Source organism: Tepidanaerobacter acetatoxydans Re1, from assembly GCF_000328765.2.
GTDB lineage: Bacteria > Bacillota > Thermosediminibacteria > Thermosediminibacterales > Tepidanaerobacteraceae > Tepidanaerobacter > Tepidanaerobacter acetatoxydans.
The window spans coordinates 310,172-367,842 of sequence record NC_019954.2 but is presented as its reverse complement, the minus strand read 5'-3'; the positions used below and the strand labels follow the sequence as shown (position 1 = coordinate 367,842).

The following is a 57,671-nucleotide window of genomic DNA, read 5'->3' as shown; positions in this document are numbered from 1 at the left end:
AACCGTAGGTTCCAAAGGCCGCTGCTTTTTTATTTTTAAAGCCAAGCCCTCGCAGTGCCCCCAGCAAACCTGCTATCGAATGAAGTACGACACGGTTTACAGTAGGGGAACCTACTAGGATGGCTTTAGATTTAAAAGCTTCGGTAATAATATCATTCGTATCTGAGCGAGCACTATTAAATAATTTTATTGTTATATCTTCATTAACTTCTTTTATTCCGCAAGCTATGGCTTCGGCCATTCTTCTAGTGCCGTTCCACATAGTATCGTATATAATCGTTATTTGATTTTCTTGATAGTCATCAGCCCATTCTTGATATTTTTCAACAATCTGTATCGGATCTTTTCGCCAAATAACGCCATGACTTGGACATATTATATCAATCGGCAGATTCAGGCTCAAAACCTCGTTTATTTTTTTGCCCACCAGTTTACTAAATGGTGCCAATATATTTGCATAGTATTTAATGGCTTCTTGATACAGTTCAGCCTGGTTTACAAGGTCATTATACATGAGCTCTGACGCATAGTGCTGACCAAAAGCATCATTGCTAAACAGGATATTGTCCCCAGTAAGATATGAGAACATGGTGTCAGGCCAGTGAAGCATCGGAGCTTCTATAAAAATGATTTCTTTTTTGCCGAGATTCAACTTATCTCCGGTTCTTACAGGCACAAAATTCCAATCTTGATGGTACTGGCCTTTTAATGATTTAATTCCGTTTTGAGTGCAATATATCGGCGTATCAGGAATTTCCTTCATAAGAGCCGGCAATGCACCACTGTGATCGATTTCTCCATGATTTGCGATAATATAGTCTATTTTGCTTAAATCAATCTCTTTTTTCAGGTTATTTATAAACTCATCGGCAAAAGGCTCCCAAACCGTATCGATAAGTGCTACCTTTTCATCTTGAACAAGGTAAGAGTTATAGCTTGAACCGCGGTGTGTTGACAAATCCTCACCATGGAAGGTCCTAAGTTCCCAATCTATCTTGCCTACCCAGGTTACATTGCTATTAATTTTAAAATCCATTTTATCCTCCATTCCGCCGCACGGCATGCCATTGCGGCACAAATAATTGGTTTTATATACATTCACTTATATTTAATAATTTTTTATGACACTTGTCAATCAATGCCGTTTATGCTTTATATCAAGTTATGTTTTCCTTATCTGATATTATTTGATATAATAGTATTAGATATATATCCAATAAAAAGGATTAGAGGTGGCAAAATAAATGAAAAAAATTTTAGTAGCATTTGTCGTTCTAAGTCTTTTATTAGCAGTATCCGCCTGCTCAATCAACAATAAGACATTGGCAATCACCTTGTATTATACGAATGAAGATAACAGCCAGATTCTAACTGAAACAAGAGAAATCAAAGCTGCTCAAGGCCAATCAATACCAAGGTTGGCATTGGAAGAGTTGTTGAAAGGGCCTCAAACCAAAGGTTTGAAATCGACCATACCGGAAGGGACAAAGCTTTTAAATGTAGAAGTTAAGAATAATATTGCGACAGTAAATTTATCTAACGACTTTACAAATTTTCCGGGAATGATGGCAGAAAGTTTGGCTGTAATTTCTGTGGTAAACACAGTTACAAGCCTTGAAGGAATAGAAAAAGCTCATATACTAATAGATGGCGAAGAACTTACCGCACCTAGCGGCAATCCTTACGGGCTTTTAGAAAGCTACGATATTAAGCAAATTAATCAGGATATCAGTAATAAAAAGGAAACCATTACACTCTACTTCCCGGATGAGCAGGGTATGTACGTAGTACCCGAACAAAGAGAAGTCGTTAAAAGCGAACCTCTTGAAGTAATTGTGATAAAGGAACTGATGCGGGGACCTGAAACGCCCGGGTTGGCATCACCGGCTATACCAAAAGAAGCCAAGCTTTTATCGGTACAAGTAAAGGATGAAATCGCCTATGTGAATTTCTCCAAAGAGCTTATTGAAAAACACATTGGTGGTTCTACAGGTGAAATGATGACTATAATTCCTATAGTAAATTCCCTTACAGAACTTCCCGGAATAAAAAAAGTTCAGTTTCTGGTAGAAGGTAATAAGGAACAGACTTTGGCAGGTCATGTTATCTTCGATGAACCCTTTGAAAGATATGAAGAATGGATAAAAAGATGAGAAACTAAATGCGACAGCGGAGGCAACACCGCTGTCGCATTTAGTTTTCTGCCTGTTCTTGTTACCATATTATTATCTTATGTGTTTTATATTTGTCTGTAGTTATTTCAGCCACATACCCAACATGAAATAACTTGCTATCAAAGTAGCAGTAAGGCACAGAAAAAATTTATAATAATCCTTGTATAAATCTTGTATTGACACCTTCATATACTCGCAGGTAAAAAGTTGGCAAAGGTGTAGTGGCGAGAAGAAATAACCTACAAAACCCCAGGCAAAGGTCATATGGCAATATAGCAGAAGACGATTTTCCGATATGGGCAAGCTTGCCAAAATAGGAAGCACAACCCCCAAGGATGTGGCTTGAAAACCAGTTGTAAGGCCTAGAAAAAATGCAGTTCCAATAATCCCCGGCAAAATCGTCTTAGGGTTATTGAAAATAGAAGTAAAAAAGGACATTAGCGACTCCATTTGACCGATAATTCCCTGAATAAGATATACGCCCATAAGCGAATATATTACATTGATATTAGCAACCCGGACCGCATCGGAAAGAAAACTTTTTTCAGGATTAATCCAATATACAATAACAAGATTTGCAAGCATTCCGATATAAAATGGCATGCCGAATATGAGATTTAACAGGACGCTGGTATACACCGGTGCAGTGTATTTTAGTAGGTTTAAAAGATTTGACAATGCATCGGTCATGGCAGGCTCTGCTTCGGTTTTTACTTGACGCACATACAAAAAGTATCCGGATAAAACATAGAAAACAACAAATATAGAATTTAATCCTATCAGCTTATAAACAGAAATCCCGGGGGCAAGAGAAGCTACCAGTAGAAAGCCTGTGGTATACGGCATGATATGCATAGCAATATGGCGGAAAATCAGATTTATGATTGCTCGGTAGGTTTTTGATAAACCGGATTCTTCTCCCAGCTGATCTATAAAAGGTGCTGAAATAATGGCACCTCCCGGCACCGATAAAAATCCCACCAGTGCAGGAATAAACATAAGTGTCACACGATTGCTCCGCACAAGTTTTGTTAAATGCTCAATAACCTTATCAATTATGTTATACTGTCTGAGCAGAGCTCCCAGAACACTTATCTCTATAATGACAATAAATTGTTGCAGTTTGTTAAAGTTTGCAAAAGTGCTGATGATAACAGCGAATAATCCCGATATTCCCAAGCCACCCAAAAGAGCCATAATCACAGCAGATATGCAGATGGCAATACCGATAGACACTCTTTTCTTGCTCAGTATTGGAATAATAAGAAAGGCAGTGATTACCGCCGCAAATTCCCCCATGATTTCAACCTCTTTCATATATGACGCTGAGGAGATTTCTGTGCATAAGGCTCTGACTAGCAAATGCTCTATATCAAGATAATATTTTGTTTATTACTTAAATTATAATGTTCAACAAAATATTTATTTTTCCTGCTTAAATTGTATTTGTAATGTAAACTTTTCCCCTCCATGAAAAACTATGTATTTATGCCAATCCCGCTTTGTTCATTAACTTCCTGGTATACTCACTTTTGGGATTATCAAATACTTTCCAGGCCGGACCTGTTTCCACTATTTCACCCTTATGCATTATGTACAGTTTGTCGGCAATTTTTCTTGCAATATCTAGGTCATGGGTAATATAAATCATGGCAAATCCTAATGTGTTTTGAAGGCCCTTTAAAAGCCGTAAAATATTGGCTTGTGTGGAGGGATCCAGCATAGAGCTAATCTCATCGGCAATGAGGAGTCTTGGTTCAAGGACAAGGCTGCGGGCGATAGCAACCCGCTGCCGTTGCCCACCGCTTAATGTAAAACATCGCCTGTTTAAAAAAGTATCATCACTGGCCAGCTCTACATCGATAAGGGCTTGCTTTACTCTAGACGTTCGCTCGTCTGTATTATAGAGCTTTAATATGTCCAGAGGCTCTTTTACAGCTTGCAGTACTGTAAATTGGTCGTTTATTGATGAAAACGGGTCTTGAAACACCATTTGAATGCCTTTTGGTTTGCTGGTAAATTCATGCTGTTTTATTGTTTGACCCAAGAATTCAATATTCCCGCTTTCAGGTTCCAAATAACCCGAGAGAATACTTGCCAGGGTAGTTTTACCTGATCCGGATTGCCCTATCAATGCTATAATCTCGCCTGCACGAATACTCATATGACAGTCTTTACATGCACAAATCTTATTACCTTTAAAAGAGTAGGTTTTATTTATTCCCCAGGCTTCTAAAAGTGTTATAATTCCACCTTGATTACAGGCAACTTTACGCTCAAGTGATGCATATTCCAGTTTAGGTTTTTGATTTTTGCATATCTGTGACCTTTGACTGCACCGAGGAAAGAAAGAACAGCCCTCATCGGTTGTCGCCTCACCTGCCCGGGGAATTCCCCATAAATCCTGATATGGATTTAAAGAAGGCGATGAATTTATAAGCCCCCGGGTATAGGGATGCAATGGGTTTTCAAGTATATCTCTTGTCAATCCTTCTTCAAGGATACAGCCCCGGTACATCACACACATTTTACTGGCAAGTCGTGTAATTACGGAAAAATCATGGGATATTACAATCATAGCAAACCGCTTTTGGTGTTGGAGGCGAGATAAGAGCTCAATGATTTCGGCTTTGGATATGGCATCCAAAGAAGAGGTCGGCTCATCAACTATAAGCACTTTAGGATCACATGCCAAGGCCATGGCAATAAGCACTCTCTGCCGCATACCTCCCGACAGCTGATGAGGCAAGTTATCTGCCACCGAGGCGTCCAGCCCTACTTGTTCAAGAAGTTCTTTTACTCGAGAATCTGCTTCATGATTTTTTATTTTCAGATGACGGATAATACACTCTTTTATCTGCTCATTTATGGTCATAAGTGGGTTTAATATGTCAAGGCCGTTTTGAAATACCATGGCAATGTGTTTCCATCGATACATATCCGGCTGACTTGCGGAAAGCTCTCTTAGATTGATTTTATTATATTCTATTGTCCCTGTAACCTTTGCGGTTGAGCTGAGTATACCCATTATAGCTAAGCCCAGTGTGGTTTTACCGCTTCCTGATTCTCCGATGATTCCCATGGATTGCCCCTGCTCTAGTGAAAAAGATACTTCCCTTACAGCATGGGTTTTTTGACCGTCCCCGCTATAGGTTACTGATAGATTTTCAACTTTTAACATGGCAATACCCCTATTTAAAAAAATCCGGTTTTGGTTTCTAAAATCTAATCAATTTTAGTATCTAATATTTTTTCAAACTCCCTGCCTATAATGGCCGTAGCCAGCACAAGCAATATGATACAACATAGTGGATATACAACCCACCATTTCCAGTAATCAGTAAAGTATACGCCGGGAAAATTCAATGCATAATTTAATATAAGTCCCCAGCTTTTGCTTGTAGGGTCCCCTAGGCCTAAAAATGAAAGACTGGCCTCGGATACTATGGCCTTGCTTATAAGTTTAATAAAACTTGCAAGTGAAATTGGAAAAATCTGTGGCAGAAAATGTTTGTAAGTTATGTATAAAAATCCTGCTCCATACCCCTCGGCTACTTTTATGTAAGTTTCCTGTTTTACTGAAATAATCTTTGAGCGTATAATCCGCGCGGGCATAGCCCAAGATAAAATAGATAATATTAATATAATGTTTTTTATGCTTGGTCCGAAAAAAGCTCCTGTCACAATCATTATAGGCAAACTGGGTATGGATGTAAGCATATCTATTAAGGCTGTGATTACAAGGTCAATTATACCTCCATAATACCCGGATACAACGCCTAGTACTATACCCAGAAAACATGTAATTATTGCTGTTCCAATCCCCACTACAATGCTGTTTCGCGTTCCGTAGCATATTTGAGCCCACAAATCTATACCCAAATCATCAGTGCCCAATATATGAGCTTTGTTCGGAGGTTCCAAAGAGGCGCCCGTTGGCTGATTCCACGGGTGTTTCGTAAGCATCGGGGCAAATATGGCGATAAAACATACTAAGACTATGAAAGACAAGGAAAATTTACCTGCTATGGAAAATTGTTTCACAATTTTAGGCATTTTTTATCACCATCAAGTTATTCTCGGGTCAAGCTTTTTATATAAAATATCAACTACAGCATTCATGATAACTACAAAAAACGTTACGGTCAAAAAAATCCCCTGAATCAAAGGGTAATCCCTTACCATTACGGCTTGTCGCATTAATGAACCGAGGCCCGGATACTTAAATACATTTTCTACCAATAGAGTCCCTCCCACTGCTTGCCCCAAACTGTAAAAAGCTTGAGTTACAATAGGCAAGGCAGCATTGGATAAGGCGTGGCGAAAGAGTATGCGCCCTGTGCTAAGTCCCTTAGCTTTAGCTGTGATTATATAATCTTTGGACATTACCGTAATCATACTGTTTCTGGCTATAAGATAAAATCCGCCCATCTGAACCGCAGAGAGTGTCAGAGTAGGTAAAAAACCGTGATACACTATGTCTAAAACCGCATCAGCCCAAGAGGCATAGTCTGCAAAGGGTTTTGCGCCACCTGAAAGAGGAAAAATTCCCTGCCGAGCCGCCAAATAAAACAGGAAAAATATGCCTATTAAAAATGCGGGGATTTCAGAAATTACGACCATTATACCGTAGAGGACCTTATCTGAGCCTTTCCCCCTTTGCCATGCCGACAAACAGCCCAACAGCGTGCCGGCACCGCCTCCTATTATTACTGACAGCAATACCAGGGAAACAGACCAAGGGATTCGGTTTTTAATAATTGTCCTTACATCACTGCCAAAATATATGCTATATCCCAAATCCCCTTTGATAATACCCTTCAGATAGCTACCGTATTGGGCAAGCACAGGCTTATCCAGACCGTAATATGCTTTAAATCGATCAATTTCTTCTTGAGAATAAGTCACAGTTACTTCTCCCTGTTCGCTTGATAAAAAATAGAAGGGGTCCCCCGGCATAATTCGGGGCAAGAAGAAGTTCAATGTGATTATACAGAAAAATGTTACAAGATATTTCAGGGCTTTTTGATATCTCATTTTTTATCTTGTTCCAAATATGATAATTTGTTGTGAGTTACCGCATGATGGTCAAAAACATGAACCCATCCGTCGTACTTTTCCGGTTTAAAGACCGTATAATCAATTGTATTGTAAAGGGGCAGCATTGGTATCTCATCTGATATAAGTTTTTGAAGCTCCATTATCATAGATTTTCTTTTTTGTTCATCCAGTTCTATAAGCTGCTTTTTGCAAAGTTGGCTTATCTTAGGATTGCTGTAACCGCAAATTACATTGGATGCGGGACCGGCATCACGAGCTACAGTTGCCGCATAAGCTTCCCTGAGGCAATCGGCATCGCGTCCCCAGCCACCATGTCCAATTATGGCAAGTTCATAATCACAGTTTTTAACACAGTTGTCACGGGTCTTCATGTCCACTGCGCGAACATCAATATTGATTCCGGCTTTTGCGAAGTTGATTTTAAGAAGTTCTGCAATCCTGGCTTCTTGTTGACTGTCCGATATTAGTAGTACTAGGTTTAATAATTTATTGTTTAAAAGTTCCTTAGCTTTTTCTATATCAAAATCATATCGCGTAACATCGGGATTATACCATATGTGATCAATTGGCAAATATCCGGAGCTTGCCGAAACCGCCGCACCTCGTGCTACTTTTTCGATAAGTTCATCAACATCTACGGCATGGGCAATAGCTTTTCTTACGTTTATATCCGCCAATTCCGGTTTTTTCTCCATGTTAAACAGGAGTTTATAACCCCAGAAGGCCGGACTTTTAAGGATTTTAAATTCTTTATTGTTTTCATACCGATCAATTATATCCGGCGGAACATCCAAAAGATCTATTTCTCCGTTTTCGAAAGCCAGCACCGGATCGCTTACCGGGATAAATTCAATTACATCTACCCGAGGCTTCCGTCCCCAGTAATCTTTAAATGCTTGGAATCGATACTTGCCCTGCTCCTGACTATAATCCGTAAGTATGTACGGGCCGCATCCTACTAATTTATCCAAATCCATTACTTTTTTGGGGTCATCTATGTCCTTCCAGATGTGCTCCGGAATTATCCTGACAATCCCCAATCTATCCAATACTGTAGCGTTAGGCTCTTTTACCACTATTTTTACTTGGCTTTCATCAATAACCTCTATTTTTTCAATAAATGGTTTTCCGTCAATAAACAAACTATCGGAAACCGGAGGATGTTTCATAAAATACTCGAAAGAAAACTTTACATCTTGGACGGTAAGCATCTTCCCATCATGCCATTTGACTTTAGAGTTTAAAACAAAGGTATACTCCCTACCGTCCGGGGATATAGTCCATTCCCTTGCCAGCCATGGAATAAGACCTTCTTCTCCTTTCTCCAGAAGGCTGTCATAGATAAGACGCATTTTTGATGCACCCGGTCCCCGAGAATAGTGAGCAAATGGAGAAGGAAACCCCCAATCCCCGCCTTCCAGACATATTACCAATGGCGCACTTTGTTCGCCGGTGCCGCCTAAACTTTTTTCTGTGGTTTTTGTGCCGCAGCCGGCCATGCCAAAAATTACAATCGTAAGCACGCATGCAGCAAACAGTTTACTTGTTTTTGATTTTTTCATATTAAATCTCCTGCTCAAATGTTTTGTTTTTTCATCAAGGTTATCTAAATCCACTTTCAAGGCTTACCAACCTCTCGAATAATCCTCAAAACAATCTAGGCACACAGGCTTATTATCCGTTATGCGTATTTTGTGTTCCGGAGCTCCTTCACCGCATTTTACACATTTTATTGTATTAAATATGCGAGCCTTCTTTGGCAAATCAAAACTGGGATTCTTAAATTCAAATAGTTCTTCAACAGGGCTTTCCATGATAACTTTCTTACGCTCATCCTTTGACAGTTTATCATTATCATCCCTGGGTTTTAATATGATACGCAATTTTTGCCCTGTATCCCGGCGAAAGAAGGTAAATGCCTGTTTGCCGGTACCGCGGTATATTAGATTCCCTTTGCCTAATGTACATCCTGTAATAACCTGAACTGCATCAACTCCGCACGCATCATTTTCTGTCACACAAACTATTTCTTCATCTTTAGAAAAACTAATACCAAGTTTTTTCCTTGCCGCCTCACATGCCTTAAATCCGATAGCAAGGCCCGGACATTCGTGGCCGTGAAATTCTACACATTTTTGCCAAAGCTGTTCATCCATAAAAAATCTCTCCTTAAATGATTTGGTATAAATGATATCGATATGAGCACAGCTCACCAATCTCAAGACTGCTCATTACAGTTTCATTATTACAGTCTTTGCGACTTAATTATTTATTTTTTACCGATAAGTATAAACATCTCATCATTGTCTTCGGCAAATACAGGTTTAAGCCCTGTCTCTTTCATAAATCCTTTTATAACATCTGCTTCAGGAAGGTCATCGCTATTTACCGCATCAGAACTTTCTGCGTGAAGCTCGTTTATAGCTCTCCTGCTCTGAGAGTGAGCTATTACAAGCCTGCCGCCGGACTTTAGAAGGCCTGCCATATGAGATATCACTGTCGGTTTGTCTTGAAAGTGAGGAAAAACCGAGTAGCACATTATAACGTCAAAATGGGTTTCAGGGAGAGCTGCATCATAAATATCTCCCAGAACAAAACGAACATTGTTAAAAGGATATTTTTGTCTTGCAACTTCAAGCATCTTTTCTGCAAGGTCGATGGCTATAATTTCTCCCTCATCGCCTATCATTTCATATATATATGGGATCATCACGCCGGTTCCTGTACCTACATCCAAAATGCAATCTCCATTAGATATTCCTGCCATCTTAGTTATATATCTAAGTTTTGCTTCATTATGATGGCACATTTCGTCCCATTTATCCGCCACTTCATTGAAGAAGTCCTTATGGTTCAAGGGTATCCCTCCCGGTTGCCCTCATTTGATATTTTTTAAGCAGCAAAACTACTGCCGGAATAAATATCAGTTGAATTGCTATTCCGGGCAAGCCATTTGTAATACTTGCAGCAATAAAAGCTACGGGCGTGGGAAATTTGGCGCCGAAAAAGGCTGTAAGCACCCATACGGCAATGCCTGATACAATGCGTCCGAAAACCATACTGCCGACTAAGGATACATAAACATTCTGACGCAGTTTTCTATACATAAAACTTGTCATATAACCATAGGCTGCAAGTTCAAAAACCATATAGGGCATTACCGGAAAAGCCGGAGGCATGCCGGTAAAAACAGAACTTAAAATTGGCGTCAACGCTCCTACCGCTCCCGCAACAGGCGCATCCAAGAAAAATCCCGAAAGTAAAACCGGTATGTGCATTGGCAAAAAGGTTGAACCAAGCCCTAGCACGTGAAACATCATCGGCAGTACAATTCCAAAGGCAGTAAACACACCAGCAAGCGCTATCTGGTATAGATTATCATTTCTCAAGTTCAAACACTCCAATCTGATTTATTATTTAGGGAAAAATAAAACCATGAACAAAGCCGTTTCATTCAGCCAAACAGCTTAACCTTCATGGTTTAATTCAAAGTATTTATAAGATTTTTATAATAGCTTTTAAATAATATAATTTATGGTAGTTTTTGCATGCCTTATATTTTTACATCTGTATAACACTTTATGGCCTTCATGACCATTTGATAAAATTTTAACATTTGCTTGTTTTCTTGTCAACACCAAAAAAAAATTATATTTATTCGTTCCATGATAACGTCGTTATTATTCAGAGGTCTGTCATTTTGCTATATACTGCTGTCATTGTGAGCGCAGCGAAGAATCTTATTTAATCCTTGCAAAGAGCCTTCACTGCGTTCAGGATGACAAGTTGTTTTCATTTTAACATAGACCCAAAATATTCAATTTTAAATTGAGTGGTCTTTCCGCAGTGAATAGTCCTTGGGTTTACCAAAGATTGTAACTCCCTGCCAAAAACTTGGAGTAAAGCACAGCATCACTGTAAATATCTCAAGCCTTCCCATTAACATAAGAAAGCTGAGGACAAGTTTTCCAATTTGTGGGATTTCGCTAAAAGTAGATTCGGGACCCACACTGCCAAGCCCCGGACCTATGTTGCCCAGTGTAGCTGCTACAGATGAAACCGATGTTATCATGTCTTCGCCCAACATCGCTATGAATAACGAGCCTAGCACAAATAAGGCTATATATATATAACTAAATGCCAAAATATTTCTCAGGACATCATCGGGAATAGGTTTGCCTCCTATTTTTACCGGGACTACAGCTTTAGGGTGAAGTGTATGGGTTAACTCTCGCCTGCAGTATTTGAATAAAATCAGCATCCTGATTTGTTTTATGGCACCGCCGGTAGAACCGGCACATCCTCCAAAAAACATAAGCAGCAACAGTAACATTTTAGAAAATGCAGGCCAAAGGTCAAAATTTGCAGTAGCATATCCGGTAGTGGTCATTATTGAAACCACTTGAAACGCACTTGTCCTAAAAAGGTCGGTCTTTAATGGAATTAATCCTCTGATATTCCATGCAATTAAAAGAGTTGTAACGATGATTACTCCTAAGTAAAATTTCAGCTCCTCATCTCCAAATACTCGATCCCACTGGCGCTTAAGCAGATAATAATAAAGGCTGAAATTTACCCCGGACATTGCCATAAATATTAATATTATAATTTCTGCTGCAGGATTTTTAAAGGCACCTACGCTCAAAGCTCGCGTGGAAAAACCTCCGGTTGCAACTGTGCCGAATGTATGTGTCAGTGAATCGAATAAATCAAGGCCGGCTACCATCAATAATATGGTTTGAAGTATCGTCAACCCCATATATATGCGCCATAATATTTTTGCCGTATTTGCTATCTTGGAAGATAGTTTCGAAACTGAAGGCCCGGGAACCTCTGCACGAAACATATGAAATCCTCCGGCACCTACTCCCGGAAGGATAGCCAGGAAAAGCACTATAATTCCCATGCCGCCCAGCCAGTGAGTAAAACTTCGCCAAAAGAGTATTCCGTGAGGAAGTGCTTCCACATTGTTTATTACCGTGGCTCCGGTAGTCGTAAAACCTGATATCGCTTCAAAAAATCCATCGATAAAAGTATCCACCGCGCCATAAAACACAAATGGCAATGCTCCAAAAATACCGGCCAATATCCAACCTAATGTGACAATAAGAAAGCCTTCTCTAAGGCCTAAATCTTTTCTCAAGTAAGTTTTCACTCGCAGCAACACTCCAACTATTATTGCGGCAACGATTGAAAATAAAAAAGCATTGATATCGCTGTCACCATAATAAATCGACCATCCCAGAGATGGAACCATGGAAATTCCTAAAACGATCAGTAAAGTGCCAAGAATATAGCGTACAGTATTTAAGTTCAATTAGCTATCATCCCTTCATGTATTCCTTGGTGCTTCTTGGCTGTTCCGAAGGCACAAAAAAGCCGTTCCACCTGCTTGACATTTTCAGACTGAGTAAAGATTATTAATCGGTCTTTAGGTAAAATAACATCGTTTCCTCTTGGGATGACAGCTTTGCCGTTTCTTAGTATTGCACCGATAATAATGCCTTGTGCTGATAGACGCAGCGCTTTTAACTGCTGATTGATTAAAGGAGAATCATCAGCAGCGGCAAGTTCAATTATTTCAGCTCTTCCATCCTTTAAAAATGTCTCTGATATGATACTTGACTTTCTAAAAAGCTGAGAAAGCCTTCCTGCTACTAATAACCGCGGACTTATATAGGAATCGATGCCCAGTGTCTGCATCAGTATTTCATAGTCCGGTTTGTTAATCTCGACAATTGTTTTAGATGTGCCTAGTTTTTTACCTAAAATAGATGTAAGAATATTTAATTCATCCGACCCTGTTACAGATACTAATACATCTACACTCTCTATATTTTCGTCTTTTAAAAAATTTATATCCGCTACATCTGCATTTAAAACCAGAGTCTTATTAAGATGGTCGCTTAGAATGTGACACTTTTGGGCAGATTTTTCTACCAGTTTTATAGTCATTGAATTTTTCTTGTAACCTTCCAAAATCTTAGCCAACTTAAACCCAATTTTCCCTCCGCCCAGAATCATCACATTTTTAACCCGTTTTTTTTCACTTCTTACCATACTGCTAAATTCAGTAAGCGTGCCGGTCTTTTTTATGACATACACCATGTCATTAGGCAAAAACTTATCCTCACCCTTCGGAATGACAATTTGGCCATTTTCGCGGAAAATTCCAACAACAAAGTAATCCGGAGATACCGGTAAAATCGTAAGCGGCTGATTTATCAGCTCGGATTCTTTGTCGACCCTAAGAGCTATGAGTTCTATTTTTCCTCCGGCAAAGTATTCGATTTCATTGACATCGGGATTTTTTATGAGTTTGGCTATCTCCAGAGCCGTCAATCCTTCAGGATCAATCATAATATCTATGCCCAGCTGCTCGCTAGTAAGCAACATTTTATGGCTGGTATATTCCGGGTTTCTCACTCGTGCTACGGTTTTGATATTAGCTAGTTTTTTTGCAATCATGCAAAACATAATATTTAATTCATCACTATCAGTAACAGCAATAAATACATCGGCCTCTTCAACGCCGGCATCAACTAAAGCAGAGATGCGTTCACCGGTTTCCTGTAATAACATAGCATCCAATTTATTTGAAAGGCTTGAAATCTTTTCACTGTCTTTTTCCAAAACTACCACATCATGATTGTCTGCAATTAACCGTTTTGCAAGCTCAGTTCCTATATCGCCGGCTCCGGCGATTATTACCTTCACTTTTGACACCACCTATATAAAATTGTGAATAATTGGGGTCAGGCCCCAATTATTCACTTCTTTTTTTATTTATCTCAGTTCTTGTTCTATCACTTCAGCAACAGATTTTGCAACTTTTTCAATTAAATCTTGCTGTTCACCTTCTACCATTACACGAATCAGCGGTTCAGTACCTGACGGGCGAACTAGAATTCTGCCTTTTTCACCCAAAAGCTCTTGGTTCTCTGCTATGATTTCTTGAATGCGTTTATTGCTATCATAGCCGGATTTGTCTGCCACTGTCACATTTATAAGTATTTGAGGGTATACCTTCATTATCTGCCTTAGCTCTGAAAGAGTTTTATTTTCATTCACCATTACATCAATAAGTTTCACTCCGGTTAGGATTCCATCACCGGTAGTGTTATAATCCAGAAAAATGATATGACCTGATTGTTCCCCGCCAAAATTGTAACCACTGCTTAACATTTCCTCAAGAACATAGCGGTCACCTACTTTCGCCCGCATCATTTGTATACCTGCATTCTTTAAGGCTACTTCTAATCCCATATTACTCATTACAGTGGAAACTACGGTTTCATTTTTTAAAAGTCCGCGACTTTTCAGGTGCACCCCACAAATGGCCATTATATGGTCTCCATCTACTATTTCACCTTTTTCATCAACAGCTATCAGTCGGTCTGCATCTCCATCGAAGGATAGGCCTACATCAGCCCTTATTTCTCTAACATATTTGCAAAGGCTCTCAGGATGTGTGGAACCACAATTAACATTTATGTTAGTACCATCAGGTTGATTGTTTATTATATGAACATCTGCGCCTAATTCCTCTAAAATTATGGGTGCCACTTGGTAAGATGCTCCATTGGCACAATCTAAGGCTACTTTTAAACCCCTAAATTTAAGTTTTTTATCTATCACCGATTTTATAAAATCCACATAGGGTCTTATTGCATCTTCTGTGTAAGTTTTTCCCACATCTGAGCCTATAGGGTTTTTTATTTCTCCATTAGTATCCTCAAGCAGTGCTTCGATTTCGTCTTCCATGGCATCAGGTAATTTATAACCATTTTTATCAAAAAACTTAATCCCATTATATTCGAATGGATTATGAGATGCAGAGATCACTACACCGGCATCTGCGTTAAAGTGGCGTGTAAGATAGGCAATGGCAGGAGTTGGCATAATTCCTACCTTTAAAACATCCGCACCTTGTGAACACATACCGGCTATCAATGCAGCTTCCAGTAAATCTCCCGATATCCTTGTATCCTTACCAACTACCATAATGGGTTTTTTGTGAAGCTTAGATAAAACTTGTGCGCCTGCTCGACCCAGCTTAAAAGCTAAAAGCGGTGAAAGGTCTTTGTTTGCTACACCTCTAACCCCATCTGTTCCAAATAGCCTGGACTTCATTGAGTTTCCTCCTTTTTACCGTAAAAGACTGCTAATAGTAGCAATAATTTCGCTTGGCTCTATTTTAATAATTCTGTAGGGTCTTGATATATCCGCTCGAATCTTTACCAAATGCTCGCCTTCTGTAAGGCCGGTAATATCTACATTTAACTTCACCATGTTTTCATTTACCTTATCAATAATACTCTCAGGACCACTTACTGTCAATATAATATCTCTATCATGTTCTAGTTCTGCATTTAATCCTGAATCAGCACCTTCTATAGCAATTTTATCCGACTTAATATTCAAAGTAGTAGTTGCCAATTTTTCAATCTCAATAGTAACCTGTGCTGATTGAACTTCTTCATCAAAGATTGTAATCCCTTTTGGCAAAATTAAATTTACATTCACTGAAACCGTTGACATTTCACCTTGAATATTTATCGGTTCGGTGTTTATGGACTGAAGATTGTTTAATATATCGGCACTTCCGGTCACCGTTATTGACGGTGGGTCTATTCTTACATCTCTGATTATATAGCCTTCGGGGGGATTACCCCTTATATTCGGTAAAACTTGCACATTGCTGACGGGAACAATAGGCACCGTGACCTCGACCACATCAGGTCTAAATGTAATTCTTTTTTGTTCATTGCCTTGGCCGTCAAGAACCATAAATGGAAGGGTACTGATAACTGTACTGTCTTTGTCCGATATATCAATTGTCGTTGATATTTTCTTTACTGCATTAACAATGCTTCGCGGACCTTTAATGACAACTTCCTGAGGCTTGACTTGCGGTTTGCCTGCCGCAAAGCCTTGTGCCGGTGTTCCGACTACTTCTACCGTAACAGGTCTTTGCTCTTCAATAACAGCCTCTAAAGTCACCATAATTTCCCTTGGCAAGACATCGATAAGCTCTATGTTCGGCGGTACAACCACATCAACGCGAATTAAATTATCGCCTTCCATACGTCCCCGCATGCTTACTTCAGCACTAATATCATTTGGTTTTAGATCGGTCACCAAGCTGCGGCGCCCCCTGACTTTCACATTTACTGTAAATTGAGATGATTCGTCTTTTAAGGCAAACTTATCCTCATCCAGATTTGACAGTTTAACGGGTACATCCCTGACTACATAGGTAACTTGGGGGTTTTGTTCATTCATTACATACAGCCACATAACAATGGCAACAATAATTGAAAGAACTTTGACAGCCGTATCATTAGCAAAAAATTTATGCATTATCCTTCCTCCAGTACCATAGGGATGGTTTTTTATCTTTTATTTCATATATGTCTTTTAACATATTCTTAAGAGTCTTTATATCAAGATAACGGCTGAGTTTACCATCTTCAGCTACTGAAATAACACCGGTTTCTTCTGAAACAACAATGGCTACGGCATCGGATTCTTCAGTAACGCCTAAAGCAGCACGATGCCTGGTACCCAGTTCCTTGCTTAGATTTGGATTTTCGGTAAGTGGCAGGTAACATCCTGCCGCCATTATTCTGTCATTTCTTATTACAACCGCACCGTCATGTAAAGGAGTATTTGGTACAAATATATTTATCAGGAGTTCAGCCGAAACAAAGCCCTCAATTTTAACACCGGTTTCAATATATTCATTAAGCCCTGTTTGTTTTTCCATTACAATAAGTGCTCCGGTTTTTTCCTTAGATAATTCCTCAGCAGCGCTTGCAATATAGTCAATAACCTTGTTCATCTCTACTTCGCCCAATCCTAATAGCGGTGTTGAGAAAAACCTCCCTCTTCCCAGTTGTTCTAAGGCTCTCCTGAGTTCTGGCTGGAAAACAACAAGAAGTGCTATAACACCTACTGTCATAGCATTTCTTAAAATCCAATTTATTGTATAAAGTCCCAGCCATTCGCTTAACTTTGTAGAAACGACCAGCACAACCAAACCCTTTAAAAGCTGTACAGCTCGGGTTCCTTGAATTAATTGTATGGCTTTATATGAAACAAAAGCTACAATAGCTATATCCAATAAGTCCATTAAACGAAAACCTTTGAAAAGCTCAAAAAGCTGTAATGACATTTCCCCACCCCAGCATACCTTTTTATCATTATAAATATTATAGCATTTAATCTTGATTTAGTATATTTCTATAACTGTTATTTTTTTGCTTTTGTCTATTCTGTTGACCTTTTTGTCCCAAATCGAGTTTCCGCAGTAATGCCCAAAGACGTAATCAAAACTATTGCAGAAGTTAAACCGCCTATGAAAGGTACTAAATTAATCAGCCAAAGAAGCAGTGCACCAAGTGCAAATTCAAGCAAAATCTCAGATTTCATTTTCAAGTGCTCATTTAATTTTCTACCAATAAAGATACTGATGCACAGATACCCGAAAAATCCCGCGGCATACAGAAGTAGCAACAATATGGGAATTAAAGGAATTCCTATCAACGTAATAAATAAGAGCAGCAACATAACGGGTGTTAGTAAGAGAATTGCAAGACCAATGAGCATCTTTCTGCCCACTTCTTTTTCAACAGCACCGGATGCCATCTTTATGCTATTGGGAAATAGGATTATAACAAGAATTCCTACAGCCAAAAGCCCGAGAAATCGCACAATTTTAAACCAAATGTATCTTCGGTTTGTGCCTTGCCGTGTAATATCGTTTACTATATTTTTTACCCCTGATATCTTTACTTCGGTTGTCTTGCCGTAGATTTTAGAGGTTTCCCCTCTAATTACCCGTCCGCCTACGGCAGTAACGTCGCCTGTGACCTCGCCATTAACTCTTATATCGCCTAAAATCGCCACTACGTCTCCGGTTACCTTACCGTCTACTCTGATATCACCCATTATGGCAATAATATCACTCGTTACAACCTCATTAGAATCTATTGTTATATCTTTGTGAATCTGAATCAGGTCGTCTGTTTCTGTAGCTAACACCGGTGTAGGTATAAGCAGTAATAAGGTAAAGATTAAAATAAGTATTTTTTTCATTGTATCACCTTCTATTTTTATTATTTTTTAAACGTGTTTCGATACAAGCAATGAGTTTTTATCCGGTTATCCGCGATTGATTTTGCAAATACCGGCAGTCTATCCCTTCTTAGCACATCCATGCTTTGGAACTTTTTCTTGACGAATATTTCATATTTGATGCTAACTGATAAAAAGTTATTTGCTCTGGATAAATTATACAATACTTAGCACAAATTTTGAAATAAATTAAATTAAATTTATATTTTGTAATGATAATGTAATAAAATACCAACGCTTTTTAACCCATAATGCAGTATTATAAAGATAGAGAGCATATTTTTCATTTATATTTTGGTAAGTAACAGGGGGCTAAAAAAGATGCAGTTAAATCTTAAAAAGCAAAAAGAAACTCAAATCTCATATCTGAAATATATCATATGCATTCTCTTTGCAGTATTCTTTTCCTTCTGCACTTTCCCCTGTCAAATCAGTACCGGACAGGCTGATAAAATTGTAGCTAGCACATCAGCGCAACAATTAAACATAAATGATGAAAATAATACTGCTTTTTTGGACGAAATGGAGCTTAAGCAGTTAAAGCAACTTCAAGACCGAGGGCCTAAAGCTTTGCCCCCACTTTCAAAATCTGTGCTGGCATCAAAATTTATTCGTCACGGCTCTGAAGATATAAAGCAGGTTGCCATTACTTTCGATGACGGACCTTATTTATTGACCGAAAAATATATTGAAATACTGAAAGCATATGATATCCGAGCTACTTTCTTCCTAATTGGAGTTCAAGTAGAAAAATACCCTGATGATGCAAAAATGATTATTGACAACGGCTACGAAATCGGAATTCACTCATATAACCATAAAAAGCTCACAAACATGAGCATAGATTCAATTGAAACTGACCTTATAAAAAGTCTGGAAACTATTGAAAAAATTGCCAGGGAAACTGATATAAGATTTTTTAGACCGCCATTCGGTAGTTTTAATGACTCAGTAATAGAAACAGCTAAAAAACATAATTTAACCACAGTTTTATGGTGTGTAGACCCGCAGGATTGGCAAAAAGATGATTCGGAGCAAATAGCTCGACACGTGATAGAAAAGGCGAATAACGGAGCTATTATACTGCTGCACGAAGGGAGACAAGGAACATTGGGGGCTTTGCCCAGGATTATCGAAGGTCTGTGGGAAAAGGGTTTTGAGATTGTGTCTTTGTCAGAACTTTTGTCGACAGCGGAGTAATGTAAGGGTGCCTACTAGGCACCCTTACAGTTTTTTATGGCTTGGTGAATAAAAAGGAACCGTCCCTAAATATTCAGGCGAAATATTCATAAATATTTACTTTTCGCTTTGATACTTCCATGTTATAATTATTTAATAGGATATACGGATTGGAGGAACTTTTTTTGCAGGATGTTAATAAGGGTTTTTCACCAAACACATTAAAGCGGGGACTTATGTCAGGGCTTAATATCACTTGGGAACTTTCTAAAATTATGGTTCCTATTTATTTTATAGTCACATTCCTAAAATATACCCCGATTATCAGCTGGATTTCGAATCTTTTTGCACCTATTATGAATTTATTCGGTTTGCCGGGAGAGGCAGCGATAGTTTTGGTTATGGGTAATGCCGTAAACTTATATGCTGCCGTTGGGGCCATGGCTTCTCTTGCACTTTCTATTAAAGAGATATCCATTTTGGCGATAATGCTCTCATTTTGCCACAGTCTTCTTGTTGAAACTGCTTTAGCAAAAAAAATAGGCCTCTCCGCCATTAAAGTAATAGCAGTAAGAGTAGCCTTAGCTGTAGTTTCAGGGCTGGTTTTCAACATCTTGTTATAGATTTTGTTATAGATTATTGGAGGTAAATAATTATGTTTATTATTTTTAAAGAAGCTTTTATTGGTAGCTTTAACTCAGTTAAACAAATAGCATTTATAGTAATTCCTCTGATGTTAGTCATGGAAATCTTAAAAGATATGGGTGTGCTTGATAAAATAGCTCAACTCTTTTCTCCATTAGTGAAAATATACGGCATGAAAAAAGAAGCAGGATTCCCTTTAGTTATCGGTATAGTCATTGGATTGTCTTATGGTGCAGGTATTATTTTCCAGTCAGCAAAGGAAGACCAACTTACCCGCCGTGATCTCTATCTACTAACATATTTTCTAGTAGCTGCTCACGCTGTTTTTGAAGATACAGCCATTTTTATGGCATTTGGTGTAAACGGTCTGCTGCTTCTTGTTACAAGATTAGTAGTAGCCGCATTGTTTACATTTCTTGCTTCTCGATGGATTAAACCCGATGATACTCTTTTACAGAATTCTAGTGAGGTGATATAGAATGATGCCGTCAGAAAATCATGATTATAAAGTAATCAGCTTGCCTAAGCTTAACGGTCTTACTCCGACTCTTGAATCAACCGCTTTAAAGCTGATGGAAGAAGCCGGTGAACTTGCTCAAGCAATAGGAAAGTTTCGTGGTAAGAGCGGGGAGACCGTATGGATGGATGAAGAAAAAGTAGTCGACAAGATGGCGCAGGAACTATTGGATGTAGCTCAAGTAGCCGTTTCAATGATGTTCGTCCTTGAAGAAAATTATGATATTAACCTTAAGGAGAAACTGGAACAGCATATCGCAAAGCTCAAATCAAAAGGGTATATCAAGTAATAGTATTTAAACTAATATGTCCCTTTATTGTTTTGCATTTCATTAACAAACGTTGCCAAGCTTTCATAAAACTCTCTATTTGTTTTTGTTTTTCTTAATTTATTTATGATAATAGATGTAGCCTCCACATTGTCAACAGAAGCCAAGGCTTTTCTTAAAACCCATGTAGCTTCTAATTCTTCCTTGGATAACAATAATTCTTCCCTACGCGTACCGGACTTTTTTATGTCAATGGCAGGATATATCCTGCGCTCTGCCAGTTTTCTATCAAGGTGTATCTCCATATTTCCTGTTCCTTTAAATTCTTCATAAATCACATCATCCATTCGGCTTCCCGTTTCTACTAATGCTGTAGCTATAATTGTCAAGCTGCCGCCTTCTTCAATATTCCTGGCAGATCCGAAAAAGCGCTTTGGTTTGTGAAGCGCGCTGGGGTCCAGACCGCCGGAAAGAGTCCTGCCTGTAGGAGGTACCACTAAGTTGTTGGCTCTAGCTAAGCGGGTTATACTGTCTAGAAGGATAACCACATCTTTTCTGCTCTCCACCAAGCGCTGTGCCCTTTCTAATACCATATCAGCAACCCTTAAATGATTTTCAGGCAGTTCATCAAATGTAGAACTTACCACTTCGCCTTCTACAGAGCGTCTAATATCTGTTACTTCTTCAGGTCTTTCATCAATCAAAAGCACTATGAGCTGAACTTCCGGGTGATTCTGTGTAAGGCTGTTAGCTATATTCTTAAGCATCATGGTCTTGCCCGCTTTTGGCGGAGATACAATTAGTGCCCTCTGGCCTTTTCCTATTGGAGCAATAATATCGATAATGCGCGTAGAAAGCTCTTGAGGATCATGTTCCAGTATAAAGCGTGAGTTGGGAAAGATTGGAGTCAGTGAATCAAAATGATATCTGCAAACAGCGTGTTCCGGATCTAAACCGTTCACCGCAGAAATCTGAAGCACCGCTCGATACTTCTCGCCTTCCTTGGGAGGTCTTACATTTCCGGCAATCATATCACCGGTTCTCAAATGAAAGCGACGTATTTGCGATGGTGATATGTATATATCCTCATCTGAAGGCAAATAGTTCTCAATTCTTAAAAAGCCGTAGCCATCGGGCAAAACTTCCAGTACTCCTTCTGCCACCGCATCCCCACGTTCATTAGCTGCTTCCATTATTTTAATAATAAGCTCGCGCTTTCGATATTTATAATACCCCGGTATTTTCTTTTCTTTAGCAATTTCATGTAGCTGCGCTATTGTCTTTTTTTCCAGTTCTGTAATAAGCAATGCTTCACCCCTTAGATTTCTTTAAAGCTGTACAAACAAATTACAAAATTATTATTCTATTATTACTCTATAGAAACTATCATGCTGATATTTTTGAATACTCTCGGGAAAATAAAATTCAATGATAATTCTTGATGAATAGGAAATAAATGGAAGAAAGTAATCCTGAAAAATCATATTCAATGATGAGAAAATATTTCTTCTTTACCGGAAAATTACAAATAAATCAGGATAAAAAGAGCCCTCAAAGGGCTCTTTTTATAAGATACACCGAGGAGGATTTGCCTTTTGTTAGATATTATACCATTTCCGTGTCATATCGTCAATATTTAGTAAGCTTGCGACAGGATTTGGATTTTATGGTAATAGATTGCATTTTTCTAACCATTTCTAAATCCTCTTGATTTGCTGCATTTACTATATAAACACTCCCACAATTTTTGCAAATGAGTTCTATCTTATCAGTACCAATATTTGCAGCTACATTCCTACTCCCGCATTGACAACGTATTTTCTTGTCTTCGGCCATATCATGTATATGGTTTATCAGTTCATACATGATAAAAGGCTCAGTAAAATAGTCGTCAAAACCCATCTCATGCATCAGCAATTCCACCTCATGCTGATGTTTTGATACCATCGCTTCTACATCGGCTTTTGACCCGAGATAAGCTAATTCACGGCCGCATCCATAGCAGTATAAGCGATGACCCCCGGGCCTCTTTAAGGATTTCAGAGTAAGGCTTGATTTATTATATTTTTTGCACTCATCACAATATAGCTCTATTATCACCTCTTTTTTATTGTGATATACAATTAGCGGCTTCTGAGCATACTCACGAAAGAGGCTTATAGGCATAATATCAATATTATTGTTGCTTTTATATAGGGCTATAAAAAACCTCGCATCTATCATTTGCATCACCGATTTATTTTGGGTATGTTTAGCAGCTTATCAGAGGAAATTCAAGATAAAAAGTGGTTCCTTTTCCCTCCGTTGATTCTAAATATATGCTGCCCCCATAATTATTTATAATCTTCTTAGTAATGTACAGACCTAAACCGGTTCCGTTTTCTTTTGTACTAAAGAAAGGATTGAAGATTTTATCAATGTCATCCTGCCTTATTCCAATACCTTCATCTTTTATTTCAACTATACATGTTGTTTTATCTTTTGCATATGCTTTAATGCTTAAATTTGCTCCGGTTTTCATAGCTTCAATGGAATTTTGAATAAGATTGATAAGTATTTGTATTAACTGTTCTTTATCAACCATAATAACAAGTTCATCACTGCTAAGATCACACTTGCAAGTTATATCTTTAAGTTTAAAACCATATTGGAAAAATGCTACAACTTCCTCTATTGTCTTTTTAACTGAAGTACCGCCTTTATCTTCGCCATTAATGAAAGAATCATCCTTATATTTTGATAGAAATTCATTTATTAGGCTGTTCATTCGGTCCAATTCACTTATTATTATATTGACGTATTCCTTTCTTTTATCATCTTCACTAAAACTTTGGTGCAGAATTTGCAGAAAGCCCCTTATGGAAAAAATAGGATTTTTAATCTCATGGATATAACTTGCTGCCATTTGCTTTTCTGCCGTCAGACTTTCATTTTGCACCTTTTCTCTTTGCGATTCTTTTCGTTTTGTTTCCGCTGCTTCTTCATACGTTGCAAAACACCCTAATATACCCGTTGAATCTTCTATAACTGAAAAGTCTACATCATACGCATAGACATTATTACTTACTTTATCATCGTCATATTTAATCAGAATTCGATGACTGCCCTCCCTAACATATAACGGAGGGTCCTGCCTGATAGTGTAAGTACTTTTAGTAAAATAATCGCAATTACACTTACCCGATTTTGCAGAGTTCACTGTGCCGTGCCGCCGTTCATCTCCCATTTACCTTCTCCTCTCGAAGCCATGCCTGATGTTGATATTTCTACTAAGAAGGTTGCAAATTCTAAAATATCAAAGGGCTTAATAAAAAAACCAAGAGCACCACGTGCTTTAGCCATTTCTACGCAGCCTGCATCTGAATAACCTGAAATGAATACTGCTTTTATATCAGATTTTATCTCTTGAATCTTTGATAAAAGGCTAATACCATCCATCTCCGGAAGGTTAACATCCAGTATAACAATATCAGGTTGGTCATTTTTAACAACTTCAACGGCTTCTATATGATTTGATGCTGTAAAAACTGTAAACCCAGAATTTATAAGTACTTCCTGTAACATTATTTTAACCCAATACTCATCATCTACAATCAGTACTTTATAACTTTGCATGGAATTCCCCTACCTAAAGAATGCATCCGAATAAATCAAAGATTTGCCTTCTCTCAGTTCCCAGTTACATTGACAGAAATTTAAACTGTTATAATTATTTTATTCTATATGAATCATAGATTTCCTTCTTTACCACACAATAAATATTTCAGTTTAGACTTTTAAAAGTTTTTTCTAAATACCAGCGGTGCATAACGTTCATCATAAATTTCAATTGTTTCTACAACAGTATCAATAGGTATAACAGCTTTTCCATCTATGACAAGATATTCAATACCATTTACTATAATATCGGTATTAACCGGATTGCCTGTATCCTTCTCTTTTACTAAAATGTATCCATCGGAGGTTATTTCTATTTCTAACATTTTTCTGCCAACCACAAATTTAAGTGGTATATGTGAAATTTCATTACCATTTGCGTTTTCCACAGCAATATACCCGATAAACTCGGAACCTGTAGTCGGAATATTAACAAACAACCCGGCATTCCATTGATGATTAGGATTTAACTTTCCATAGATATCTTGTATATATACGTTCATTTTATCTGTTAAAATTTGAGTTTTGACCTCAATATCTGCCGTTCCTTCCGGGATAGAAAATCCATCTATATATACTATATATTCTCCCGGCTCAGGGCTTGTCAAATGTATGTTTTCTTGCAGAACATCAATCTTTGCAGAAAGCGCAACTTCTTCATATAAACCGTCGGTATTCTTTTTATAAAGATATAAATCCATGTCGCATTTTTGATTATTTTGGGGAATTAAATTTATATTTAAGTCCATTGCATTTACCGGCACTTTAATAATAGGGCCCTTTGTAAGCTCACCATCTTTTACTTTTACCTTTGCGAAGGAAATCCCTTCATTCTTTTCAGCCAAACCTACACCCTCTAAGCGACCGTCAAACACATTATCTCCATTTTTCAACATAATTTCCTGGGAAATATAACTTTCACCCTTTTTTACAGCAAAAGTCAACTCCTTTATATCCGTAAAAATTCCAAAAGCCTTAGCCGATAATCGATAAGATGTTACATCCGCACCAAAATCCGACAAATTATAATCTGAAACTACTACGACTTCCCATATGCCGGGTTTTGGTTTAGCTGCTTTGAAGCAACTGCTTTGCTTTGTCGATATATAATCTGCTCCTGCCACATCTTCATATACTTTATGGCCTTCCGGGTCGTAAACATATATCAGTGCCCGCCCCATGGAATTATTTTTCTCAAGAACAGTTAAGGTCAAATCAATCTCCGACATTCCAGGAACTGTTTTGAAAAAATAACGTTCCCAATGAGATGGCGAAAGTTCTCCATTTATAGATATATTGCAGGTCTTTGCCAAGTCATAGGGCACAGCCGCAGTAGTTAAAAAATTCATTACGGCTTTACCGCTTTCTATATTGTAGCCGGTAGTTCTGGCAGTATATAGGCCCGGTTGTTGGGGAAACCTGTACGAAAGCATCATGCTTTGCGGCTTCCCTTGCGGCAGTACAACTTCATTTTTATTTTCACCTATACTTAACCATTCTTGATCAGATTCCAGCCTTATTACCTGTGAGCCGGGAGACATGTTAGTAAGCAGCAGCTTTAGCTGTGCTTTTAATTGGTCGCGGAAAGTAACACCATCTATATCTTCCGATGAATCTGTTAAATTTATGGCTATGCGCGGTAAACCGAATAAATCACCCGTACCATGTTTTAATACATTCCAGCTTTTTACGACATCTATGAGACCATTCCCTTGTTCGATTTCAAGATAACCTTCTATTTTTTGTGTTCCAGCCTCTATAGCCTTTTTTAAGTTTGCAGGAGAAATCTCTATGCCCTCTTTTTTAGCTTGCTCACGCAGTAGTGCGCAGCTGCCTGAAACAAACGGTGCTGCCATACTGGTCCCGTCCATTAGAAAATAACCCCCGCTGTCCCATCGATTAACGGTTGAAATTACACTAGACGGTGCAACCACTGTCGGTCTTGAGGAACTATGACCCACACCTGTGTAATACCAAAGTGTTTCATCCGGTACTTTTGCATTATAGTTGATGTCCCAAAGTCTGGGGGACATATATGCTCCAACGGTAATTATATTATCAGCGCCACCCACATCATAAGCCGTTGCCAGTCCAGGACCACTGTTTCCTGCGGCGATAACAATAATCGCATTGCTTTCAAGCGATAATTTTTTCAAAAGCTCCAGTTGAGTTTTATGGCCTTCTTTAGATGATGCAAGATTGCCGATACTTACATTTATGACATCCGCTCCTTGCTTGACGGCATATTCAATGGCCTTGAAAATATCTTCCCAATTACCATCCCCAGATGATCCCATTACCTTTATTGCGATTATCTGCGCTCCAGGTGCCGTTCCCATAAGATTACCGTTAGCTCCTATGATTCCGGTTACGTGAGTGCCATGCCCGTTGCCGTCAAAACCCAGTTTTACAAAACTGCCGTTTATATCAACATTTGTAATAACAAAAGATGATTCTTCGACATAGTCTGTTGCCGGATTGTCCCTGCCAAAGCTGGCCCATTTATAATCCGTCGAATAAACCCTTAGGGGTATTTCGTCAGTAAAGTCAAAATTTTTATTGGTATCCACATAGACAGTATCATAGATTTTTGGCAAAACCGAGTCAATTACTAAAACCCCAAAAGCATCGTTATTTTTGTTGTTTCGATTTACATCCTGACAAATAGGGCTGTCCTTGTCCAGTTGTTGCTCTTTGAAAACACCTACATGAAATGAGCCGCTCATTGACCGTATGCCCTCGACATTATATTTTTGTTCTTCAATATTTACCAGATTTTTCTCAGGAATAGCCGTAGCTTTCGTATCGACATATCCTTCATTGGTTAAATCAATATAGTTAATGACTTTAGTGCTGCCATTCGGAGTTCTCTGCAAATCAGGATGACTTACATCAACACCTGTATCTATCACCGCCACTTTAATACCATTACCGTCAACACCGTACTGCTTTCGGAATTCATCTGCTTTAATCGACCTGAGAGCCTCAACCATCCCAGTATTTACATTAAAATTAAGGCCTTGCCCTTTGGCTAGGCCTGTAAAACACACTATAAAAATTATTATCAGTAAACATAACTTTTTTTTCATTAATATCAATTCCTAAATATATTTTATTGATATCTAAATCTGTTTTCCAATTCTAATCAGAAATAGTAAGATCATGGACGGTATCTGCGAAAAACAGGCCTCCCTCATAACTGCCTATACATATAACTTCGTCGCCTTCAGCAATCCTACTTATCCTAACTTCTCTATTTTCCTTGTATAATATGGTATCGCTGGTATAATACACATGTTGCGTGCTTTTTGTGCCATCATCATTTTTTATACTGATTACTATAACTTTAACATCTTCATTTATATTAACTACAGTGCCCCTTATTGTTTCCTTGACACTTCGAACAGTTACATCTATGCTTATAGCCTCATCATTTTCAGCTTCTATATCCACATAGTAGTTCGGCCGAATATCCGTTACATCTATTTGCTTTCTATCTTTTGTTATTTCGGTATCTCTGGTTATTGTAAGTATGTGTTCCCTGCCTTTGTCGTCTATCACGGTAACAGAATTAATATCAGCAAGCGTTACTGCTTTCACCGTTCCGCTTATATCCTGTTTTGTGCTTGTGGCAACAACCCTTGTACCTACGCCATATTCTAAAGTCAGCTTTACTTCATCACCAATTTTGAGGTCGCTGACATCTGCACTTCTGCTGTTTTTGCGTATTGTTGCATTCTTATCTAATTCGTAGTCATTCTCTTTGCCGTCCTCATCTTCAATTGTAATTGTGGGGTTTTTGGAAATAAATGTAATGTCAGTTATTACACCCATAATTTCTTTAGTAGCAGTTTCCGCCTCTATTCTTACTATTTTGCCGTCTGTTACAGTAACAGCAGCGGTATCCCCTATCATTAGTTTATAGATGTCGGAGGTTGTGCCATCACGTCTTATTTTTACATCTGATGCTATATTATAGCTTTCATATTTATCATTATCTTGGTTTTCAATAGTAAGAACATTCGCCGATATGTTAACTCCTCGGATTATTCCTTTTATGACCTTGTCTTCGTCTTCATCCTCATCCTCATCCTCAACAATGGTAGCCTGTTTACCGTAAGCAACCTCTACATATTGTGCCGTATTTCTGCTAGCTATTATGTTGACAGTATCGCCAGATTTTATGTCTTTTAGCTGTGCGCTGGTTAAATTGCCATCTGCATCTTCTTTATAGATTAAAGTATTGGTATCCACAGTATATGTTTTAGAACTGCCGTCACCTAATTTTAAATCAAAAGAAGGCAGTAATGTTGAATCCACATTTTTGACTACACCTTGAACCATGATATTATTAGTTTTTTCAAGTTTGGTTATATTATGAAGTACTGTAGCTATTTGAGCCCTGGTAACCTTATCATTAGGTTTAAAGCTGCCGTCCGGAAATCCCTTCATGATTCCCTTTTCAACAGCTATTTCTATATACGGCCTGGCTTTCAGCTCGATCAAATAACCATCGTTAAAAGTTAAAGAGGCATTTAAATTTTCACGGCTTTCGGCTTCTTGTCCAAGCCCTATGGCTTTTACCGCAAAAACAGCAACTTCTGACCTTGTAGCCGCATCTGCCGGTCTGAAATTTTCCAAGTCTTCATCGGATACAATCCCCTTTTCCACAGCCACCGCCACATATCCTCGTGCCCAGGGTGCCACTGAATTAGCCTTGGGAAAAGTTGAAGGCAGACTTTTGCCAGTTGCCTGACTTTCCCACCCCATAAGCCTGACCAACATGGTAATAAGTTGCTCTCTTGTCACAGAATCATCAGGGCCGTAAGTAGTTTCTGTCACACCTTTTACAACTCCCAAAAGATTCATTTTCTCTATATACGGTCGTGCCCAATCGTATTTTGTAGCGGTTATATCCGTAAAACCGGCAGCCATAACCTGAGTTGAACCAAATGCTAGAATCAGAATTATTGTAAGAAATACTATAGATGCTTTTCTTGTTTTTCTACCGCTCATTAATTTTCCCCTCCATTAAATAAAGCTTTATCTCATTAGTATTCTACAACTACCTATATTTGTCCTCTTTTTTTATTAAAAAACCTTTGCAATTATAATTGCAAAGGTTTTGGTTTTTCTGCTAAGTTGTAACTTTTTCTTGAGCTGTTTTATCACTAAATGACGCCTCAGCATAGAGTTTGCAATAATCACTCCTGAAATACGTTATTCCCAGTCCCATAGGTTTGTTATCAATATCATAAAGTTTTTGTTCAACTACCATCAGAGGAACTTCATTATATATGTTTAAATATTTTCGAATTTCTTCATCCGGTACTTGAGCTGAAATAATTAGTTCCTTTTTTATTGCAAAAAGCGATGTATTCTTTGATACCATTTCAGGGAATGTCGCATATCGTATTTCTTTTTCTACGATCGGCATGCCTTTATAATAAGGTAAATATTTCACGTCATACGCTACCGGTTCACCATCGGTATAAAACAATCTTCGAATCAGTATTACTTTTTTATTTTTAGTTATTTTTAATTCATTAATAAGCTTATAAGTCGGCATTATAATATTAACTTCTAAAAGTTTGGTTCTGTCAACACTATTTATGAAATTATTCATTTCATCGTAATAAAGGGTATATATACTGCTATCAGGTTGCTGAACAAAGTTGCCTTTACCCGGAATAGAATATATATACCCTTCGCTGGCTAAAATAGCCAGTCCTTTTCTCACCGTCATGCGGCTTGAGCTTGCTAAGGAGCGCCTTGACCGTATAGAGGCGGCTATAAATCTCGAAGAGCCGGCTAGGGTTCCATGTTGGGGAATCGGCGGGGAGATTGTTGCAAGTTATTCAGGCTTTACGCAATATGATTTGGCTTATGATCCTGAAAAATCCCTAAAAGCAATTGAAAAATTCTTAAAAGATTTTCCTTTTGATACATCAATGGCTGGACTTGCAGGGTTAGACGGGCATTATAGGCCTTACTTAAAGCGTTTTCAGAGTATATGGCGTCACCAGGTTTTAATTGTCCTGTATTAATTTTTTCTTTTATGTCTTCAACGATTTGAAGATAAATCGGTAATCCCATTATTGATACTCCTTGTTTGATATTTAGTTTTTATCCATTTTTTGCAGTATTTAACGCCAACCGATGCATCCTTTGTGTAATAATCAGCGCCCACATACTCACATGCTTCTTTAGTAAGATGGTTACCTCCCAAAATGATTAGTATATTACTCCTCAGACCGGCTTCATTTAACGCCTCTACCGTTTCCTTCATTGATTCTATTGTGTAGTTTAGCACACCACTTAAGCCGACAATATCCGGCTGATATTTTTGTACACCTTTCACAAATGACTCTTTACCTACGTCGACTCCAAGATCAATAACATCGAATTTATTTGCTTCCATCATGCCTCTAAAAATATCTTTACCAATATCGTGCAGATCACCTTTTACAGTTCCGATTAATACTCTTCCGATTTTTTTACTGTCATCGTTATGAAGTTGAGCCGCCATCTTATCAAGTTTCAAAACCTCTTTAAAAATAAGTCCTGCCATAATAAGATCTGCTATAAAATACTGCTTATTTTCGTATAATTTACCTACCCTGTTCATCCCTTCTTTAATTAAGTTCAATAGATAGAAAGGTTCCATACCATCATTCAACGCTTTATTGGCTAATTTTACAACCTTATCTTCGTCTAGTTCTTCCACTGCTTTAATTATTAATTCGTCCATTATGCCCCTCCCTTCACAAGCCCAGGCACAAAAGTCAGAAATATCTTCAATCTTGTCATCATAATAATATCACTATATGCTAAATTTTTCAAATAATAAAACCGAGATGATAACCACAGACTCAAAATTCAATAAATATAACGGTAAATATACACAATAGCAGTCTTTGAGCATAGCTTTGCGCCGCCCTGCTGAATATAATACCTTATTCTAATCCCTCTTCATATACTGATGCACTTATCATATCATTCAGTTCTTCAGGACTATTCAATTCAAACTTGGCAATCCACGCGTCATAAGGTGCCGCGTTTATATATTCAGGCTCGTCATCCAGTTTTTCGTTGACTTCCAATACGACACCGGAAAAAGGCAACATTAGTGTTGAATTTACTTTCGAGGATTCCACCTCGCTAAATTGATCGCCCTTGGAAAACTCTTGGCCGACTTCCGGTAAGTCTACGTACAGTATTTCTCCCAGTTGATCTTGAGCATAGTCGGTAATGCCTACATAGGCAGTATTACCTTCTACCTTCACCCATAAATGTTCTTTGTTATAAATTAAATTATCGGGAAACTTCATTCGATTCTCTCCTTTTCCAACTTAATGTTTATAAGTTTTAATGCTAAAAGTCAAACAAATGTCGAATTTCCGGTGCATTACTTTACAATCCATTTTTAAACCTCTTTCGTTTTTACATGATTTTTGCCTGCAGAATTATACTTTATGTACGCTTTGACCGTGTACATCGTGCAAGGCTTCCATTATAGCCTCACTCAGGGTTGGATGCGGATGAATAACATCGCCCACTTGTTCAGCAGAAAGTCCAAGGTGAACTGCTAATGTCAGTTCTGCCAACAAATCTGTTGCATTGGGACCTACCACTGAAGCACCGATTAGTTTATCATTTTCATCTGTTATAACCTTTACAAATCCCTGTATTTTATCAATAACTTGGGCCTTGCCCAAACCTCTAAAGTCAAAGGTTCCGATTTTATATGCTTTAGCCGCAACTTTAAGCTCAGATTCAGTCAATCCTACAGCAGCAACTTCTGGTTCTGTGTAGACACATCTGGGGACGGCATGGTATGCAACTTCCTTGTCGCCACCCAGAGCATTTTCGGCAGCAATTACACCCTCTTTTGAAGCTACATGAGCCAAAAACGGTGTATCAATAATATCACCTATTGCATAAATACCTTCTGCACATGTTTCCAATTTCCTATTTACGGGAATCCTGCCTCTCTTATCTGTTTCAATCCCTGCATTTTCCAGTCCCAATTCTTCCGTAAATGGTTTCCTTCCGATGGAAACCATCATCATGTCAGCTTCAAGCATAGTATTTTCCACGCCTGCAATTACCCTATTGTTTTCTACTTTAACGGAAGTAATGCCTTTCCCTGTAATTATTTTGATTTTATCCTTCTTAAACTGCCGAATTAACTGTTTTGCTACATCTTCATCTTCCATAGGCAGTATCTGCGGCATCATTTCAACTATTGTCACTTCCGTTCCCAGCCGCCGCAAAAACTGGCCTATTTCGCAGCCAATTACGCCGCCACCGACAATTATCATAGAATCAGGAATTTTCTCGAGGTTTAACACTTCATCACTGGTAATTATATATTTTCCATCATAGTTAAATAATCCGGGACATACAGGTATCGACCCAGTTGCAAGAATTATCTTATCTGCTCTTAAGATTTCCTTTGAACCGTCATCTTTTGTAACTTCAACCAGGTTTTTATCTATAAGTTTACCTACGCCTTTTATAATCTCTATGCCATTCTTTTTAAGCAGAAATTCGATACCATTTACCATTTGCGAAACTAATTTATTTTTTCTGTTCATCATTTCGGAAAAGTCGGCACTCACTTGACCTGTTATGTTTACTCCAAACTTTTGGGCATTATTAACAATCCCAAATACATCTGAAGAAGCCAATAAAGATTTTGTAGGTATGCAGCCGCGATTTAAGCAAGTACCACCAACTTTATCCTTTTCGATAATACTCACTTTAGCTCCTAGTTTGGCTGCTTTTATAGCTGCTTCATACCCACCCGGCCCTGCTCCTATTACTACTAATCTCATTTGGATTCCTCCCATATTTAAAGTTCCGCTGCATCTAAAATCAAGGGTACGTTTTCTTCCGCACCAATTGCCATTATATGAACACCATCGCATAAATTCCGGTTTTTTAGTTCAACGATAAACTCGCCGGCAATTTTAATACCCTCCTGCACCGGATCTTTACTCAACTTTAATCTGTCAATCAATTCGTCAGGTACATTTATTCCCGGAATCTTTTTATTCATAAACCTTGCCATGCCCGCTGATTTTAGTGGAATAATACCGACTAGTATCTTAGTATTTAAATGTTTTGTTATTTCCTTAAATTTTTCCATTGTCCGGATATCGTATACTGCTTGAGTCTGAAAAAATTTTGCTCCGGCAATTATTTTCTTTTTCATTTTGATTAATTGCAGTTCAATGGGATCATATTCCGGAGTTACACTTGCTCCCAAGAAGAAGGACGGGCTTCCTTCAAGCTTATTTCCACCCATATCAACACCACTTGCCAGCATTGTAGCTGCCTGCAAAATCCCAATACTGTCTAAGTCATATACCGGCTTTGCACCTGGATTATCACCAACGGTAGTATGGTCTCCGGTAAGGGCTAACAGGTTTTTTACCCCAAAAAATCCCGCCGACAGCATTTCTCCCTGTATCGCTATTCTATTTCGATCACGCCCGGTTATTTGAAAGACAGGCTCTAATCCTAAATCGATTAAAGCTTTGCACATAGCTAAAGAAGTTGCTTTCAATGATGATGATTGAAAATCTGTAACATTTATAGCATGAACTCTATCTCCAAATAATTCTGCATTCTGCAGGGCATGAGAAAAATCAGTTCCTTTTGGTGGTGCCAATTCGGCAGTAACTGCAAACTCACCGCTTTCAAGAGCTTTTTGCAACAAACTCATTGCCTTCCACCCCCATCTTTCTCTCGTAAGTTGAGGTTTCTCGGATATGTGGTCTTAGAATAGTCCTTAGGCTGCTGTATTTGAATTAAGTTTTCTACTTGCCCTAATTCTTTCAGCCTTTTATATATTAAAATCCAAGCACAGTCATTTTCCGGATTTACTTCACATTTTCCATCTTTTGCACCACCGCATGGACCATTCAGCAAAGATTTGGCACAACGAGTCACCGGACAAATACCTCCCGTCAATCCCAACACACATTCTCCACAAGTTCTACATGCTTCGCTGTATTGACCAACCCTTTCAACTTCCCCGACAAATAATGTATCATTACCTGGATAGACCGGAATCTTTACCTGCTTTGCGATAGTTTGAGTCCCATCTCCGCATGCAAATGATAAAATGGCATCCGCCTCATTTATTTCATCTTTTATCTTCTTAAGATCTCTTCTAATCAAAAGATAGTTGCAACTGGTTTCAGGCACAATAAAAGCTAAAACCTGCTTACCGATTTCTTCTAATCTCTTTTTCATGGCTATTAATTCTTCTTCACCGCCGCTCTTACATGCAGTAGCACATTGAGCGCAACCTATTAATACAATTTTTTCGCAGTCTTTTAAATACTCAGTTATTTCTTCAAAGGGTTTATTTTGCGAAATTATCAAGGCTATCCTACCTCCTTTGGCTTATAGTAAACTCAACTGCATTTTACATGCCTGAACAACATGCTTTGCTAAAACAGAAGTTGTAACCGAGCCTACTCCACCCGGAACCGGAGTTATCATAGAAGCCTTGTTTATGCAGTTATCAGTATCCACATCCCCGCATAGCCTACCATCTTCGTCCATATTAATCCCTACATCGATAACAACTGCTCCATCTTTAATGTAGTTGGAGTTAACCATTTTGGCTCTTCCTATACCAACCACTAGTATGTCGGCACCTGATGCAACCAATGGCAAATCTCTTGTTCTCGAATGACACACCGTGACAGTGGCATGCTCTTTTAATAGCAGCATAGCTGCAGGTTTCCCCACTATCATAGATCTGCCGATGACTACCGCATTTTTACCCATAAGCTCGATATTATAAAACTTCAGGATTTCCATTACTGCCGACGGAGTGCATGGAGGAAATCCGGTTTCGTCGCCTTCAAAAACTTTTGCCACGTTTATGGGATTAAAACAATCTACGTCTTTTTCAGGTGCAATGAAATTTTTTATCACTTTTTCGTCCAGCTGTTTTGGCAAAGGCCTTAATATCAATATTCCGTGAGTTGACGTATCAGCATTTATCTTTTCTAATTCACTTATAAAATCAGTTTGCTCAATATTTTCAGGCAAAGCCCGTGCATCCGTATCTATGTTTATATTTGCCATTGCTTTAAGGGCTCCGCGTTCATATGACATATCACCCGGATCTGCTCCAACTCTAACAATCGTTAATTTGGGAATAATACCTTTTGCCTTTAAATCCTGAACTTCTGCCTTAAGTTCTTCCTTTATTGCATCTGCGACTGGTTTGCCTTTCATTAATATACCCAATTAAAATCCTCCCTCATCTCAGTATTAAGACACGGGAACAGGTGCTTTTATCATAATCTTTGCTAAATAAAGCAAGGCAATGGGACGTTTTTACCTTATTTCTGATGCAAGCCGCCTGTTCCCGATATCGGCTTAATATTTTGCATTTAACGGCTTAATATCTGCTCTACTTTTTCGTATACCTTATCGGCAAGATTTACACCTTCTTTAACCAAAGGCATTACTTCCTTTTTTATTCTGTCAACATAGACACTATCTTTAATAGAATTGATATTTATAACAATATTTAACTGGCCACTTATTATGGCAGCTCTCAAGCACTGTACACCTACGCCTACATCACTTATAGCAAGCCTTGAACCTTTATCCACCAATTCGGCATGCAGCTTAATTGCGTCATAGCATGCTTTTACTATTTTTATTGGAACTTCGCAAGCTTGTTTTAATGCCTTTTCCAGGGTTTCTTCCTTAAGTTTACGCTCTTGTTCCGTACCTTTTGGCATACCATAGGCCTTGGAAAGAGGGAGAAAGTTTTCTGCATCTTCATCAATCATCTGCATAAGAGAATTTTGCAGCTCCTGGGCTTTTTTTAGAATGTCTTGTATATCATCCTCAAACTGTGCATACTTTTTCTTTCCTGTAGTTAAATTACATACCATGCTGCTTAGAGCTACTCCTATAGCTCCCACTAATGCAGCAGCTCCTCCGCCTCCGGGTACTGGGTTTTTTGACGCCAATTCATTTACAAATTCATTACAAGTTTTATCGGCTAACTTCACCGGCATCACTCTCCAAAATATATATTAAATGTAATTTTTAAAGCAGGGGTATAAGATTATGCCATAGAATGAATTTTAATTCAGACCCTGTAAAAACCGGGTAAACAGCAGCATCCTATACCGCCCTGATTGTTTTTTCAGTAAAAAAATATTAGAATAGCCCTGAAATAACACCCTTTTCATCCACATCAATTTTTTCTGCTGCAGGTACCTTAGGCAAGCCCGGCATCTTCATAATATCGCCTGTAACAGCCACTATAAATCCGGCTCCAGCCGATACTGAAACATCCCTTACGGTAATATTGAATCCTGACGGCCTACCTAATTTTTTAGGATCGTCAGTCAGTGAGTACTGGGTTTTTGCTATACAAACCGGCATTTTACCAAAACCGAGTTTTTCAAGATTCGCAATTTCCTTTAATGCCTTATCTGTAAACATCACATCATCTGCACCATATATTTTTTGCGAGATTGCACGTATTTTTTCTTCTATTGGCATATCTAGCTCATAAACATACGCCAACCCCTTATTACTTGCCTTATTGTCTTCTGTTAGCCTTATTAATTCTTCCGCAAGGGCTATTCCGCCTTCCCCGCCTTTTGCCCATACTTCAGATAATGCTACATTCACCCCAAGCTCATTACATCTGTCTTCAACCAGTTTCAATTCGGCTTCGGTGTCCTGAGGAAATCTGTTTATTGCTACAACAGCAGGAAGTTTGAATACTTGTGTGATGTTTTCTACATGTTTTAATAGATTCGGAATACCCTTGGCTAGTGCATTCAAGTCTTCCTTCTCCAAGTCAGCCTTTGCCAAACCTCCATTGTATTTGAGGGCTCTAACCGTTGCAACTATAATCACCGCATCAGGTTTTAGCCCAGCCAATCGGCATTTTATATCTATAAATTTCTCAGCACCTAAATCCGCGCCGAAGCCGGCCTCCGTTACCACATAATCAGCAAGATGCATTGCCATTTTAGTTGCAATTACCGAGTTACATCCGTGTGCTATATTTGCAAAGGGACCACCATGCACGAAAGCAGGAGTACCTTCTAATGTTTGTACCAGATTGGGTTTTAAAGCATCTTTGAGTAGAGCCGCCATGGCACCTTGTGCTTTTAAATCTCCCGCAGTAACGGGCTTACCCTCCCGATCATATGCTACAACAATCTTCGCCAGCCGTTCTTTCAAATCCATAATATCGTTAGCAAGACAGAAAATAGCCATTACTTCCGAAGCAACAGTAATATCAAAGCCGTCCTCTCTTGGCACCCCATTGGCTTTTCCTCCAAGACCATCAATGACAAATCTTAATTGCCTATCATTTATATCAACAGCACGTCTCCAAACAACACGCCTAGTGTCGATATTTAATTGATTCCCCTGGAAAATATGATTATCCACCATGGCGGCTAATAGATTGTTGGCAGCCGTAATAGCGTGAATATCCCCGGTAAAGTGCAGGTTTATATCTTCCATAGGAACAACCTGTGCATATCCGCCCCCGGCCGCACCACCTTTAATTCCAAAAACAGGACCCAATGACGGCTCACGTAATGCAACAATAGTCTTTTTCCCAAGTCTTGTAAGTGCATCCGCAGCACCGATTGTGGTTGTAGTTTTGCCTTCCCCTGCAGGTGTAGGAGTAATGGCAGTTGTTAAAATTAACTTTGCTTTTTTACCATTACAATTATTTAGTAAATTATAGTCGACCTTTGCTTTATATTTGCCGTACAAATCAATATCGTCTTCGGTAAGACCTAGCTTTGCCGCAATCTCTCTGATATCTTGGAGTTTCACTGATTGAGCAATCTCAATGTCGGATTTAAAAGTCATTAGAATTGCCTCCTTGGTTTTTTTAAGATTTTTATAAAGATTAAATGAATTTAAATTACATTTTTAATCCTTTTTAGGTCCTATTTTGCCTTTTCGATATGCATTTGTAAACTTTCGGCAATATCTATCGCGCCCCAGCAAGGCTTCGGTGGCCAATAGGGTTGCCATCATATCCCTATTGCAAGGATCCATAATGGCCGAATCCATGCCTGCGTATATTGCCAAAGTTAAAAAAGTTTGATTAATAACTCTCCTTAAAGGCATGCCAAAGGAAATATTGCTCAATCCTGAAGTAATTTTGATGTTATTATATTTTGCTTTAATTATCTTCATCGTTTCAATAAACTTAATCAAGGATTGGTTATCTGTGGCAAGGGCTATAACTAGTGGGTCTATGTGGATTCTGTCTGGCGTAATTCCGTACTTTTCAGCTCTTTCAACTAATGCTTCTGTTATGTCGATCCTAGTCTTTACATCCGAGGGAATCCCTTTATTGTCACAAGTCAGTGCAATGACTTGCCAATCCGTTCCCTGGATTAGCGGATAAATCACTTCGCATTTATCACCTTCCAACGACACCGAATTTATTATCCCCGGCTTTCGGGCATATCCAAATACAGTTTCGATAGTCCTGGGGTTTGGACTGTCAATGCATAACGGCTTATCCGTAGCATCTTGCACTATGCTCATCAACCACTTCAACGTTTCGACTTCGATTTCCGGAGTGGTACCCGCACACACATCAATATAGTCGGCACCAGCATCCGCCTGCCTGACAGCAAGATCATGAATAATTTTCTCGTCTTTTTCCTCTATGGCTTTTTTTACGCTGGGAATTGTCCCGTTAATCTTTTCCCCAATAATAATCATTTTTTAGAAGGCACCTCAGCTTTCGTAAATTTTAGTTTTGTTAATTAAAACAAAAGTTTGTTTACATCTAAATAATATGAAACTATTTTATTGCGAAAACCTTTTTTGCTAAACTTATGGCCAATACGGCATGTCGCATTTATTAAGGCCAGGAAGGATATACTGATTTTTTAGGTCGGAATCGGCTTTCTGCAGCGGAATCATGGATGAATAAACATAAAAAGCCTTAAAATTTTTTCATAATTTATGTATAACAAATTTATGTGAAAATTATGTTTGTATATACATGTATATCTTCTTAGTGTGTCTGTATAATATCATTTTTTTAATTATTTGTCAATGTAGATTTGTTGTTACTTTTCTTATATTTTATTATTTTGTGTTGATTTTGTTTTTAGTCTTAAAATTAGTCCTATACAAATATCACTTGACTTTTATTCTAAATTTTATTGGGCACCGATATGTTTATCAGTGCCCAATTTTTGCAAGCTAACCGTACTTTTCTACTGCTTCAATTACCGCAGTTATATTTTCCGGCGGTGTTTCAGCAGGAGCAGCTCCCACACCCGGTGCAAGTATAAATCCTCCGCCGGGTTTTACTTGTTCCAACAGATTCTTAATGTATTCATCTATCTGCTCCGGATTACCGCTAACTATTAGGCTTATAGGTATACCGCCCATGACACATGTATGATCCTTTAAGACCTCTTTTGCTTTAATGACATCAGTTTTCTCAAAGTATGCCACACCCCAGCCTCTGGGCAATTCCAATATAGTTTCCAAATGTTGTTCATGATGACCTTCAAAAAATACTATCGATTTAATACCTTCCTCATAAAGTCTTAAAATGATTGATTTTAAAGTTGGCCAATAAAACTCATTATAAAGCTTAGGAGATAAATATTCATTCAAATGCAGCGGGAACATCGCATACTTGGCTCCCATTTGCTTGGAGGTTAATGCATAATTTGTAACAGGTTCCAGCAGTGCTTCCGTAGCTTTTTTAACCTTATCCGGATATCTGTGAATATCTAATACCACAGTTCCGACTCCCCTTAAAAAATCGCCTATAATATCTAACGGCGCATATCCCCATCCCATTGGAAAGTCAGGATATCCGAGTTTGGCTGAAATTTCAGCTAGTTTACCCATGGTAGAAGCGCTTCCGGCAACTTCCATGCCGACTCTCACAAAAGTAGCCATAGCCTGACGCGGGGTTTCTAAATTACGGCATACTCTTGGAAGTATAGTTTCCGCAACAAACTTTACAGGATTTTCAATTAGTTTGTCATATTCGTCCGGTTCCATAAATGTTCCGCCTACAAACTGGGGAGTAGCGTTTACATCAATCTCTCTACCCGGAAATCTGGTATATTTATCGCCCCAAATATCATGCAGAGGTCCTGTTATAAACGTAACAGCAGGTGATATATCGGGATGTTCTGCAAATGCTATACTAAATACTCGCCCGTCTAACCCTGCAAGTCCAGCCATTGATGTATCAAAAGGAAAATCTTTTAAGAATTTTTCAATTGCTTTTAGGGATTTTTCAGGATCATAAGCCAAATCATATTGCGTAAAGCCTGAATAACTTGCAACAATCTCCCCGCCGATTCCCCAACATGGAACCCTAGCCGGCTCTTCGAGATTTATAGCCGCCTCTATACGGTCAAGGCGCTCCTTAGCAAGCTCCTGTGCACTCTTTGTAGTCATTTCCATCACCCCTCTACTCCTAATAGTTCCCTACAAAGCCTTACTCCCTTTGCCGCATCATCTGCCCAGGCATCTGCGCCTGAGAACTGTTTTACTTCTTCGTCTACTCGGCCTCCACCTATTATTATCTTTATGCCATCTCTTAGTCCGGCCTCTTTTAATGCTTCTACGGTATTTTTCATTGAGCTTATGCCTGCTGTTATTAAGCAAGACATGCCAACTATATCCGGCTTATGTTCTTTTACTGCTTCTACAAAATTCTCTTCAGGTACGTCAACACCTATATCGACTACTTCGAATCCTGCCGCTTCTACAAATGCTTTAAAGATATCTTTGCCTATGTTGTGTATATCCCCTTTTACAGTTCCAAGTACCATTTTCCCAAGCTTTTGGGCATCTCCTTCTTTAATTAAGGGTACTGTAAATTCCATAATGTTTCCAAATATCTCTCCCCCGAGAATCAGCTCGGAAAGAAAATACTCACCTTTTTCGAATTTATCTCCTATGACAGCCATTGCATCTCTACATACTTCAAGCAGTTTTTGAGCATCTCCGCCACTGTCCAAATACTCTTTAGCAAGTTTAATCGATCCTTCTTCGTCCATGTCTACTATTTTGTCGAAAAGTTCTTCAAGCATCAATCTTCCTCCTTTTGTAAACTATTTTTTTAATAGTCGGAAAATACGAGGCCGAAACTTCGTCCACCTCCCTATCGATTTTTATATGCTTATATATACATGTTTCTAAAACCAGTATATACGAGCCCGGTTGAATTGTCAACACATTGAGAATTTTTAATTTAATTTTTAATACTAGATATTTGACAATGTTTAATCTTTTATTAACAGTTTTATATAGATACAGCAATGAGGTTTTTTACGATGAAAAAACACCGGATAAAAAATAGTAGTTTGTAAGACAATTATATAGTATAATAGCTAATATACATAATTAACTGATTTTATGTAAAATATATAAATTTTATGAATCTGAGTTTTAAAAGGAGGGTCAGTATGAGTCAAAAAGTAAAAATTTTTTTTCCGCTTCAGCAAAAACAGGTTTTTATTGAAAAAGGCGCGACTGTTGCTACAGCTTGTGCGAGCGCCGGCTTTCCTCTGGACCTTGTTTGCGGCGGCAAGGGGAAATGCGGCAAGTGCAGTGTTGAAATTGAACGAAACGGGCTAAGGGAAACGACATTAGCATGTCAGGAGAAAGTTTACTCTGAATTAAAGGTATTCTTAAGAGAAAATCAAATCAAAAAAACAATAAAGGTACTCACTGAGAATACCTCTAGCGAGTGCGTCTTTAATCCTTCGTTAAAAAAAGTTTATATAGATAAAAAAAGTCTGGATATGCCTATTGGATTTGGAATTTGGGAAAGCATTATACAGCATTTAGATTTTAAGGTTGAAACACCAAGCCTTTCTCTTGCACAAAGGCTGGCTTTCCTTCAAAATAATGAAGATGTTCATGGAATGACTCTCATTTTTTACAATGAGCAGTTGATTGCAATAGAAAAAGACAACACCGTCGACAAATTGTACGGTTTTGCCATAGACATAGGCACAACCACAGTTGCTGCTTATTTATATAATCTCGCAAACGGCGAAAGGATTGGTGTTTACTCAGCTTTAAACGGTCAGATTGCAGAAGGTGCCGACATAATTACCAGAATTGTCGCATGTATCAACAGACCTGATGGTCTTAATGTACTTCAGAATGAAATAATTGAAACTATTAATTCATTATTAAGGGAAGCCGTAACGGAACAAAAAATTGACAAACAACATATTTATGCTATGGCTTTATGCGGCAACAGCGCCATGCAGCACTTGTTCCTGGGTTTATACCCCGAAAGCCTCGGAAAAGCACCTTTTGTTAGTGTCGTAAAAAGCGATATGACTGTTAAAGCAGAACAGCTTGGTTTAGATATGAATACTGAGGGTATAGTTCATTTTCTTCCTTTAATTGGTGGATTTGTGGGTGCTGATACTACGGCTGTACTTCTTTCACTGCTTGAACTCGGTAAAGATTGTGACGAAAAAAGATTGATTATTGACTTGGGAACCAATGGAGAAATTGTTGTGGGCAATAGAAGTAAAATGCTTGCCGCATCCACTGCTGCCGGCCCCGCTCTCGAAGGCGCAGGTATAAAATTTGGCATGAGAGGCACAAACGGTGCTATTGAAAGAGTAAACCTTTGTAATGGTAAAATTGAATTAAAGATAATTATGGATGAAAAGCCGCAGGGTATATGCGGTTCCGGGTTAATAGACGTTATCGCCGAGATGTTAAAAGTTGGTATAATCAATGAGAACGGAAGGTTACTAAAAAGAGAGGAATACCTTGCCAAATGTCTGCCGCTTTACCGAGGTTTAGCAGATTATCTGACAGAAGTAGATGGAATATCTGTTTTTATTTTGGTGCCTGCGGAAAAGACGCAGCATGGTAAAGATATTTATATCTCTCAAAAGGATATACGTGCTGTCCAGTTAGCCAAAGGTGCAATTTATACCGGCTGCATGCTACTACTCAAAGAATACGGTATAAGCGGGAAAGAATTAAAAGAAATCCTCATTGCAGGCGCCTTCGGCAATTATATTGATGTTAAGAAAGGGCAGTATATCGGACTTTTGCCTTCCTTTGAAGGTGTTCCTGTCCGTTCCATCGGCAATGCTGCAGGTGCCGGGGTTCAGAGGTTTTTGTTATCCCGAGAAATCCAGAATCAAACTGCAGATTTGATAAAGAACATAAGTCATATAGAACTCGCCTTAAATCCGGACTTCCGAGATGAATATTTTAAAAATGTAAATTTCCCTAAACACAAGCCGGAAGACTGTTAACACTTGTTAAATCAATATAGTCATTTTGATTTTAAAACCAAAGCCCCCAACCCTGTAATTTGATTGGTAAGACTTATCAAAGGTTTGGGAGGTTTGGGAGCTTTGGTTTTCAGTTAAAAAAACATAAACAGCATTTCTTCGTATACTTGAAGTTTCTCAGCGATTATAGATTCTAGTTCAGGATTAATCTCCGGGTGTTTTGCTTTATATTCATCCCACGTTTTATAATACTTCGACCTGAATGGCCTTATTTCTCCAACATCTATAAACTTTCTACCTGCATTTCCGTCACTGGCAGCAGCAGCTCCCGCATTATTGTAGTAGGAGTTCTCAGCCATGTAGCGGGTTACTGCAGTATAGTTTTCTATATTCGCGCTATCAATTGAAATCAAACTCTTGTCAAAGTCAAAGTAATATCTACCTCCCGGCGCCATAATATCTAATAATTCTTTTGCCTTGTCTATACATTGCTGTTTTGTTCCCGTTTTGAGATATGTCATTGGATATAAACCCGCGACAACATGCCTTTTACCGAGTTTTTCTTTTACTACTTTTGGATCACCAAATTCAAATGCCATCCATGTATTTTCAGGAAGCTCATAGAGATGATCAAGATATCTCATCCAATCGTGATCACAGAACATAAAAACTGTTTGACCTCGATCCGCAAATGCTTGGATTGTCCGTGAAAATGTAGGCCAATATATTTTTTCAAAATCACTTGTTCTTAAAAAAGGAGCCATATGAAGTGGCATAAAAGTCTGGCCATATTTCGAAGGCATTGGCGGTGTTCCCATCTTTAAGATTAAAGGCATCAGTGCTTCACAAGCTTCTGCAACTTTTTCAGGATACCTTCTCATGTCCATTATTATTCCCTTAAAACCTCTTAGATAATCAGCAATAAAATCTAAGGGGGAAAGAGCCATTCCTGCCGATTCTAGTGGAATTTTATAAAACCCGTACTTTTCGATTAACTTAGCATCTATTTGTGCATAGACATCCGTATAATCAAAAAACGCCTTAACTGCCTTTGCATACACAATAGAACGAGTTACCGGATCAGTATCTAATTCTTTATTCATTCTCGGCAAAGCTTTTTCCATTATGAATTCATGAGGGTTTTTTATAAATTCATCATACTCATCAGCCTCCATAACCGATACTTCAGGATGTTGGATGAATCCTTTAGAACCCATAACATTAGTTCTTGAGCCAAGTATCTGATACGGTGCTGGAGGTCTTGCCGGTCCTAAAGGATATAGATCAGAACCCGTTATTTGGCAAGCCTTATCCATTGCTTCTTCAATATTTTCCAGTGTCCATTGAGTTTTTGCCAACGGCAGGCCTGAATACTGGATGCAAAATTCAATTCCTATATTACCACCTACAGGTACCCTTTCGGGAATTTTCCCGTCAGAAAGGTCATGAAATAATTGTGCCCTTTTACGCTGCACATCTTTAATATTTGCCATGCATATTTCCTCCTCTCTTATAAAAACTTGCTTCTTAAAGTATTCGGTAAAGCTAAATAATTACCAAAATATGAAGCAAGTTGATTAAATTGCAATATATTTATTATTATGTATTACATCTGTAAAGTGCGTACTTGCAAAGTACTCTGGTAATCATGTTTATTAAAGTTTTTATAAAATCAGTTAAAAAACCCCACCTAAAGAAGGCACCACCATGCTGGTATATTTATCATACGCTGCACGCATTAGCGGTTCAGCTCTGTCATCTGCCGGTGGGTAATCTTCGATAAATTCATCAAAGGAAACGATATATTTTGATTTAAATTCAGGATAAGTATGTGAGAATTTTACAATCGAATCTTCTCTCTTAGCAGTTGTAACAGGTTGACCTGCATTGGTATATTTAGAGTTATCTAGCACGTATTCCATAACAGCCACATAATTTTCCGGATTTATATCGGATAATCTTAATGCTTGTTTATCAAACCCAAATATATAATTCCCGCCTGGAGCTAATATATCGATTAGCTCTTTTGCTTTGTCAATACACTGCTGTTTAGTTCCCGTTTTTAACAAAGATACAGGGTAAAAACCACTGAGCACCATCTTTTTCCCAAGTTTGTCTTTAAACTTTTGCGGGTCACCGTATTCCATGAGAAGACGTGTCCCCTGCGGCAGTTCCTGCAGATACTCAATATAGCGAGTCCAGTCATCCTCACAAAAAATGGACATGGACTGCCCTCTTTCCGCACAAATATGACAGAGCTTATAAAATGTCGGCCAGTAAAATTTTTCAAAATCCTTTCGGTTTAAAAATGTTGCCATATGGGTCATGATCATATTGGCACCCAATATTGAAGTCTTAGGAGTTCTGCCAAGCCAAATAGCATATGGAACCAATGCTTCCAGTGCTTCAAGCACTTTTTCCGGATAGCGCTTGATATCTAAAACTATCTTAGTAAAGCCTCGGCTAAAGTCAGCCAAAAAATCAAATGGAATTAGTTGAAGTCCTACTGTTCCCGGAGGCGCTATAAAAAAACCATATTTCTCGGCTAACATGTTATTAGCCACGTCAAATACTCGCTGATGTTCCATTTGAGCGAGAACGGCACTTGCAAAGATAACACTACGTGAAATTGGATCTGTGTCTAATGCAGGGTTTAACCTGGGCGCAATTTTTTCCACCATAAAATCAAAAGGATTACGGATAAACTCATCATATTCTTCCGGTTCAAAACCGGAAACCTCAGGGTGTTGAAAAAATCCAGTCTTACTCATCACAAATGCCTTTGACTTTTGAAACATAAGTGAAATCGGATTTCTAACCCAAGCCAATGAGAAGCTGTCACCACGTACTAGTTCCATTGCCTTTTCGCCGATTTCTTCCAGTATCTCAGTTGTGTATTGATATTGTGTTGTTAGAAAGTCTTTACCTGCATATTCTATTAAATATTCAGCACTCAAACCATCGTGTACCGGAAATCTATCCGGAATAATACCAGAGTATACATCTTTGTATAACTGGGTGCGATACTCTTTTAATTGTTGTGCATTCATGAAAAAACCTCCCATATTAATATTTGTCAGATTTCTAAAATGGTTTTATCAGAAAAACTTACACAACCGTTAAATTTGTAATGGTCTATTTATTGTGTAATAATTATAAATTCTTAATTTTCTTCGTTTAATTTTATTGATTCTACCACTTTTTCATCAGTAAGCTTATAAAATAAAGCAAACAGCAATGCAGATACTATTGCACATATTATTGGTATTAATGTAGTTAAATTAACTATACCATTCACAAGCTCAGCAGTCACTTCCGCTGTAGGATCGTAACCGATTAAGGCAAGGCCGTAACCTACAACTGCTCCGCTTAGTGCAACGCCTATTTTTATAGGCATTGAAAACATTGACATTATAAATGCCCTTCCGTCTTTTCCTGTTTTCCATCTTCCATATTCAACCGTATCAGAATAAAGCGCAGGGCCAATAGACATTCCACTTGCACCTAAAAGAGCACCTAAGCTCACAAGTGCAATAAATATCGCAGGATCCCTGCCACCGGTCAGACGTAATATTATATAAGCTATCCCATTAATCGATGTCGAAAATATAAATGTTGGCTTTTTACCAAGCTTTTTTACGATAACCGGAGCTATTAAGCTGCCTGCAAAGCTTGATAAAGACATAAAGAAAAGGTGAACTGAAATCATGTCTAGGTTTCCTATAACATATTTGTAGTAATATGATAGTAAGGCCGATATTGCAAACATGCTCATTGAGGTCATACTATTTACAAAAAGCAGTGTCAATAACTGACTGTTCATATATATTTGCTCAAACATTTCTTTGACCGATAGACTTGTTCTGCCCTTTCCAGTATTTTCATTAGGAGTATATACATCGTATCCTTCGCTAATACGGAAAAGATTCCAGTAGCCTAATACTTGGATTACGGCAAATATTGTTACGGTTATGAGAAAACCTCTTCCTTCATCACCCATTCCAAAAAATCTTACAAGTGGCATACATGTAAGGGCGAATGCTATATTTGAAGCAGTTTGAAATTGTATTTTTCTCTGGGAAAGTTTCATCTGATCTTCCGGGGTTCTGGCCAGGATTCCCATCATACCCATATGAGCATTGTAAGCTAGGTTTACGCAAACATGTGCTATCACGTAGCATGTGCCAAGGAAGATTGCCTTGATTGCAGGATCGAAACTGGGATTTGTGAACATTAAGATGAAAAATATGCAAGTAAACGGAGGTGCAACTAAAATCCATGACCGAAACTGACCCCACTTAAGTTGTGCAGATTGAATAATTCCTCCTGTAATCGGAACGGAAATCATATCGCAAATTCGAGCAATTAACAATATGGTCCCCATTGTTGCAGCACTTATCATAGCAATGTCCGTGAGAAAGTAAGCATAATACGATACTGCTACCATCATCATCAGATTGAAAGTAAAGTCTACCAGCCCATAGCTATTTATAAGCTTGGAGGTTACTTTCTTAGGTTCTACCGCTATCATTTAATACCCTCCCCAAATTTAAATATTATGATAAAACACCACTAAACCGGGTCTGAAAAATATAAACATATGGTAGTTAAATGATTGCAGCTGAAAAAATAAGAGAAGTGGAATACTAATAACCCGCATAATAGCCGTAGGCATATTATTTCGGATCCAGCTGAGTGCATTAGTTGTTCCACTTCTTCCAACAGATTAATTATGAAATTTGCTCCATACTATGGAACTCCAAACTGTAAAATAATCTTAGCCAATTATTTTACAGTAAAAGATACATCAAGTATTGAAATAGTGCCTCTTCAAAGCCTTGCAGCTTTGTCTTTGCAAAATCAGATACTTCAGGATTCAACGCCTTATACTGTTCCCAGGTTTTATAGTATTTGCTTTCAATCTTTCTTGAAGACTCCACTTTATAATCCTCTTTATTAAATTCCATACCTGCAACTTCGCCCGGATTGCTATAAACACCATAATCTCTCACGGTCTCGGCCACTGCGCACAATGATTCTAAATTAATATCATCCAATAATAGAGGGTTTTTGTCAAAACCAAATACGTATTTACCACCGGGTGCAAGTATATCAATATATTTTCTTAATTCATCCACACATTCTTTGGCAGTCTTTGTTTTAAGATTCATGATAGGATATAGCCCGGTTATTATATGCTTTTTGCCAAGTTTATCTTTAATAAGTTTGGGATCGCCGTATTCGAACATTAAAACAGTATCTGTAGGCAGCTCATATAGGTAATCCAGATACCGCATCCAGTCATCCTCACAGAATAAATTGCAATGGACTCCTATAGATGCATATTCGTCAACCATACGTTTAAATGTTGGCCAGAAAAGTTTTTCAAAATCTTTTTCTCTCATGAATGTAGGCATATGCAATGGTATAAATACAGGAGCATATTTTGACGGGTTTGATGGAAGGCCTTTTTTAAATGCTATGGGATACAGAGCTTCACATGCTTCTGCTACTTTTTCGGGCATCCTTCTTATATCCATGCTAATACCTCTAAAACCTCTCAATTGATCGGCCAAAAAGTCAAAGGGTGCTTCCGTAAAGCCGCCACCGGATAATGATCCTGGATAGTATCCATATTTTTCGGTAAGTTTTCCAATGAGCATTCCTATCTGCATAAAATCATTGTTATATGCTAGCATGCTTTTTGTCAGACTAATCGCACTATTTATCGGATCATTGTTATAATCAAGTGCTTTATATTGTCTCGGAAGAACTCTTTCCATTATACAATCATAAGGTTTCTCAATAAGATAATCATAATCTTCCGGAAGCATACCTGTTACTTCAGGATGTTGGATAAATCCGTTTAAAGCCATAACAAAAGATTGAGATTTTAGTATCTGATAAAAAGAAGGGAGCCTAAAAGTCCCCATAAAAACACATGTATCAGAATATACGGTTTGGCATATCTTATCAGCGGATTCTTCAAGTTTTTCAAGATTCCACTGAGCTTCAACTAAGTCTATCTTGCCATACTGTGCTATTACTTCAAGAGGTAGAGATACATTAACCGGAACTCTTTTAGGAATTTTATTGTCGAATATATCTTGGTAGATATTTATCCTTTCCTGTTGTAATTTTTTTACATCACTCAATTAGCTCACCCACCTTTGGCATATCTTTACTCCCTCAGCAGCATTAGTTGTCCAAGCATCGGCACCCACATGTTCGCAAACTTCTTTGGTTACAGGATTGCCGCCGATTATTATTTTAACCGTATCTCTTAGACCAGCTTCTTTGAGACCGTCTACCGTTTCCTTCATTGCCTCAAGAGCTAATGTCAAAACTCCGCTCATACCTACTATATCAGGCTTTACTTCTTTTACCTTTTCAACAAAAGCTTCCACCGGCTGGTCAATTCCCAAATCATACACTTCAAAGCCTGCGGCTTCTGCCATGCTGCGAAATATGTTTTTACCAATATCATGCAAGTCACCATGGACTGTTCCGAGCACTATAGTTCCAATTTTTTGCTCACCTGCACTTCCAATTATAGGTTTAAGCTTCTCAATAGCTTGACTCAATAGCTCTCCGGCAAAGATAAGATCGCCAACAAAGTATTCACCGGCTTCAAATCTGTCTCCTACAATGTTCATGCCACTTTGGCATGCTGCAATAGCCTTTTGAGCCTCTTCTTCTGTTGGGTCTGATGCAATAAATTCTTCTAAAATCTGTAATACCTGCTCCTCATCCAGCTCCCCTACGGCTTCAGTAAGGTTTTTCCAATCAGTCATGTTAAAACCTCCTAATATAGTATGTATTTGTATATACAAGTTATGCTTTTAGTATATACAAGTTATTGCCTATTGTCAATACTTTTTTGAACATTATTTCATTTACAATAACAATTTTAATATAGAAAAGTCAATATATATCTATATTTTTGCCGCTGTTAGAAAGCAGTTACAAACTATAAATAAACATATTTCCTTACGGCCTTGCATGAAGTATATAACATTCCTCAATGCTTTTTGCTGCTTTTGTTAATACCGTAAAATATTTTTGCTAAAATTTCGGCACGGCTTTATGCCCATAATAGACTTTATATCCCATTTTTCATCAGGCATCGGTATACTAAAGAATGTAAAAGCAAGAACATTAAACCTTCTCATTTGGAGAAAGGTTTAATGTTCTTTTAGAACTATAATTGCCAGTAACAACAGTTCGACTAGCTGCTTGCACCTTCAGGACTTGCTTTTCTCTGATTTATTTCATTTTGCATTTCAACTACTCTTTCTCTTGTCAAGTTGTAGCCTAATGCAAGTATTACGCCAGCTATTAGAGCAAAAATCCCCGGAATAAATAAAAACACATTTATTACTGCTGTTTTAAGTGCCAATGACGCAGTCATCGGATCGGCTTCAGGGGTAAAACCCACTGCAGCAAGTACAAACGGGATTACTGTTCCTCTTGATATTACAGCTAGTTTCAGTGAAACGGTCATTAAACCCATAACAAACGGCGATGCATCTTCACCTGTTTTCCATTGTGCATAAATTGAAACATCTGAGTATAGGCCCACCATAACAGATGTCAGTATTCCCAAAAACACTCTGGCTATCACCACAACCACAAAAAACATTGTCAGATTCATAGCTACAAATTTACATAATATCAATGATGCGGCCAAACCAAAGAGACCGTAAATAGATGCATTTCTTGTTGACAACTTTTTTGCAACTGATGCGGCTATATGTGAACCTACCATCTGGGCTATACTTCCTACCAGCAGATAGATGGGCAGCAATGCCATATCCTGGGCAACATAGGTAAAATAATAAGCTGCTGCTGCTGTCATTACAAAGTTTACCATATATCTGAAGAAATCTGATATCAATAAAACAATGAGAGGGGGATTTTGGACGAGGCTCTTCCACATTACAGACAGCGAAACTTTTTGAGCTGTCGAAGCGTTTTGGGTTACTTCTGCACCCGTTTGCTCATATCCTTCGGTTATTCTAAATACAATCCAATAACAAATCGTCATTATTAAAGCCGTCAATCCTGCTAGTAAAGTGTATCCAAGTACTTCATTATTTGTAACTTGCCCTAAATATTCTGCAAGAGGGGATCCCATATAAGAAAAGACTATACCGGCTAAGGCGGTATAAGTAGCGCGCCGTGATGCCAGTAAAGCAGCCTCATCCGGATTTGTGGCCAGCAGCGGTATTAAAGCTACATTCGCAACCCATGGAATATTCCAGGCAATATGGCTTAGAATAAATCCGGCACAAATAATAAATGCCGCAATCGGATCCGGACCAATTTTAGTAAATTGAAACATATAAAGTATTATTACAATTGGCGGCATTATTAACATCCAAGAACGATTTCTTCCCCATTTTAGCGGCTTAGTGCCGCTAATTATAGCACCGTAGAAAGGGGATAAAACAGCATCCACAATACTTGTTATAGAACCAATAAGTGCAACAAGGGGCAGTGAAAGCTTTGCTACGTTTGTTAAAAAAAACATAAAGAAATAAAGCTCAACCTGTGTCATAAGGCTAAAACCAAAATCACCGATACCGTAAAATTTTTTTATAGTATCGCTTAATGGTTTTTTCATGGCATAATCCTTCCCTTCTTGTGCATTTTTGTACCGTTGTCACCAATAGAGTAGGAGGGGGTAATTAACCCCCTTTATCTCTTGAATTTTTCTAATTATTTTTAACCCATCAACCGTATTTTTCCACAGCTTCAATTAGAGCAGTTATATTTTCAAGTGGTGTATCCGCCGGTGCACTTCCTATGCTTGTTGAAAGCATAAAACCTCCACCGGGTTTTACCTGTTCCAATAAACTTTTGATATATTCATCGATTTTAGCCGGTGTACCTGTCACTATCAAACTTATAGGTATGCCACCTACTACACATGTATGCCCTTGCAATACTTCTTTTGCCTTCACGACATCAGTCTTTTCAAAATACGCTGCTCCCCAACCTTTGGGCAATTCCAGTATAGTTTCTAAGTGTTGCTCATGATGGCCTTCAAAAAACACCCAAGACCTAATACCTTCCTTACCAAGCCTAAGAATGACTTCTTTTAGAGTCGGCCAGTAAAATTCCTTATAAAGCTTAGGCGATAAGTATTCATTCAAGTGTAAAGGAATCATTACTAAATCAAAACCCATTTTTTTGTAAGATAACCCATAATTTACTATAGGGTCGACAAGTGCTTCGGCAGCTTTTTTAACCTTATCGGGATATCTTCGGATATCTAAAACCACATTACTAATACCTCTTAAAAAATCACCTATAATATCTAACGGTGCATATGCTCCTCCCATAGGAAAACGCGGATATCCTAACTGAGCAGAAATTGCACCTAGTTGCCGGCCTGCAGCGGAAAACCTGTCGAACTCCATACCTAATCTTACCCAGGTTGCCATGGCCTGTCGCGGGGTTTCTAAATTACGGCATACTCTTGGAAGTATAGTTTCCGCAATAAACTTTACAGGATTTTCAATTAGTTTGTCATATTCGTCCGGTTCCATAAATGTTCCGCCAAGAAACTGAGGTGTGGCATCCTCATCAATTTCTCTGCCGGGAAACCTGTAGTATTTATCGCCTAATGCGTCATGCATCGGTCCGGTAATAAATGTAGTATTCGGAGCAATATCATCAAACTCTGCAAAAGCTATACTGAATGCACGGCCGTCTAGCCCAGGAATCGAACCGCCCGGTGAATCAAAAGGAAAATCTTTTAAGAATTTTTCAATTGCTTTTAGGGATTTTTCATAATCATAACAAAATTCTTTTTGAGTTATACCGGCATATGCAGGAATTATATCTCCGCCAAACCCCCTTAATGGAACTTTATCAGGTTCTTCCAGGTTAAGAGCTGCCGCCATACGGTCAAGGCGCTCCTTAGCAAGTTCCTGTGCACTCTTTGTAGTCATTTCCATCACCCCTCTACTCCTAATAGTTCCCTACAAAGCCTTACTCCCTTTGCCGCATCATCTGCCCAGGCATCTGCGCCTGAGAACTGTTTTACTTCTTCGTCTACTCGGCCTCCACCTATTATTATCTTTATGCCATCTCTTAGTCCGGCTTCTTTTAATGCTTCTACGGTATTTTTCATCGAGCTTATGCCTGCTGTTATTAAGCAAGACATGCCAACTATATCCGGCTTATGTTCTTTTACTGCTTCTACAAAATTCTCTTCAGGTACGTCAACACCTATATCGACTACTTCGAATCCTGCCGCTTCTACAAATGCTTTAAAGATATCTTTGCCTATGTTGTGTATATCCCCTTTTACAGTTCCAAGTACCATTTTCCCAAGCTTTTGGGCATCTCCTTCTTTAATTAAGGGTACTGTAAATTCCATAATGTTTCCAAATATCTCTCCCCCGAGAATCAGCTCGGAAAGAAAATACTCACCTTTTTCGAATTTATCTCCTATGACAGCCATTGCATCTCTACATACTTCAAGCAGTTTTTGAGCATCTCCGCCACTGTCCAAATACTCTTTAGCAAGTTTTATCGATCCTTCTTCGTCCATGTCTACTATTTTGTCGAAAAGTTCTTCAAGCATCAATCTTCCTCCTTTTGTAAATTATTGGTTTTTAGTGCTAAAAAGTTTTTTAAACCTAAAGCCTCGCCTCCTTCCTGAAAAAGTAATTTAGACTGTAATAGCGCAGTTTAGAATTGCTAAATTTATACTTTTTGAGTAATTGAAGGTGGAGTCTTAAGTTGCGTAAGCGCATAGACTACGGCACTAATTCCATAGGCAACCATAGCTACAAAGATAGGAAAACGTATCGCACTGTTTATATTTGAAAGAAATGCAATATAGTATGTGGATACAAAACCGCCCAAATTCATAAACGCCATTAAGATTCCTGAAGCAGCGGCAAATGACGCAGGAGAAACTATCATACCGATAATCATCATTACAGCAGGCATTACAATACCAAACCCTATTCCCACAAGGGTCATGCCAAAAGTTAACAACATAAGATTATTTGCGTAATATACAAAGCCGGCACCTATTGCCATAATTGCAAGCCCTATGGGAATGGTAAAGCGGGTAGCTTTTTGATATAGTTTTCCGAATATAGCACCAGCTAGCATTCCTCCCACGGTAAACATCGATAGGACAATCCCGGCAGAAGCCGCATCCCCTAAATTATCTGTAATTATTATTGTAGACATATTTACAAGCAACGGATAGTTAAGCATCATAGCAATTCCAAACAAGATAGATGCTAAATAAACCGAAAAGGGTATACTTATTTTCCCTTTATCTTCCTCTTTTTGTTTTTCCGGTTCCGGAAGCATGAAAATAACCATTACAAGTGAGATTACTCCTAAAAGATGAGCTAAAAAAGCATAATTCCATTTAATAGAACATAGAATCCCGCCCAGTAACTGCAGTACTATGCCCCCGAGATTCATAACAAGTCCCGACAATCCCAGCATATTTGCCCTCTCCTGGCCATCAAAGAGATTTAGAATCATAGCATTGCCAAGGGGCATGATTACGCCAAGACCAATTCCAAAAAAAGCTCTCGCTATTAGTATCGTTGCAAAATCATTCATGAAAGCAGGTGCAGCCCCCGCTACCGTAAAAAGCAGTATACCGACTATCAAAAGTGTTCTGTACCTTACTTGATTACCGGCCACTACCCCAGCCAGAGCTGTAGATGGAATAATAAACAAAGATGGCAATGTAGATACAAGTAAAATAGTGCTAAAATTAATATGCGGAAAAGCTTCTGCTATATTTTGTATTGCCGGAGTAATCGTGCCTACACCCATAGCAATAAAAAACACTGACATTATGGCAAATGTCACCTTTTTTTTACTCATTACTCTCTTCCTTTCACATAAGTAATGCTTTTTAAACAGAATCCTCATTAATTCTATCCGGTTGGTTCTTGGCCATTTTCATTAAAAAGTTCAACGCAAGAAATCATATGTAAAAATTATTTAATTTTAAAATATTTATTAAGTTATTTGCAAAAATTCTTAGTATTTGCCATATTTTTCGACTGCATTAATTAGCGCATGCATATTTTCTATCGGTGTCTCGCGTGGAGCTGTACCTACACTTGTAGTTAAAATATAACCTCCACCCGGCTTTACCTCTTCTAACAAATTTTTCACATAAGCATCAATCTTTTCTGGTGTTCCGCTTATTATCAGACTTATCGGGACTCCTCCCATAACACAGGTATGACCTTGCAAAACCTTCTTTGCTTTTCGCACATCCGTCTTTTCAAAGTATGCTATACCCCAACCTGCAGGAAGTTCTAGTATGGTTTCTAAATGAGCATCATGTCTGCCTTCAAAAAATACCATTGATTTTATACCTTCTTTTGCAAATCCGTTAATTACCTCTTTAAGATACGGCCAGTAAAATTCATTATATAATTTAGGTGAAAGATACTCATTAAGATGAAGTGGTATGAAGGCGATTTTTACCCCAAAAGGTTTAAGGGCTAAACCGACTTTTAATATTGGTTCAATCAAAGCCTCGCAGGCCTTTTTTACCTTTTCCGGACATCTGTGAATATCAAGTACTACGTTGGTCACATCTCTTAAGCCATCTCCTATTAGATCCAGCGGCGCCATTCCTAAAGTAGTAGGTATGGGAGGAATACCTAATTTAATCATGTCTTCATTTACGCCCTGCATAAAAGCCGCCATTTTTTCGGCTTCCATTCCCATTCTCACCCAAGTTGCCATTGCTTTTATCGGAGTTTCCAAGTTTCGGCATATCCTTGGGAGTACGGTTTCTGCGATGAATCCAACGGCATCCTTAATCAATTCGTCATATTCATCGGGTTCCATAAAAGTGCCGCCGACAAATTGAGGCGAGCAGTTTTCTTCTAATTCTCTGCCCGGGTATCGTGTACATTTATCGTTCAATATATCATGGATAGTACCGAACATTCCGAAAACTGTACTCAAATCCGGATATTCAGCAAAAGCATAAGTAAGAGGAGGAACTCCGACACCTGTAAATCCGGCAGCGAAAGTCCAATCACACGGAAAATCTTTATTGAATTTTGCTAACGCTCTGCGTGTTTTTTCATAATCATAACAAAATTCATGATGTGTAATACCAGCATAAACCGGTATTATGTCCCCACCAAGACCTGAAAACGGAACCCTGTCCGGCTCTTTGAGGTTAATTGCCGCCTCTACACGTGCAAGACGCTCTTTTGCAAACTCCTGTGCACTCGTTGTAGTCATTTTACATCAACCCTCCAATCTAATAATTCCTAATAACTTTTCCCTCATCACCTCCACCACACTATCAGTTTCTTAAAACTGTTTTACTTCCTCATCCGCTCGTCCCCCCTTGTCTATTTCCCTTATATTTCTCCCGAACTAGCTTCGTTAAATGCTTTTATGCTAGTGCGTGTCAAGTCTACCAATTGTCAATATTGTAATAGTAGGTATAGTTAATATAAAACAACAGCAATGCGAAGCTTTTTTCTTAGTTGAATCGCTTGGCATTCGTATTGCGCATGAATTTTTAATCGAATTAATTTACACATAAAGTTGAAATTTTTATCAAGCATGAATAGCGCTAAAATTTATGTTATTTTTGTGGGAGATAACCTGAAATTCGATATGATTTTGAGCTGTTGTTCAAGGAAGATATAATAAATTGAATGTATTTTAAGCGGCAACACTGAAAAGTTTATGATATAAATACG

At 38.4% G+C, this 57,671-nt stretch carries 49 protein-coding genes and 1 pseudogene (1 of these 50 cut by a window edge); 7 read left to right on the top strand and 43 right to left on the bottom strand.

Features of this window, described 5'->3' with window-relative positions; all coding sequences use genetic code 11:
- Positions 1–1,036, bottom strand: the 5' portion of a protein-coding gene (locus TEPIRE1_RS01690; RefSeq protein WP_013777463.1) for an anaerobic nitric oxide reductase flavorubredoxin. 158 nt of this gene lie to the left of the window's left edge; the window shows 1,036 of its 1,194 coding nt (coding positions 1–1,036); it begins with the start codon at positions 1,034–1,036; its stop codon lies beyond the left edge, outside the window.
- A gap of 208 nt (positions 1,037–1,244) precedes the next feature.
- On the opposite strand from TEPIRE1_RS01690, the gene TEPIRE1_RS01685 reads away from it, so the two are divergent.
- Positions 1,245–2,153: a GerMN domain-containing protein gene (locus TEPIRE1_RS01685; RefSeq protein ID WP_013777462.1), complete on the top strand. Its 909-nt coding sequence runs from the start codon at positions 1,245–1,247 to the stop codon at positions 2,151–2,153.
- Positions 2,154–2,255: 102 nt separating this feature from the next.
- Here the strand turns inward: TEPIRE1_RS01685 and TEPIRE1_RS01680 are convergent, their stop codons facing one another.
- From TEPIRE1_RS01680 to TEPIRE1_RS01615, 14 genes are all read right to left on the bottom strand, one after another.
- Positions 2,256–3,473: a DUF401 family protein gene (locus TEPIRE1_RS01680; RefSeq protein WP_013777461.1), complete on the bottom strand. Its 1,218-nt coding sequence runs from the start codon at positions 3,471–3,473 to the stop codon at positions 2,256–2,258.
- Between the two features lie 187 nt (positions 3,474–3,660).
- On the bottom strand, positions 3,661–5,355 hold the full coding sequence (locus TEPIRE1_RS01675; RefSeq protein ID WP_013777460.1) for an ABC transporter ATP-binding protein: 1,695 nt from the start codon (positions 5,353–5,355) through the stop codon (positions 3,661–3,663).
- Between the two features lie 44 nt (positions 5,356–5,399).
- On the bottom strand, positions 5,400–6,230 hold the full coding sequence (locus TEPIRE1_RS01670) for an ABC transporter permease (protein WP_015294871.1): 831 nt from the start codon (positions 6,228–6,230) through the stop codon (positions 5,400–5,402).
- Positions 6,231–6,242: 12 nt separating this feature from the next.
- On the bottom strand, positions 6,243–7,211 hold the full coding sequence (locus tag TEPIRE1_RS01665; RefSeq protein ID WP_013777458.1) for an ABC transporter permease: 969 nt from the start codon (positions 7,209–7,211) through the stop codon (positions 6,243–6,245).
- Entirely contained in the window at positions 7,208–8,797 is a 1,590-nt protein-coding gene (locus TEPIRE1_RS01660) for an ABC transporter substrate-binding protein (RefSeq protein ID WP_013777457.1), read from the bottom strand. Before TEPIRE1_RS01660 ends, TEPIRE1_RS01665 begins: the two co-directional genes overlap by 4 nt.
- 63 nt (positions 8,798–8,860) lie before the next feature.
- Positions 8,861–9,391, bottom strand: a complete 531-nt coding sequence (locus TEPIRE1_RS01655; protein ID WP_013777456.1) for an FmdE family protein — start codon at positions 9,389–9,391, stop codon at positions 8,861–8,863.
- Positions 9,392–9,504: 113 nt separating this feature from the next.
- On the bottom strand, positions 9,505–10,092 hold the full coding sequence (locus TEPIRE1_RS01650) for a class I SAM-dependent methyltransferase (protein WP_013777455.1): 588 nt from the start codon (positions 10,090–10,092) through the stop codon (positions 9,505–9,507).
- The gene (locus TEPIRE1_RS01645) at positions 10,082–10,624 is read right to left on the bottom strand and encodes an ECF transporter S component (RefSeq protein ID WP_013777454.1); all 543 of its coding nucleotides are present in this window, start codon (positions 10,622–10,624) and stop codon (positions 10,082–10,084) included. Before TEPIRE1_RS01645 ends, TEPIRE1_RS01650 begins: the two co-directional genes overlap by 11 nt.
- A gap of 434 nt (positions 10,625–11,058) precedes the next feature.
- Positions 11,059–12,552, bottom strand: a complete 1,494-nt coding sequence (locus tag TEPIRE1_RS01640; protein WP_013777453.1) for a TrkH family potassium uptake protein — start codon at positions 12,550–12,552, stop codon at positions 11,059–11,061.
- Entirely contained in the window at positions 12,549–13,952 is a 1,404-nt protein-coding gene (gene trkA, locus TEPIRE1_RS01635; protein ID WP_013777452.1) for a Trk system potassium transporter TrkA, read from the bottom strand. Before trkA ends, TEPIRE1_RS01640 begins: the two co-directional genes overlap by 4 nt.
- A 69-nt stretch (positions 13,953–14,021) precedes the next feature.
- Positions 14,022–15,368 (bottom strand): phosphoglucosamine mutase, encoded by a 1,347-nt coding sequence (gene glmM / locus TEPIRE1_RS01630; protein WP_013777451.1) that lies wholly within the window; start codon positions 15,366–15,368, stop codon positions 14,022–14,024.
- A gap of 15 nt (positions 15,369–15,383) precedes the next feature.
- A complete protein-coding gene (locus TEPIRE1_RS01625; RefSeq protein ID WP_013777450.1) occupies positions 15,384–16,598 on the bottom strand; it encodes a CdaR family protein in 1,215 nt (404 codons plus the stop codon).
- Entirely contained in the window at positions 16,591–17,412 is an 822-nt protein-coding gene (cdaA, locus tag TEPIRE1_RS01620) for a diadenylate cyclase CdaA (protein ID WP_013777449.1), read from the bottom strand. The genes TEPIRE1_RS01625 and cdaA overlap by 8 nt, the downstream gene beginning before the upstream one ends.
- A gap of 95 nt (positions 17,413–17,507) precedes the next feature.
- Complete coding sequence (locus tag TEPIRE1_RS01615; RefSeq protein ID WP_013777448.1) at positions 17,508–18,335, bottom strand: bactofilin family protein; 828 nt, start codon at positions 18,333–18,335, stop codon at positions 17,508–17,510.
- Between the two features lie 360 nt (positions 18,336–18,695).
- Between TEPIRE1_RS01615 and TEPIRE1_RS01610 the strand changes: the two genes are divergently transcribed.
- The 4 genes from TEPIRE1_RS01610 (at position 18,696) to TEPIRE1_RS01595 (ending at position 21,004) form a co-directional block, all read left to right on the top strand.
- Entirely contained in the window at positions 18,696–19,574 is an 879-nt protein-coding gene (locus TEPIRE1_RS01610) for a polysaccharide deacetylase family protein (protein WP_013777447.1), read from the top strand.
- A gap of 164 nt (positions 19,575–19,738) precedes the next feature.
- Positions 19,739–20,176: a nucleoside recognition domain-containing protein gene (locus tag TEPIRE1_RS01605; protein ID WP_013777446.1), complete on the top strand. Its 438-nt coding sequence runs from the start codon at positions 19,739–19,741 to the stop codon at positions 20,174–20,176.
- A 32-nt stretch (positions 20,177–20,208) separates the two neighbouring features.
- Complete coding sequence (locus tag TEPIRE1_RS01600; RefSeq protein ID WP_013777445.1) at positions 20,209–20,676, top strand: nucleoside recognition domain-containing protein; 468 nt, start codon at positions 20,209–20,211, stop codon at positions 20,674–20,676.
- 1 nt (position 20,677) lies between these two features.
- Positions 20,678–21,004 carry a MazG-like family protein gene (locus tag TEPIRE1_RS01595; protein ID WP_013777444.1) on the top strand — a complete coding sequence of 109 codons (327 nt, stop codon included), beginning with the start codon at positions 20,678–20,680 and terminating at the stop codon, positions 21,002–21,004.
- Positions 21,005–21,015: 11 nt separating this feature from the next.
- Here TEPIRE1_RS01595 and rho read toward each other — a convergent pair whose 3' ends face one another.
- From rho to TEPIRE1_RS01560, 7 genes and pseudogenes are all read right to left on the bottom strand, one after another.
- A complete protein-coding gene (rho, locus tag TEPIRE1_RS01590; protein ID WP_013777443.1) occupies positions 21,016–22,290 on the bottom strand; it encodes a transcription termination factor Rho in 1,275 nt (424 codons plus the stop codon).
- Between the two features lie 322 nt (positions 22,291–22,612).
- On the bottom strand, positions 22,613–23,206 hold the full coding sequence (locus TEPIRE1_RS01585; protein ID WP_013777442.1) for a hypothetical protein: 594 nt from the start codon (positions 23,204–23,206) through the stop codon (positions 22,613–22,615).
- A gap of 28 nt (positions 23,207–23,234) precedes the next feature.
- Positions 23,235–24,209 (bottom strand): ATP-binding protein, encoded by a 975-nt coding sequence (locus tag TEPIRE1_RS01580; RefSeq protein WP_013777441.1) that lies wholly within the window; start codon positions 24,207–24,209, stop codon positions 23,235–23,237.
- Positions 24,179–24,598: a response regulator gene (locus TEPIRE1_RS01575; RefSeq protein WP_013777440.1), complete on the bottom strand. Its 420-nt coding sequence runs from the start codon at positions 24,596–24,598 to the stop codon at positions 24,179–24,181. Before TEPIRE1_RS01575 ends, TEPIRE1_RS01580 begins: the two co-directional genes overlap by 31 nt.
- Positions 24,599–24,759: 161 nt before the next feature.
- Complete coding sequence (locus tag TEPIRE1_RS01570) at positions 24,760–27,729, bottom strand: S8 family serine peptidase (RefSeq protein WP_013777439.1); 2,970 nt, start codon at positions 27,727–27,729, stop codon at positions 24,760–24,762.
- Between the two features lie 52 nt (positions 27,730–27,781).
- On the bottom strand, positions 27,782–29,656 hold the full coding sequence (locus TEPIRE1_RS01565; protein ID WP_013777438.1) for an S-layer homology domain-containing protein: 1,875 nt from the start codon (positions 29,654–29,656) through the stop codon (positions 27,782–27,784).
- Between the two features lie 121 nt (positions 29,657–29,777).
- A pseudogene (locus tag TEPIRE1_RS01560) lies at positions 29,778–30,395 on the bottom strand (GntR family transcriptional regulator); the annotation flags it as partial.
- On the opposite strand from TEPIRE1_RS01560, the gene TEPIRE1_RS14315 reads away from it, so the two are divergent.
- A complete protein-coding gene (locus TEPIRE1_RS14315) occupies positions 30,316–30,687 on the top strand; it encodes a hypothetical protein (RefSeq protein ID WP_331704436.1) in 372 nt (123 codons plus the stop codon). The pseudogene TEPIRE1_RS01560 and the gene TEPIRE1_RS14315 sit on opposite strands and share 80 nt — an antisense overlap.
- Before the next feature lie 17 nt (positions 30,688–30,704).
- Here the strand turns inward: TEPIRE1_RS14315 and TEPIRE1_RS01550 are convergent, their stop codons facing one another.
- The 11 genes from TEPIRE1_RS01550 to TEPIRE1_RS01500 form a co-directional block, all read right to left on the bottom strand.
- Positions 30,705–31,391, bottom strand: coding sequence for a cobalamin B12-binding domain-containing protein (locus tag TEPIRE1_RS01550; protein ID WP_013777436.1), 687 nt, complete (start codon positions 31,389–31,391; stop codon positions 30,705–30,707).
- 205 nt (positions 31,392–31,596) lie between these two features.
- Positions 31,597–31,971 (bottom strand): glycine cleavage system protein GcvH, encoded by a 375-nt coding sequence (gene gcvH, locus TEPIRE1_RS01545; RefSeq protein ID WP_013777435.1) that lies wholly within the window; start codon positions 31,969–31,971, stop codon positions 31,597–31,599.
- Positions 31,972–32,106: 135 nt separating this feature from the next.
- Entirely contained in the window at positions 32,107–33,480 is a 1,374-nt protein-coding gene (gene lpdA, locus TEPIRE1_RS01540) for a dihydrolipoyl dehydrogenase (protein ID WP_013777434.1), read from the bottom strand.
- Positions 33,481–33,497: 17 nt separating this feature from the next.
- Positions 33,498–34,373: a methylenetetrahydrofolate reductase gene (locus TEPIRE1_RS01535; protein ID WP_013777433.1), complete on the bottom strand. Its 876-nt coding sequence runs from the start codon at positions 34,371–34,373 to the stop codon at positions 33,498–33,500.
- The gene (locus TEPIRE1_RS01530) at positions 34,370–35,038 is read right to left on the bottom strand and encodes a methylenetetrahydrofolate reductase C-terminal domain-containing protein (RefSeq protein ID WP_013777432.1); all 669 of its coding nucleotides are present in this window, start codon (positions 35,036–35,038) and stop codon (positions 34,370–34,372) included. Before TEPIRE1_RS01530 ends, TEPIRE1_RS01535 begins: the two co-directional genes overlap by 4 nt.
- 21 nt (positions 35,039–35,059) lie before the next feature.
- The gene (locus TEPIRE1_RS01525) at positions 35,060–35,917 is read right to left on the bottom strand and encodes a bifunctional 5,10-methylenetetrahydrofolate dehydrogenase/5,10-methenyltetrahydrofolate cyclohydrolase (protein WP_013777431.1); all 858 of its coding nucleotides are present in this window, start codon (positions 35,915–35,917) and stop codon (positions 35,060–35,062) included.
- 146 nt (positions 35,918–36,063) lie between these two features.
- Positions 36,064–36,696 (bottom strand): cyclodeaminase/cyclohydrolase family protein, encoded by a 633-nt coding sequence (locus TEPIRE1_RS01520; protein ID WP_013777430.1) that lies wholly within the window; start codon positions 36,694–36,696, stop codon positions 36,064–36,066.
- Between the two features lie 151 nt (positions 36,697–36,847).
- Positions 36,848–38,533, bottom strand: coding sequence for a formate--tetrahydrofolate ligase (locus TEPIRE1_RS01515; protein ID WP_013777429.1), 1,686 nt, complete (start codon positions 38,531–38,533; stop codon positions 36,848–36,850).
- Between the two features lie 63 nt (positions 38,534–38,596).
- The gene (locus TEPIRE1_RS01510) at positions 38,597–39,403 is read right to left on the bottom strand and encodes a methyltetrahydrofolate cobalamin methyltransferase (protein WP_013777428.1); all 807 of its coding nucleotides are present in this window, start codon (positions 39,401–39,403) and stop codon (positions 38,597–38,599) included.
- Between the two features lie 489 nt (positions 39,404–39,892).
- Positions 39,893–41,116 carry a uroporphyrinogen decarboxylase family protein gene (locus TEPIRE1_RS01505; protein ID WP_231848307.1) on the bottom strand — a complete coding sequence of 408 codons (1,224 nt, stop codon included), beginning with the start codon at positions 41,114–41,116 and terminating at the stop codon, positions 39,893–39,895.
- Between the two features lie 5 nt (positions 41,117–41,121).
- Positions 41,122–41,754, bottom strand: coding sequence for a cobalamin B12-binding domain-containing protein (locus tag TEPIRE1_RS01500; protein WP_013777418.1), 633 nt, complete (start codon positions 41,752–41,754; stop codon positions 41,122–41,124).
- A 375-nt stretch (positions 41,755–42,129) separates the two neighbouring features.
- Here TEPIRE1_RS01500 and TEPIRE1_RS01495 point away from each other — a divergent pair, with 375 nt between their 5' ends.
- A complete protein-coding gene (locus TEPIRE1_RS01495; protein WP_013777426.1) occupies positions 42,130–43,959 on the top strand; it encodes an ASKHA domain-containing protein in 1,830 nt (609 codons plus the stop codon).
- Positions 43,960–44,072: 113 nt separating this feature from the next.
- On the opposite strand, the gene TEPIRE1_RS01490 is transcribed toward TEPIRE1_RS01495, so the two are convergent.
- From TEPIRE1_RS01490 to TEPIRE1_RS01445, 10 genes are all read right to left on the bottom strand, one after another.
- Positions 44,073–45,431: a uroporphyrinogen decarboxylase/cobalamine-independent methonine synthase family protein gene (locus TEPIRE1_RS01490; RefSeq protein ID WP_013777425.1), complete on the bottom strand. Its 1,359-nt coding sequence runs from the start codon at positions 45,429–45,431 to the stop codon at positions 44,073–44,075.
- 183 nt (positions 45,432–45,614) lie between these two features.
- Positions 45,615–46,988, bottom strand: coding sequence for a uroporphyrinogen decarboxylase family protein (locus TEPIRE1_RS01485; protein WP_013777424.1), 1,374 nt, complete (start codon positions 46,986–46,988; stop codon positions 45,615–45,617).
- 113 nt (positions 46,989–47,101) lie between these two features.
- Positions 47,102–48,469 carry an MFS transporter gene (locus tag TEPIRE1_RS01480; protein WP_013777423.1) on the bottom strand — a complete coding sequence of 456 codons (1,368 nt, stop codon included), beginning with the start codon at positions 48,467–48,469 and terminating at the stop codon, positions 47,102–47,104.
- A gap of 259 nt (positions 48,470–48,728) precedes the next feature.
- Positions 48,729–50,093: a uroporphyrinogen decarboxylase family protein gene (locus TEPIRE1_RS01475; RefSeq protein ID WP_013777422.1), complete on the bottom strand. Its 1,365-nt coding sequence runs from the start codon at positions 50,091–50,093 to the stop codon at positions 48,729–48,731.
- Entirely contained in the window at positions 50,094–50,732 is a 639-nt protein-coding gene (locus TEPIRE1_RS01470) for a cobalamin B12-binding domain-containing protein (RefSeq protein WP_013777421.1), read from the bottom strand. It abuts the gene before it with no gap.
- A 434-nt stretch (positions 50,733–51,166) separates the two neighbouring features.
- Positions 51,167–52,564: an MFS transporter gene (locus TEPIRE1_RS01465; protein WP_013777420.1), complete on the bottom strand. Its 1,398-nt coding sequence runs from the start codon at positions 52,562–52,564 to the stop codon at positions 51,167–51,169.
- Positions 52,565–52,673: 109 nt separating this feature from the next.
- Entirely contained in the window at positions 52,674–53,897 is a 1,224-nt protein-coding gene (locus TEPIRE1_RS01460; RefSeq protein WP_231848306.1) for a uroporphyrinogen decarboxylase family protein, read from the bottom strand.
- Positions 53,898–53,902: 5 nt separating this feature from the next.
- Positions 53,903–54,535 carry a cobalamin B12-binding domain-containing protein gene (locus TEPIRE1_RS01455; RefSeq protein ID WP_013777418.1) on the bottom strand — a complete coding sequence of 211 codons (633 nt, stop codon included), beginning with the start codon at positions 54,533–54,535 and terminating at the stop codon, positions 53,903–53,905.
- Positions 54,536–54,657: 122 nt separating this feature from the next.
- Positions 54,658–55,812, bottom strand: coding sequence for an MFS transporter (locus TEPIRE1_RS01450; protein ID WP_013777417.1), 1,155 nt, complete (start codon positions 55,810–55,812; stop codon positions 54,658–54,660).
- 159 nt (positions 55,813–55,971) lie between these two features.
- The gene (locus TEPIRE1_RS01445) at positions 55,972–57,201 is read right to left on the bottom strand and encodes a uroporphyrinogen decarboxylase family protein (RefSeq protein ID WP_013777416.1); all 1,230 of its coding nucleotides are present in this window, start codon (positions 57,199–57,201) and stop codon (positions 55,972–55,974) included.
- Between the last annotated feature and the right edge of the window lie 470 nt (positions 57,202–57,671).

Bases quoted from the DNA above. Each gene is read 5' to 3' on its own strand.
- TEPIRE1_RS01685 (WP_013777462.1), top strand. From the start codon at position 1,245: ATGAAAAAAATTTTAGTAGCATTTGTCGTTCTAAGTCTTTTATTAGCA.
- TEPIRE1_RS01680 (WP_013777461.1), bottom strand. From the start codon at position 3,473: ATGGGGGAATTTGCGGCGGTAATCACTGCCTTTCTTATTATTCCAATA.
- TEPIRE1_RS01675 (WP_013777460.1), bottom strand. From the start codon at position 5,355: ATGTTAAAAGTTGAAAATCTATCAGTAACCTATAGCGGGGACGGTCAA.
- TEPIRE1_RS01670 (WP_015294871.1), bottom strand. From the start codon at position 6,230: ATGCCTAAAATTGTGAAACAATTTTCCATAGCAGGTAAATTTTCCTTG.
- TEPIRE1_RS01665 (WP_013777458.1), bottom strand. From the start codon at position 7,211: ATGAGATATCAAAAAGCCCTGAAATATCTTGTAACATTTTTCTGTATA.
- TEPIRE1_RS01660 (WP_013777457.1), bottom strand. From the start codon at position 8,797: ATGAAAAAATCAAAAACAAGTAAACTGTTTGCTGCATGCGTGCTTACG.
- TEPIRE1_RS01655 (WP_013777456.1), bottom strand. From the start codon at position 9,391: ATGGATGAACAGCTTTGGCAAAAATGTGTAGAATTTCACGGCCACGAA.
- glmM (WP_013777451.1), bottom strand. From the start codon at position 15,368: ATGAAGTCCAGGCTATTTGGAACAGATGGGGTTAGAGGTGTAGCAAAC.
- TEPIRE1_RS01625 (WP_013777450.1), bottom strand. From the start codon at position 16,598: ATGCATAAATTTTTTGCTAATGATACGGCTGTCAAAGTTCTTTCAATT.
- cdaA (WP_013777449.1), bottom strand. From the start codon at position 17,412: ATGTCATTACAGCTTTTTGAGCTTTTCAAAGGTTTTCGTTTAATGGAC.
- TEPIRE1_RS01615 (WP_013777448.1), bottom strand. From the start codon at position 18,335: ATGAAAAAAATACTTATTTTAATCTTTACCTTATTACTGCTTATACCT.
- TEPIRE1_RS01610 (WP_013777447.1), top strand. From the start codon at position 18,696: ATGCAGTTAAATCTTAAAAAGCAAAAAGAAACTCAAATCTCATATCTG.
- TEPIRE1_RS01600 (WP_013777445.1), top strand. From the start codon at position 20,209: ATGTTTATTATTTTTAAAGAAGCTTTTATTGGTAGCTTTAACTCAGTT.
- TEPIRE1_RS01595 (WP_013777444.1), top strand. From the start codon at position 20,678: ATGATGCCGTCAGAAAATCATGATTATAAAGTAATCAGCTTGCCTAAG.
- TEPIRE1_RS01585 (WP_013777442.1), bottom strand. From the start codon at position 23,206: ATGATAGATGCGAGGTTTTTTATAGCCCTATATAAAAGCAACAATAAT.
- TEPIRE1_RS01580 (WP_013777441.1), bottom strand. From the start codon at position 24,209: ATGGGAGATGAACGGCGGCACGGCACAGTGAACTCTGCAAAATCGGGT.
- TEPIRE1_RS01575 (WP_013777440.1), bottom strand. From the start codon at position 24,598: ATGCAAAGTTATAAAGTACTGATTGTAGATGATGAGTATTGGGTTAAA.
- TEPIRE1_RS01570 (WP_013777439.1), bottom strand. From the start codon at position 27,729: ATGAAAAAAAAGTTATGTTTACTGATAATAATTTTTATAGTGTGTTTT.
- TEPIRE1_RS01565 (WP_013777438.1), bottom strand. From the start codon at position 29,656: ATGAGCGGTAGAAAAACAAGAAAAGCATCTATAGTATTTCTTACAATA.
- TEPIRE1_RS01550 (WP_013777436.1), bottom strand. From the start codon at position 31,391: ATGGACGAATTAATAATTAAAGCAGTGGAAGAACTAGACGAAGATAAG.
- gcvH (WP_013777435.1), bottom strand. From the start codon at position 31,971: ATGAAGTTTCCCGATAATTTAATTTATAACAAAGAACATTTATGGGTG.
- lpdA (WP_013777434.1), bottom strand. From the start codon at position 33,480: ATGAGATTAGTAGTAATAGGAGCAGGGCCGGGTGGGTATGAAGCAGCT.
- TEPIRE1_RS01535 (WP_013777433.1), bottom strand. From the start codon at position 34,373: ATGAGTTTGTTGCAAAAAGCTCTTGAAAGCGGTGAGTTTGCAGTTACT.
- TEPIRE1_RS01515 (WP_013777429.1), bottom strand. From the start codon at position 38,533: ATGACTTTTAAATCCGACATTGAGATTGCTCAATCAGTGAAACTCCAA.
- TEPIRE1_RS01510 (WP_013777428.1), bottom strand. From the start codon at position 39,403: ATGATTATTATTGGGGAAAAGATTAACGGGACAATTCCCAGCGTAAAA.
- TEPIRE1_RS01505 (WP_231848307.1), bottom strand. From the start codon at position 41,116: ATGACTACAAAGAGTGCACAGGAGCTTGCTAAGGAGCGCCTTGACCGT.
- TEPIRE1_RS01500 (WP_013777418.1), bottom strand. From the start codon at position 41,754: ATGCTTGAAGAACTTTTCGACAAAATAGTAGACATGGACGAAGAAGGA.
- TEPIRE1_RS01495 (WP_013777426.1), top strand. From the start codon at position 42,130: ATGAGTCAAAAAGTAAAAATTTTTTTTCCGCTTCAGCAAAAACAGGTT.
- TEPIRE1_RS01490 (WP_013777425.1), bottom strand. From the start codon at position 45,431: ATGGCAAATATTAAAGATGTGCAGCGTAAAAGGGCACAATTATTTCAT.
- TEPIRE1_RS01485 (WP_013777424.1), bottom strand. From the start codon at position 46,988: ATGAATGCACAACAATTAAAAGAGTATCGCACCCAGTTATACAAAGAT.
- TEPIRE1_RS01480 (WP_013777423.1), bottom strand. From the start codon at position 48,469: ATGATAGCGGTAGAACCTAAGAAAGTAACCTCCAAGCTTATAAATAGC.
- TEPIRE1_RS01470 (WP_013777421.1), bottom strand. From the start codon at position 50,732: ATGACTGATTGGAAAAACCTTACTGAAGCCGTAGGGGAGCTGGATGAG.
- TEPIRE1_RS01465 (WP_013777420.1), bottom strand. From the start codon at position 52,564: ATGAAAAAACCATTAAGCGATACTATAAAAAAATTTTACGGTATCGGT.
- TEPIRE1_RS01460 (WP_231848306.1), bottom strand. From the start codon at position 53,897: ATGACTACAAAGAGTGCACAGGAACTTGCTAAGGAGCGCCTTGACCGT.
- TEPIRE1_RS01455 (WP_013777418.1), bottom strand. From the start codon at position 54,535: ATGCTTGAAGAACTTTTCGACAAAATAGTAGACATGGACGAAGAAGGA.
- TEPIRE1_RS01450 (WP_013777417.1), bottom strand. From the start codon at position 55,812: ATGAGTAAAAAAAAGGTGACATTTGCCATAATGTCAGTGTTTTTTATT.
- TEPIRE1_RS01445 (WP_013777416.1), bottom strand. From the start codon at position 57,201: ATGACTACAACGAGTGCACAGGAGTTTGCAAAAGAGCGTCTTGCACGT.